Origin of the sequence: Leucobacter chromiireducens subsp. solipictus (assembly GCF_016758195.1) — a bacterium.
Taxonomy (GTDB): domain Bacteria; phylum Actinomycetota; class Actinomycetes; order Actinomycetales; family Microbacteriaceae; genus Leucobacter; species Leucobacter solipictus.
Window position 1 is genome coordinate 213,481 of sequence record NZ_QYAC01000004.1, and the last position, 56,006, is coordinate 269,486.

At 69.7% G+C, this 56,006-nt stretch carries 51 protein-coding genes, 2 tRNA genes and 1 pseudogene (2 of these 54 only partly in view); 25 read left to right on the forward strand and 29 right to left on the reverse strand.

Annotated features, from left to right (window positions below; translation table 11 throughout):
- Both D3230_RS08890 and D3230_RS08895 read right to left on the reverse strand, forming a co-directional pair.
- A protein-coding gene (locus D3230_RS08890; protein WP_202344674.1) for an ATP-binding cassette domain-containing protein crosses the window boundary here: on the reverse strand, positions 1–560 show its 5' portion. It extends 469 nt beyond the left edge of the window; 560 of the gene's 1,029 nt are visible here — the first part of the coding sequence; its start codon is at positions 558–560; its stop codon lies off the left edge, out of view.
- A 153-nt stretch (positions 561–713) separates the two neighbouring features.
- Positions 714–1,604, reverse strand: a complete 891-nt coding sequence (locus tag D3230_RS08895; RefSeq protein ID WP_202344675.1) for a MetQ/NlpA family ABC transporter substrate-binding protein — start codon at positions 1,602–1,604, stop codon at positions 714–716.
- 199 nt (positions 1,605–1,803) lie between these two features.
- On the opposite strand from D3230_RS08895, the gene D3230_RS08900 reads away from it, so the two are divergent.
- From D3230_RS08900 to D3230_RS08915, 4 genes are all read left to right on the forward strand, one after another.
- Positions 1,804–3,243, forward strand: coding sequence for a glyceraldehyde-3-phosphate dehydrogenase (locus tag D3230_RS08900; RefSeq protein WP_202344676.1), 1,440 nt, complete (start codon positions 1,804–1,806; stop codon positions 3,241–3,243).
- 45 nt (positions 3,244–3,288) lie between these two features.
- A complete protein-coding gene (locus tag D3230_RS08905) occupies positions 3,289–4,134 on the forward strand; it encodes a universal stress protein (protein ID WP_202344677.1) in 846 nt (281 codons plus the stop codon).
- Between the two features lie 102 nt (positions 4,135–4,236).
- Entirely contained in the window at positions 4,237–4,917 is a 681-nt protein-coding gene (locus tag D3230_RS08910; protein WP_202344678.1) for an MBL fold metallo-hydrolase, read from the forward strand.
- Between the two features lie 92 nt (positions 4,918–5,009).
- Entirely contained in the window at positions 5,010–6,248 is a 1,239-nt protein-coding gene (locus tag D3230_RS08915; RefSeq protein ID WP_202344679.1) for an MFS transporter, read from the forward strand.
- On the opposite strand, the gene D3230_RS08920 is transcribed toward D3230_RS08915, so the two are convergent.
- Positions 6,245–6,757, reverse strand: a complete 513-nt coding sequence (locus tag D3230_RS08920; protein WP_202344865.1) for a flavin reductase family protein — start codon at positions 6,755–6,757, stop codon at positions 6,245–6,247. The two genes, D3230_RS08915 and D3230_RS08920, sit on opposite strands and share 4 nt — an antisense overlap.
- Before the next feature lie 164 nt (positions 6,758–6,921).
- Between D3230_RS08920 and D3230_RS08925 the strand changes: the two genes are divergently transcribed.
- The 3 genes from D3230_RS08925 (at position 6,922) to D3230_RS08935 (ending at position 8,679) form a co-directional block, all read left to right on the forward strand.
- Complete coding sequence (locus tag D3230_RS08925) at positions 6,922–7,407, forward strand: glutathione peroxidase (RefSeq protein ID WP_202344680.1); 486 nt, start codon at positions 6,922–6,924, stop codon at positions 7,405–7,407.
- A 106-nt stretch (positions 7,408–7,513) separates the two neighbouring features.
- The gene (locus D3230_RS08930) at positions 7,514–8,335 is read left to right on the forward strand and encodes a mycofactocin-coupled SDR family oxidoreductase (RefSeq protein WP_202344681.1); all 822 of its coding nucleotides are present in this window, start codon (positions 7,514–7,516) and stop codon (positions 8,333–8,335) included.
- A 41-nt stretch (positions 8,336–8,376) separates the two neighbouring features.
- On the forward strand, positions 8,377–8,679 hold the full coding sequence (locus tag D3230_RS08935; protein WP_202344682.1) for a DUF4031 domain-containing protein: 303 nt from the start codon (positions 8,377–8,379) through the stop codon (positions 8,677–8,679).
- A 53-nt stretch (positions 8,680–8,732) separates the two neighbouring features.
- Here the strand turns inward: D3230_RS08935 and D3230_RS08940 are convergent, their stop codons facing one another.
- Positions 8,733–9,641 (reverse strand): saccharopine dehydrogenase family protein, encoded by a 909-nt coding sequence (locus D3230_RS08940; RefSeq protein ID WP_202344683.1) that lies wholly within the window; start codon positions 9,639–9,641, stop codon positions 8,733–8,735.
- Positions 9,642–9,833: 192 nt separating this feature from the next.
- Here D3230_RS08940 and D3230_RS08945 point away from each other — a divergent pair, with 192 nt between their 5' ends.
- Positions 9,834–10,445 carry a TetR/AcrR family transcriptional regulator gene (locus D3230_RS08945; protein ID WP_202344684.1) on the forward strand — a complete coding sequence of 204 codons (612 nt, stop codon included), beginning with the start codon at positions 9,834–9,836 and terminating at the stop codon, positions 10,443–10,445.
- 66 nt (positions 10,446–10,511) lie between these two features.
- Here the strand turns inward: D3230_RS08945 and D3230_RS08950 are convergent.
- Together D3230_RS08950 and D3230_RS08955 are read right to left on the reverse strand one after the other, a co-directional pair.
- Positions 10,512–10,587 (reverse strand) — tRNA-Val (locus tag D3230_RS08950).
- A gap of 50 nt (positions 10,588–10,637) precedes the next feature.
- A complete protein-coding gene (locus D3230_RS08955; protein ID WP_237467245.1) occupies positions 10,638–11,099 on the reverse strand; it encodes a peroxiredoxin in 462 nt (153 codons plus the stop codon).
- A gap of 274 nt (positions 11,100–11,373) precedes the next feature.
- On the opposite strand from D3230_RS08955, the gene aceE reads away from it, so the two are divergent.
- From aceE to D3230_RS08985, 6 genes are all read left to right on the forward strand, one after another.
- Positions 11,374–14,100 (forward strand): pyruvate dehydrogenase (acetyl-transferring), homodimeric type, encoded by a 2,727-nt coding sequence (gene aceE, locus D3230_RS08960; RefSeq protein ID WP_202344685.1) that lies wholly within the window; start codon positions 11,374–11,376, stop codon positions 14,098–14,100.
- A gap of 28 nt (positions 14,101–14,128) precedes the next feature.
- Positions 14,129–15,331, forward strand: coding sequence for a PucR family transcriptional regulator (locus tag D3230_RS08965; RefSeq protein WP_337249138.1), 1,203 nt, complete (start codon positions 14,129–14,131; stop codon positions 15,329–15,331).
- A gap of 112 nt (positions 15,332–15,443) precedes the next feature.
- On the forward strand, positions 15,444–16,361 hold the full coding sequence (locus D3230_RS08970; RefSeq protein WP_202344687.1) for an acyltransferase domain-containing protein: 918 nt from the start codon (positions 15,444–15,446) through the stop codon (positions 16,359–16,361).
- A gap of 17 nt (positions 16,362–16,378) precedes the next feature.
- On the forward strand, positions 16,379–17,383 hold the full coding sequence (locus D3230_RS08975) for a beta-ketoacyl-ACP synthase III (RefSeq protein WP_202344688.1): 1,005 nt from the start codon (positions 16,379–16,381) through the stop codon (positions 17,381–17,383).
- Between the two features lie 79 nt (positions 17,384–17,462).
- On the forward strand, positions 17,463–17,711 hold the full coding sequence (locus D3230_RS08980) for an acyl carrier protein (protein WP_087010735.1): 249 nt from the start codon (positions 17,463–17,465) through the stop codon (positions 17,709–17,711).
- Positions 17,712–17,818: 107 nt separating this feature from the next.
- On the forward strand, positions 17,819–19,060 hold the full coding sequence (locus D3230_RS08985; RefSeq protein WP_202344689.1) for a beta-ketoacyl-[acyl-carrier-protein] synthase family protein: 1,242 nt from the start codon (positions 17,819–17,821) through the stop codon (positions 19,058–19,060).
- Positions 19,061–19,150: 90 nt separating this feature from the next.
- On the opposite strand, the gene D3230_RS08990 is transcribed toward D3230_RS08985, so the two are convergent.
- The 3 genes from D3230_RS08990 to D3230_RS09000 all read right to left on the reverse strand — a co-directional run bounded on the left by D3230_RS08990 (position 19,151) and on the right by D3230_RS09000 (position 21,797).
- Positions 19,151–19,639 carry a Dps family protein gene (locus D3230_RS08990; RefSeq protein WP_202344690.1) on the reverse strand — a complete coding sequence of 163 codons (489 nt, stop codon included), beginning with the start codon at positions 19,637–19,639 and terminating at the stop codon, positions 19,151–19,153.
- Between the two features lie 201 nt (positions 19,640–19,840).
- Entirely contained in the window at positions 19,841–20,575 is a 735-nt protein-coding gene (gene hemQ / locus D3230_RS08995) for a hydrogen peroxide-dependent heme synthase (protein ID WP_202344691.1), read from the reverse strand.
- Between the two features lie 82 nt (positions 20,576–20,657).
- Positions 20,658–21,797 carry a ferrochelatase gene (locus D3230_RS09000; protein ID WP_202344692.1) on the reverse strand — a complete coding sequence of 380 codons (1,140 nt, stop codon included), beginning with the start codon at positions 21,795–21,797 and terminating at the stop codon, positions 20,658–20,660.
- A 126-nt stretch (positions 21,798–21,923) separates the two neighbouring features.
- On the opposite strand from D3230_RS09000, the gene D3230_RS09005 reads away from it, so the two are divergent.
- The 4 genes from D3230_RS09005 to D3230_RS09020 all read left to right on the forward strand — a co-directional run bounded on the left by D3230_RS09005 (position 21,924) and on the right by D3230_RS09020 (position 25,723).
- A complete protein-coding gene (locus D3230_RS09005; protein WP_202344693.1) occupies positions 21,924–22,931 on the forward strand; it encodes an iron chelate uptake ABC transporter family permease subunit in 1,008 nt (335 codons plus the stop codon).
- On the forward strand, positions 22,928–23,737 hold the full coding sequence (locus tag D3230_RS09010; protein WP_202344694.1) for an ABC transporter ATP-binding protein: 810 nt from the start codon (positions 22,928–22,930) through the stop codon (positions 23,735–23,737). The genes D3230_RS09005 and D3230_RS09010 overlap by 4 nt, the downstream gene beginning before the upstream one ends.
- Positions 23,738–23,787: 50 nt before the next feature.
- Positions 23,788–24,771 carry an ABC transporter substrate-binding protein gene (locus D3230_RS09015; RefSeq protein WP_202344695.1) on the forward strand — a complete coding sequence of 328 codons (984 nt, stop codon included), beginning with the start codon at positions 23,788–23,790 and terminating at the stop codon, positions 24,769–24,771.
- A 103-nt stretch (positions 24,772–24,874) separates the two neighbouring features.
- Positions 24,875–25,723: a FadR/GntR family transcriptional regulator gene (locus D3230_RS09020; protein ID WP_202344696.1), complete on the forward strand. Its 849-nt coding sequence runs from the start codon at positions 24,875–24,877 to the stop codon at positions 25,721–25,723.
- A gap of 12 nt (positions 25,724–25,735) precedes the next feature.
- Here the strand turns inward: D3230_RS09020 and D3230_RS09025 are convergent, their stop codons facing one another.
- Positions 25,736–26,530 carry a tyrosine-protein phosphatase gene (locus tag D3230_RS09025; RefSeq protein ID WP_337249139.1) on the reverse strand — a complete coding sequence of 265 codons (795 nt, stop codon included), beginning with the start codon at positions 26,528–26,530 and terminating at the stop codon, positions 25,736–25,738.
- 102 nt (positions 26,531–26,632) lie between these two features.
- Between D3230_RS09025 and D3230_RS09030 the strand changes: the two genes are divergently transcribed.
- Positions 26,633–26,706, forward strand: a tRNA-Ile gene (locus D3230_RS09030).
- A gap of 122 nt (positions 26,707–26,828) precedes the next feature.
- Here D3230_RS09030 and D3230_RS09035 read toward each other — a convergent pair.
- A complete protein-coding gene (locus D3230_RS09035; protein WP_202344698.1) occupies positions 26,829–28,313 on the reverse strand; it encodes a VaFE repeat-containing surface-anchored protein in 1,485 nt (494 codons plus the stop codon).
- Between the two features lie 267 nt (positions 28,314–28,580).
- On the reverse strand, positions 28,581–30,869 hold the full coding sequence (locus D3230_RS09040) for a sensor histidine kinase (RefSeq protein WP_202344699.1): 2,289 nt from the start codon (positions 30,867–30,869) through the stop codon (positions 28,581–28,583).
- A gap of 115 nt (positions 30,870–30,984) precedes the next feature.
- Between D3230_RS09040 and D3230_RS09045 the strand changes: the two genes are divergently transcribed.
- A complete protein-coding gene (locus D3230_RS09045) occupies positions 30,985–31,788 on the forward strand; it encodes a response regulator transcription factor (protein ID WP_202344700.1) in 804 nt (267 codons plus the stop codon).
- On the opposite strand, the gene D3230_RS09050 is transcribed toward D3230_RS09045, so the two are convergent.
- Positions 31,696–32,820: a low temperature requirement protein A gene (locus D3230_RS09050; protein WP_202344867.1), complete on the reverse strand. Its 1,125-nt coding sequence runs from the start codon at positions 32,818–32,820 to the stop codon at positions 31,696–31,698. The genes D3230_RS09045 and D3230_RS09050 overlap by 93 nt on opposite strands.
- 109 nt (positions 32,821–32,929) lie before the next feature.
- Positions 32,930–33,397 (reverse strand): DoxX family protein, encoded by a 468-nt coding sequence (locus D3230_RS09055; RefSeq protein WP_202344701.1) that lies wholly within the window; start codon positions 33,395–33,397, stop codon positions 32,930–32,932.
- Between the two features lie 161 nt (positions 33,398–33,558).
- Here D3230_RS09055 and D3230_RS09060 point away from each other — a divergent pair, with 161 nt between their 5' ends.
- Positions 33,559–34,236, forward strand: a complete 678-nt coding sequence (locus D3230_RS09060; protein WP_202344702.1) for a response regulator — start codon at positions 33,559–33,561, stop codon at positions 34,234–34,236.
- Positions 34,233–35,336 (forward strand): sensor histidine kinase, encoded by a 1,104-nt coding sequence (locus D3230_RS09065; RefSeq protein WP_202344703.1) that lies wholly within the window; start codon positions 34,233–34,235, stop codon positions 35,334–35,336. Before D3230_RS09060 ends, D3230_RS09065 begins: the two co-directional genes overlap by 4 nt.
- Before the next feature lie 36 nt (positions 35,337–35,372).
- Here the strand turns inward: D3230_RS09065 and D3230_RS09070 are convergent, their stop codons facing one another.
- On the reverse strand, positions 35,373–38,930 hold the full coding sequence (locus D3230_RS09070; RefSeq protein WP_202344704.1) for a proline dehydrogenase family protein: 3,558 nt from the start codon (positions 38,928–38,930) through the stop codon (positions 35,373–35,375).
- 156 nt (positions 38,931–39,086) lie between these two features.
- Between D3230_RS09070 and D3230_RS09075 the strand changes: the two genes are divergently transcribed.
- The gene (locus D3230_RS09075) at positions 39,087–40,004 is read left to right on the forward strand and encodes a LysR family transcriptional regulator (RefSeq protein WP_202344868.1); all 918 of its coding nucleotides are present in this window, start codon (positions 39,087–39,089) and stop codon (positions 40,002–40,004) included.
- Positions 40,005–40,104: 100 nt separating this feature from the next.
- Here the strand turns inward: D3230_RS09075 and D3230_RS09080 are convergent, their stop codons facing one another.
- Complete coding sequence (locus D3230_RS09080; RefSeq protein WP_237467248.1) at positions 40,105–40,941, reverse strand: sulfite exporter TauE/SafE family protein; 837 nt, start codon at positions 40,939–40,941, stop codon at positions 40,105–40,107.
- 83 nt (positions 40,942–41,024) lie between these two features.
- On the opposite strand from D3230_RS09080, the gene D3230_RS09085 reads away from it, so the two are divergent.
- The gene (locus D3230_RS09085; protein ID WP_202344705.1) at positions 41,025–41,825 is read left to right on the forward strand and encodes an AraC family transcriptional regulator; all 801 of its coding nucleotides are present in this window, start codon (positions 41,025–41,027) and stop codon (positions 41,823–41,825) included.
- On the opposite strand, the gene D3230_RS09090 is transcribed toward D3230_RS09085, so the two are convergent.
- The 12 genes and pseudogenes from D3230_RS09090 to efp all read right to left on the reverse strand — a co-directional run bounded on the left by D3230_RS09090 (position 41,809) and on the right by efp (position 54,415).
- Entirely contained in the window at positions 41,809–42,375 is a 567-nt protein-coding gene (locus D3230_RS09090) for an HdeD family acid-resistance protein (protein ID WP_202344706.1), read from the reverse strand. The two genes, D3230_RS09085 and D3230_RS09090, sit on opposite strands and share 17 nt — an antisense overlap.
- A 108-nt stretch (positions 42,376–42,483) precedes the next feature.
- Positions 42,484–43,434, reverse strand: a complete 951-nt coding sequence (locus D3230_RS09095) for a DMT family protein (RefSeq protein ID WP_202344707.1) — start codon at positions 43,432–43,434, stop codon at positions 42,484–42,486.
- Positions 43,431–44,375, reverse strand: a complete 945-nt coding sequence (gene gmk / locus D3230_RS09100) for a guanylate kinase (RefSeq protein ID WP_202344708.1) — start codon at positions 44,373–44,375, stop codon at positions 43,431–43,433. Before gmk ends, D3230_RS09095 begins: the two co-directional genes overlap by 4 nt.
- Positions 44,376–44,426: 51 nt before the next feature.
- A complete protein-coding gene (pyrF, locus tag D3230_RS09105; RefSeq protein WP_202344709.1) occupies positions 44,427–45,281 on the reverse strand; it encodes an orotidine-5'-phosphate decarboxylase in 855 nt (284 codons plus the stop codon).
- On the reverse strand, positions 45,281–48,586 hold the full coding sequence (gene carB, locus D3230_RS09110) for a carbamoyl-phosphate synthase large subunit (protein WP_202344710.1): 3,306 nt from the start codon (positions 48,584–48,586) through the stop codon (positions 45,281–45,283). Before carB ends, pyrF begins: the two co-directional genes overlap by 1 nt.
- Positions 48,587–48,591: 5 nt before the next feature.
- A complete protein-coding gene (gene carA, locus D3230_RS09115) occupies positions 48,592–49,800 on the reverse strand; it encodes a glutamine-hydrolyzing carbamoyl-phosphate synthase small subunit (protein WP_202344711.1) in 1,209 nt (402 codons plus the stop codon).
- Positions 49,797–50,348 carry a PH-like domain-containing protein gene (locus D3230_RS09120; RefSeq protein WP_202344712.1) on the reverse strand — a complete coding sequence of 184 codons (552 nt, stop codon included), beginning with the start codon at positions 50,346–50,348 and terminating at the stop codon, positions 49,797–49,799. Before D3230_RS09120 ends, carA begins: the two co-directional genes overlap by 4 nt.
- A complete protein-coding gene (locus D3230_RS09125) occupies positions 50,345–51,748 on the reverse strand; it encodes a dihydroorotase (protein WP_202344713.1) in 1,404 nt (467 codons plus the stop codon). The genes D3230_RS09120 and D3230_RS09125 overlap by 4 nt, the downstream gene beginning before the upstream one ends.
- On the reverse strand, positions 51,745–52,734 hold the full coding sequence (locus D3230_RS09130) for an aspartate carbamoyltransferase catalytic subunit (protein ID WP_202344714.1): 990 nt from the start codon (positions 52,732–52,734) through the stop codon (positions 51,745–51,747). Before D3230_RS09130 ends, D3230_RS09125 begins: the two co-directional genes overlap by 4 nt.
- Positions 52,731–53,303, reverse strand: a pseudogene (pyrR, locus tag D3230_RS09135) (bifunctional pyr operon transcriptional regulator/uracil phosphoribosyltransferase PyrR); the annotation flags it as partial. The pseudogene pyrR and the gene D3230_RS09130, both read right to left, overlap by 4 nt.
- 129 nt (positions 53,304–53,432) lie before the next feature.
- A complete protein-coding gene (gene nusB, locus D3230_RS09140) occupies positions 53,433–53,849 on the reverse strand; it encodes a transcription antitermination factor NusB (protein ID WP_202344716.1) in 417 nt (138 codons plus the stop codon).
- 2 nt (positions 53,850–53,851) lie between these two features.
- Positions 53,852–54,415, reverse strand: coding sequence for an elongation factor P (efp, locus tag D3230_RS09145; RefSeq protein WP_202344717.1), 564 nt, complete (start codon positions 54,413–54,415; stop codon positions 53,852–53,854).
- A gap of 279 nt (positions 54,416–54,694) precedes the next feature.
- Between efp and D3230_RS09150 the strand changes: the two genes are divergently transcribed.
- Positions 54,695–55,255 (forward strand): thioesterase family protein, encoded by a 561-nt coding sequence (locus tag D3230_RS09150; RefSeq protein WP_237467249.1) that lies wholly within the window; start codon positions 54,695–54,697, stop codon positions 55,253–55,255.
- Between the two features lie 8 nt (positions 55,256–55,263).
- Here the strand turns inward: D3230_RS09150 and D3230_RS09155 are convergent, their stop codons facing one another.
- Positions 55,264–56,006 carry the 3' portion of a hypothetical protein gene (locus D3230_RS09155; RefSeq protein WP_202344719.1) on the reverse strand. Its footprint extends 109 nt past the window's final position, so only the last 743 of its 852 coding nucleotides appear in the window; its start codon lies off the right edge, out of view; it ends in the stop codon at positions 55,264–55,266.

Sequence of the window (56,006 nt, forward strand, 5' to 3'; positions counted from 1 at the left end):
AGCGCGAGCACCTCGCGCGACGTCTCGGGATCCAGGGCGCTCGTCGCTTCATCGGCGAGCAGCACACCCGGGTTCGTGGCGAGCGCACGCGCGATACCGACGCGCTGCTTCTGCCCGCCAGAGAGCTGATCGACGTAGGCACCCGCCCGATCCTGCAGCCCCACGAAGGCCAGGAGCTCGGCCACGCGTGCGGGCCGCTCCGCCTTCGGGACGCCCGCGACCACGAGCGGGTACTCGATGTTCTTCGCGACCGTCTTGGCATGGAAGAGGTTGAACTGCTGAAAGATCATGCCGATCTGCGAGCGCACACGTCGCAGCTCGCGCTCGGGCATCTGGCTGAGTTCGTCTTCGCCCACCGTGATCGTGCCGCTCGTGGCGCGTTCCAGGCCGTTCACGAGCCGTAGCAGCGTGCTCTTCCCGGCGCCCGAGTAGCCGATGATGGCGTGAATCTCGCCGGACTCGACCGTGATCGACACGTCGTCGACGGCGACGATCTCCGGATCTTTCTTGCCGCGGCCGGGGTAGCGCTTCCCGACACCGCTGAGTTGCACGCGTGTCACCCTGGGGGTCCTTTCGGTCGGTGTGGCCGCCACCGCGGGTGGGCGCGACGTCAATCTATTGTCGGGGGTGCGGCCGGAACGAGACGAATCGGGGCGGCGCGCCACATGCGCACCGCCCCGATTCGGAAACTGTCCCGGCTGAGCCGAACCGGACTACTTCGTTGCCCGGTAGTCGTCCTCGGCCTGCTTCAGGGTCTTCGCGAGGTCTGCGGCGGGAGTGTTGAGCAGCACCGCGCCCTCACCCACGTAGTCCTGCACGGCCTGCTGCACATCGGCGTTGTTCTGGTAGATGTCGACGAGCTTCAGGTAGGTCTCGTTGTCCTTGTCCTCCGCGCGCGCTGCGAAGATGTTGGTGTAGGGCGCTGCGGCCGCGTCCTCGGCGCTGTCCGAACCGAGCGAGTCCGAGAACTTCAGGCCGGAGGGCTCGACGAAGTCGTTGTTGACGACACCGGCGTCGACGTCGGGCAGCGCACCCGGGATGCCCGCCGCGTCGAGCTCGGTGACCTTCACCTTGGACGTGTCCGTCAGGATGTCCTCGAGGGTCGAGCCGGAGTTGCCGCCGTCCTTCAACTCGATCAGGCCGAGCTTCTGCAGCACGAGCAGGGCGCGGGCGCGGTTCGATTCGTCGTTCGGGACCGCAACGGTGCCACCCTGGGGGATGTCTTCGAGCGAGTCGTACTTCGCCGAGAACAGGTTCATGGGGTAGATCACCGTCGAACCGAGCGCGACCAGGTCGTCGTCCGCGTCGACGTTGTGCGACGCGAGGAACGCGATGTGCTGGAACTGGTTCAGGTCCAGTTCGCCCTCGCTCAGCAGCGGGTTGGGCTGCGGGTACTCGGCAAAGTCGATGATCTCCACGGTGATGCCTTCGTCGGCGGCCGCGTCGATGAAGGTGTCCCAGTAGGGCTGGCCGCCGGGGACGACCCCGATCTTCACGGTGGTGTCTTCGGCGGCGGGGCTCGCGCAGCCGGCGAGCGCCGTGGTCGCGGCCAGAGCGAGCGCGGTCAGTGAAGCGGCGAGGATGCCGCGCTTCCGGATCGTCATGAGGTCCTCATTCATTCTGCTGGTGCGCGGTGCGAGTCGCCGCGCGGAACTTCTCTAGCATCGGGCATGATCCCCGCCACGCGGTAATCCGCGTGTCATACTCCGTCATCCTCGTGGGATACTGGAGTGTGACGCTACAGCGTCCCGGCGGGCAGGCCGACACAACTTTCACCACCGTTTGGAAGGACCCTCCGTTCATATGAACCAGCGTGCTGATGCTCACCTTGAAGACTGGAAGGCGAAGCAGGAACTCGCAGAGCGGATGATCCCGCTCATCGGTCAGCTCTACCGCGACCACGACGTGGTGATGTCGGTGCACGGTCGGAGCCTGGTCGGCCGCTCCCCCATCGACATCATCCGCGCGCACAGCTTCGCTCGGAAGATCGATGACGTTGAGCTGCCGCTCGCGGAGACCTCGGCCATCGTCGAGGCGCTCGCCACGATCCAGCCCGGCCCCGCATCGGTCGACCTGGCGCTGCTCGCGAACGGCTTCCGCGCTGCCGCCGGTGACGATCTCGAGGCGTACCTCCGCGAGGTGCTGGCCCCCGCGATCGGTGCCGAGCCCGGCACCGGCACCGACGTGGTGCTCTACGGCTTCGGCCGGATCGGGCGCCTGCTCGCCCGCATCATCATCGATCACTCGGGCAGCGGCAACGGCCTGAACCTGCGCGCGATCGTCGTCCGCAAGGGCTCGGAGAACGACCTGGTCAAGCGCGCCAACCTGCTGCGCCGCGACTCGGTCCACGGCCCCTTCAACGGCACCATCAAGGTGCTCGAGGACGAGAACGCGATCGTCGCGAACGGCGTCCGCATCCAGGTCATCTACTCGAACGATCCGGCGAGCGTCGATTACACGCAGTACGGCATCGAGGACGCGATCCTCGTCGACAACACGGGCAAGTGGCGCGACGCGGAGGGCCTCGGCCAGCACCTGCAGAACCAGGGCATCGCCCGCGTGCTGCTCACCGCGCCGGGCAAGGGCGACATGCTCAACATTGTGTACGGCGTGAACAACGACCAGATCACCGACGAGCAGCGCATCATCAGCGCGGCCTCCTGCACCACGAACGCGATCACCCCCGTGCTCAAGGTGCTCAACGACGAGTTCGGCGTGACCCGCGGACACGTGGAGACGGTGCACTCGTACACGAACGATCAGAACCTGATCGACAACTTCCACAAGGGCGACCGCCGCGGCCGCTCGGCGGCGCTGAACATGGTGCTGACCGAGACCGGTGCGGCGAAGGCCGTCGCCAAGGCGCTGCCGGAGTTCGAGGGCAAGCTCACGGGGAACGCAATCCGCGTTCCCACCCCCAACGTCTCGATGGCCGTGCTCAACCTGCAGCTCGAGCGCGAGACCACGAGCGAAGAGATCAACGCACTGCTCCAGCAGGTGTCGCTCACGGGCGCGCTGCGCACGCAGATCGACTACGTGGAGTCCGCGGAGATCGTCTCCAGCGACTTCGTCGGTTCGAACCGCGCCGGCATCGTCGATGGCCTCGCCACGATCGTCACCGGCGACTCGGCCGTCGTCTACGTCTGGTACGACAACGAGTACGGCTACAGCTGCCAGGTGGTCCGCGTGATCGAGCAGCTCGCGGGGAGCCACCCCGCGCACCTGCCCGCGCTGACCGCCTAATCGCGAGAACCGAACGCACCACCGCTCGAACGAAAGGAACGCAAGATGTCGGAGAAATACCTCATCGGAGTCGACGGATCTGAGCAGAGCCGTGTCGCGCTCGCCTGGGGGCTCGCCCGAGCCACCGAGCGGGGGGCGACCGTGCAACTGCTGCACGTTGCGGACGACTCGTTCCTGTCCGAAAGCGTCGCGTTCCTGTCCGAAGCGCAGAAGGCGTCCGAGCAGATGCTCGAGGCCGAGGTCGCGTACGCGCGCACCCTCGGGTTCACGGGCGAGATCTCCGGATCCGCCGTGGTCGGTCACCCGATCGCAGAGGTTGAGGAAGCCTCGAAGCAGGCCGATCTGCTGATCCTGGGTCAGCACAGCGGCACCCGCTTCGCCGGGTCGTTCTTCGGCACGCGCGCCGTGAAGGTCGCGGCGACGGCGCACTGCCCCGTCGCCGTGATCCCCAACCTCGACGCACGCCCCAACGCGGGCGTCGTCGTGGGCGTGGACGGCTCGGACGCCTCGCAGCGCGCGATCGCCTACGCCGCGGAGGAGGCCTCCTTCCGCGGCGCCCCCCTCATCGCGGTGTACGCGTGGATGCCGCCGCTGACCCCCGGACTCGAGTATCTCTGGAGCGAGGAGCTCGTGGAGTCGCAGCGCTCCGCCGCTGAGGAGGCCATCGCGATCGGTGTGGCGGGCCTCGCAGGCCGGTACCCGGATCTCGAGATCAAGCGTGAGATCGTGCAGTCTCCCCCGGTCGCCGCACTCGTGCAGGCCGCGGAGGGGGCCGAGCTCCTGGTCGTGGGCAGCCGCGGCCGTGGTGGGATCTCCCGCCTGTTGCTCGGTTCGGTCAGCCACGGGGTGCTGCAGGCGCTTCCGTGCCCGGTGATCGTCACGCGCGCCTAACGCTTCGCACCGCACACGATTCGGGGCGGGGTTTGTCGAGGCTTTCGACGAACCCCGCCCCGTCGCTGTTCCTGGTTTCTCTCCTCACGAAAGGCGGCCCCGATGTCGCAGGATCCCCAGCCCCACCCCCACCCCAGTACAGACATTCGCATCGAGCGGGTGCTGACGGCCGGCACGATCGGTGCCGGGCGGCCCGGACTTCCCCCGGAGGGGGTCTTCCTCGAGAACAACGTCTGGCTCGTCGGCGACGACGCCCGGGTGCTCGTCATCGATGCGGCCCACGACGCGGAAGCGATCGCCGCCGCGGTGGGCGAGCGTGAGGCGCTGGGCATCCTGCTCACGCACGGTCACGAGGATCACGTGAACGCCGCGCTGGATCTCGCGCAGCGGCTCGACACTCACCTGTACCTGCACCCGGCCGATCTCTTCATCTGGGCCGACACCCATGGCGATGCGCTGCCCGATTTCGAGCTCGCCGACGGCGCGGTCTTCCAGGTCGGAGACGTCGAACTCGTGACCCGGCACACTCCCGGGCACACGCCCGGATCGGTGTGCTTCGTCGCCCCGAGACTGGGGACCGTGTTCTCCGGCGACACGCTGTTCCAGGGTGGCCCCGGCGCGACCCGCTGGGAGTACTCGAGCTTCCCCGAGATCATTGCGTCGATCCAGCGCGAGCTCTTCACGCTGCCCGACGATATGAGCGTCCAGCCCGGTCACGGTGCCGGCACGACGGTGGAGCGTGAGCGCCCCGCGATCGACGCCTGGCTCGCCCGGGGGCAGTAGGCCGGCGGGGACATTCGGGTAGTCTTGCCGGGTCGCATTGCCGCGCTCGCTGCCGCGGTCCGCGGAGCGCTCGCCTCGTCCGAAAGGCTGTTATGCCCCCGCTTTCCCCGCTGCGCCGCTCGCTCGCGCTGTTCGCCCTCGCACTGGGCGGCTTCGGGATCGGGGTGACGGAGTTCGCGACGATGGGGCTGTTGCCAGATATCGCGCGGGATCTGCTCCCCGGCTTTGACGCGGCCCCCGAGGCCGGCATCGCGCAGGCGGGCTTCCTCATCACGGCCTACGCCCTGGGTGTGGTCGTCGGTGCGCCCACATTCGCGGTGTTCGCCGCACGCGCCTCGCACAGCACGCTCACGTTCTGGCTCCTGGGGCTGTTCGTGGTCGGCACCGTCGCGTCGGCGTGTATGCCGAGCTTCGGTTCGCTCGCGGTGTTCCGGTTTATCGCGGCGCTCCCGCACGGGGCCTACTTCGGCGTTGCCTCGCTCCTCGCGGCCCGGATCATGGGTCCGGGGAAGCAGGGCCAGGGCATCGCGCTCGCGCTGTCGGGCTTGACCATCGCGAACGTGATCGGGGTCCCCCTGGCCACCTGGCTCGGCCAGTTCGCCGGGTGGCGGTGGGCATACGTGCTCGTCGCGGTGATCTTCACGGCCACGCTGCTGCTCGGCCTTGCCGTGCTCCCCCGCGTCCCGGGCAACCCCGATCGCCATCCGGCCCGGGAACTCGCGGCGCTGCGCAATCCAAGGATCTGGACCATGGTCGCGGTCGGGGCGATCGGCTTCGGCGGTTTCTTCGCGGTGTACTCCTACATCGCGGAGGTGACGACCCGGGTCGCGGGCATGTCCGCCGATTCCGTGCCGTGGGTGCTTGCGACCCTGGGCGTGGGCATGACGATCGGGAATCTCCTGGGCGGCTGGGCGAGCGACCGCAACCCGCCTGCCGCGGTCATCGGCGGTTTCGTCGCACTCATCGCGACGCTCGTGGCGTACGCGCTGTTCGCCACGGGGCCCGCGGCGCTCGTGTCGCTCGCGTTCGCGATCGGGATCACCTCGTCGATCCTCGTGCCGTCCATCCAAGCCCGGCTCATCCGCATCGCGGGAGAGGCGGCGCTCCTCGGTGCCGCGCTCAATCACGCGGCGTTCAACGTGGGCAACAGCCTGGGTGCCTGGCTCGGCGGTCTCGTCATCGCCGCGGGACTCGGGCACCTGTCCCCGGGGTGGGTCGGCGCGGGCCTCGCGACCGCGGGCTTGCTCCTGGCCCTCGTGAGTTTCGGGGTGGAGCGGCGCGACAAGGCCCGCAGCCTCGATACCGCGGGCCTCGCCGTCGTCGCCCCCTAGTTCGTGACGACGTCGCCGAGGGTGCGGAACTTCCGGTCGACGTGCACCATCGGCTCCGCTTCCTCGCCGAACACCGCGCCGAGGATCTCGGCGACAACGATCACGGAGGAACCGACCTCGAGTGAGTGCAGCGTGCGGCACCGGAGCGCGACCCGGGTGTTCGGGAGGTAGGGTTCTCCGGTGACCAGCTCACGCCAGCCCTGCTCGGGCGTGAAACGCTCGGTTCCCGACACCGCGAACGTGGCCGCGATCGCCGCGTGGCGCGCATCGAGCAGGTGCACCACGTAGCTGTCCGCGTGCAGCAGCCCGCCGGCGCTGCCGGTGGCACGAGTCACGGAGAACGAGAGCGCGGGCGGATCGATGCCCACCGACGACACGCTCGACGCGGTGAGGCCCACCGGGCCGTCCGGCGTGTGCGCAGTAATCAGCGATACTCCCGCCGGGTGTTGCCGGAACGCCGCCTTCAGCGCGTCCGCGCCGGTCGTTCCTGCCGCATCATACGCGGGCATCCCCATTGCGTCAGTCTCGTTCACTCGTGCACTCCATCTCTGTTCGCGCCGCCCGCGCACGGCCGGCGAGTGATTTGCGGCCGAGGGCCACCTCAGCTGCAACGCGGGCCGTTCCGGGCGCATTCCCCGGTCGCGGTCCACCGATCCAGCGTACTCTGGACGCTATGAAGCTGACCGAAGTTCCGCTCACCACGCTCGACGGGGCCCGAACCTCGCTCGCAGCGTACGGGGACCGGGCGATTCTCGTCGTGAATGTCGCCTCGAAGTGCGGCATGACGCCTCAGTATGCCCAGCTGGAGGAGCTCCAGCAGCGCTACGCAGACCGCGGCTTCACCGTGCTCGGCGTGCCCTGCAATCAGTTCCTCGGCCAGGAGCCGGGTTCTGCGGAGGATATTCAGACGTTCTGCGCCATGAACTACGGGGTGACCTTCCCGATGCTCGAGAAGACCAAGGTCAACGGGCGGCACTCCCACCCGCTGTACCGGATCCTGCGAGACGCCCCGGACGCCGCCGGGCGAGCCGGGCGAGTGCGCTGGAACTTCGAGAAGTTCCTCGTGGCCCCGGGAGGCACGATCACGCGGTTCCGCTCCGCGGTCGAGCCGACCGACCCCGCGGTGATCGCGGCGATCGAGGCGGCGCTCCCCCGGTAGCGCTCAGCGGCTTTCGCGGCCCTTCCGTTTTGTGATGCCGGCAGCTATCGTGGCCCTGAGCCCGGGGGTCTCACGAACGATCAGCATCTGACGTGAAGGAGACACAGTGAACACGCTTGCAGGAAAAACCGCAGTGATCACCGGCGGCGGGCGCGGCCAGGGCCGGTCGCACGCGCTGAAGTTGGCCGGTGCCGGCGCGAACATCGTCGTGACGGACCTGGCCACACCGAGCATGGAGACCATCGAGTACGCGCTCTCCAGTGCGGAGGACCTCGCCGAGACCGCCCGCCAGGTCGAGGCCCTCGGCGGCCGGGTGCTCGCACTCCAGGCTGATGTCCGCAGCACGGCGGACATGGAGCGCGTCGCCGATGCCACGATGTCCGAGTTCGGCCGCATCGACATCGTCCTCGCCAATGCGGCGGTCCACGGCGTCCACGAGGCGAGCTACCTCATCGACGACGCGTCCTGGGAGACGATGATCGACGTCAACCTCACCGGGGTGTTCAAGACAGCCCGCGCCATGATCCCGCACATGATCGCCGGCGGCGCCGGCGGCTCCCTCGTGTTCACCTCCTCGGTCGACGGCCTCAGGGGCGCGCCATCGTGGGGACACTACGGTGCGGCGAAGGCGGGCCTCGTGAACCTGATGAAAACCCTCGCCATGGAGCTTTCCACGCACCGGATCCGGGTCAACACCGTACATCCCACCGGGGTGAACACGCCCATGGCGGACATGGTCGCAACCGCGGCGGTGCCGGCGCTCGAGCGCTGGGCCTCCGCAACGGATCGGGCGAATCTGTTCAGCGACGTGTACGTGGTCGAACCGAGCGACATCAGCAACGCGATCGCCTGGCTCGTGTCCGACGAGGCGCGGTATGTCACGGGCGTCGCACTGCCGGTGGATGCCGGCTACACGACCAAGCACTGAGCCGGGAGCCGGTCGGCACCCCGAGGGCGTATCATCGAGCGGTGACCATTCTGATCGATGCGCCGAGCTGGCCGGCCCACAACCGGCTGTGGGCGCACCTCGTGAGCGATGCCTCCCTTGAGGAGCTGCATCACTTCGCGGCGGCCAACGGGATCCCCGCGCGCGGCTTCGACCACGATCACTACGACGTGCCTGAGGAGCTCCACGGGGCGCTGGTCGCCGCCGGTGCCGTGCACGTCTCGGGCAACGAGCTCGTGCGTCGACTGATCGCGTCCGGGCTCCGCGTCCGGGCACGGGATCGGGTGCCCGGCACCCGACGCGATCGGGCGGCCGCGCCGCGGTAGGCGGTGCCGGTTCCTCTCCGCACCCCGCACCGCGTGTCCGGTCGCACGGGGCGTCACGCACCCAGGTTCGGAACCGCGCTCAGCGGCACCAGATCCGCCATCGTGTGAATCGTCGCGCTGGGGTGTCGCATGAGCGCGTCTGCGCCCAGCGCCGCAAGCACCCCGGTGGCGCGTGATTGCCCGCGCCCGCGCGCGCCAATCTGGGTTCCGGTGCGGCGGTTCACCCCGATGACGCTCCAGCGGTCGTCGCCCCAGTGGGGCGTTCGAGCGAGCAGCGGCGCCAGCCTGGGGACCCGCCCCACCCACGCGAGCGCGCGCGTCGTGACCCGATTTCCCACAGCCAGGTAGCTCCGGATCGCGAGGGCCCGCGCGGGGTCCACCAGCACGTGATCGGGAAAGTCTGCGCGCAGGTAGCGACGAATCCCGCGATCAGCGGGCAGGACGCGATGCTCACGGAAGTTCATGACGGGGCGGCCGTCCGGCGGCTGGAAAACCGGCCGACCCGCGAGCCCCGCGGTCCAGGTGACGGCTGCGGGCCCGTGGGGTTCTCCCGTCCCGAGGACCACGGCAAGGTCGATCGAATCCCCGGGTGCCGTGGGCAACGCGTCGATGAGCATCGTGCTCAGGCCCGGCACGAGTCCCGCGCCGAGGAGCACCCGTTGGCCCGGCACCGCCGCCGAGCGCAGCTCCGTGAGGGCGCGGCCCGTCGCGGACACGTCGAGATACGCGGCGGGCGCCGCGGCACGGACGAGGCGGACGTCTTCGACGCCCGAAGCGTTCACCACGAGGTCGTGCGCCTCCGCGAGCCGACGCAGGGCGTCGAACCCGGCGGGCCCGCTCAGATCAATCGTGGCGGCGGGGTTCCTCCGGCTCCCCTCGGTGACCACCCAGCCCCGAGATCGAAGCTCGCTGCTGACCACGCGGCCCACGGCCCCGGTGGCCCCCACTACCAGCGCCCTCATTGCGTGCGCCGCACCGCGACGACACCGCGCCGCGCAGGCCCGGCGGCCGAGCGCGGCACGTCCAGGGTGAGGCGGGAAGTGATCGGGAACTCAACGGGTCTCATGCAATCTCCAAACGTATGTTTGGAGAAAGCGTACGACAGGAGCCCTCACTTTCCAAACGCCTAGTTGGAAATGGAGTACGCTGACCCCATGGCCTGGGATACTGCGGCAACGCGACAACGACTGTTGGATGCCGGGGCGCGGCAATTCGCGGCCCACGGACTGGCGGGTGCCCGCATGGACGCCATCGGGCGCGATGCGGGCGTCAACAAAGAACGCGTGTACCAATACTTCGGCAACAAAGACGGGCTCTTCGCCGCGGTGCTTGACGACCGCCTCACACTCCTGCTCCAGGCGGCGGGGACCGTGGGCGCCGGCCCCTTCGGGGTCGGAGCGTACGCGGGGTCGCTGTGCGACCACTTCGCGTCACACCCCGACCTCGCACGACTCCTCGCGTGGGAAAGCCTCGAGGCCTCCGGGAATCGCGAGAACGAAGGCGACACCGGGGCCGAGTCCCGTGCGGCCACGTGCGCCGCGCAGTCTCACGCGATCCACTCGGCGCTTCCCGGAATATCGCGAGCGGAGGCCACCCAACTCCTGCTCAGTATCGTGGCGCTCTGCGCGAGCTGGTGGACACTGACGAAGGTCGGCGCCATGATCGCCCCGGGCCTCGGCACCGCGGCCCGCCGCGACGCGATTGTCACGCACGTCACCGCGCTTGCCAGGGACGCGCTCGCGCGCACGCCGCCCGCGCACGCCTGACGCGGCACGGCGCGAACCCCGAAAACACAGCGCAGCCCCCACCGAGCGAATCGGTGGGGGCTGCAATGGTGGGCCCGGCCGGGATCGAACCGACGACATCCACGGTGTAAACGTGGCGCTCTACCAGCTGAGCTACAGGCCCGTGCGAAGCGGACTTCCCTACTATAGGGGAATCCGCCCCACGAACAGAAATTACGCGATTGCCGCGAGCGCCTCACGGTAGGCGCCGAAGTCGCGAGCCTCACCCGGGGCAGTCTCGAACGACGCGAGCACGCGGCGATCATCGCCGATCACGAGCGTCGCGCGGGTCGCAATACCGGCCTCTTCGACAAACACGCCGTACTCCTTCGCCACGGCGCCGTGCGGCCAGAAGTCGGAAAGGATCGGGAACTCGTAGCCCTCGGCATCCGACCACGCCTTGAGCGCGTACACGGAATCCACAGACACGCCGATGAGCCGCACCTTGCTGTCCTGGAACACCGCCAGGTTGTCGCGCAGCTCGCAGAGCTCGCCGGTGCAGATTCCCGAGAACGCGAGCGGGAAGAAGACCAGGGCGACGGGGCCCTCGGCCACGAGCTCCGAGAGGGTGAGCTCCTCGCCGTTCTGATCGGACAGGGTGAAATCGGGCGCCTGCGCGCCTACCTCGAGCACCATAGTGTGCCCCTTTCTCGGTGCAGCGCACCGGATGAAGACTCGGAGCTTCCCACACTATCTTCTGGGCCTCTTCATCCGCATCTCCCTCCGTCTCACCGATAATCGCCGAACAAAATGCAGGTGCATGAGAATTTTCTCGTATCTTCCGCGGCAAAAGCGGAAAATTCGGTAGTGTGGGACTACACCCGCGAACCAGCGGGCGCCTCTCGTGCTGCGCGCAGTCGCACCAAGCCGCCTCGGCTCGCCGCACGCAACTGGTGAATGGAGCACTACTTTGGCTGTGAACACACAGGATCCGTACGCACCCGATAGCGACGACATGGATCCCCAGGAGACCGCCGAGTGGCGCGAATCTCTCGACGCGGTCGTCGAGGAACGCGGTGCGGGGCGCGGGCGCGAGATCATGACGAGCATGCTGGCACGCTCACGTCAGCTCCACCTGAACGTCCCGCAGGTCCCCACAACGGACTACGTGAACACGATCGCTTCCGAGGATGAACCGGAGTTCCCCGGGAACGAGGAGCTGGAACGGCGCTACCGTTCGTGGATCCGCTGGAACGCCGCGATGACCGTGCACCGGGCCCAGGCCCCCGGCATCGGCGTTGGCGGGCACATCTCAACCTACGCGTCCGCGGCGTCGCTGTACGAGGTCGGCTTCAACCACTTCTTCCGCGGCCAGGACCACCCGGGCGGCGGGGATCAGATCTTCGTGCAGGGCCACGCCTCCCCCGGCATGTACTCCCGCGCGTTCCTCGAGGGCCGCCTCACCGCGGACCAGCTCGACGGCTTCCGCCAGGAGAAGAGCCACGCGGGCGGCGGCCTTCCCAGCTACCCGCACCCCCGCCTCGCTCCCGATTTCTGGCAGTTCCCGACCGTGTCGATGGGCCTCGGCCCGATCAACGCGATCTACCAGGCGCAGGTGAACAAGTACCTGACGAACCGCGGCATCAAGGATGCCTCGGATCAGCACGTCTGGGCGTTCCTCGGCGACGGCGAGATGGACGAGGTCGAGAGCCGCGGTCAGCTGCAGGTCGCCGCGAACGAGGGCCTCGACAACCTGACCTTCGTGATCAACGCGAACCTGCAGCGCCTCGATGGCCCGGTGCGCGGCAACGGCAAGATCATTCAGGAGCTCGAGAGCTACTTCCGCGGCGCCGGCTGGAACGTCATCAAGGTGATCTGGGGCCGCGAGTGGGACGATCTGCTGGATCGCGACGCCGACGGCGCACTGCTCAACCTGATGAACACGACGCCCGACGGCGATTTCCAGACGTACAAGGCTGAGAACGGCGGCTTCGTCCGCGACCACTTCTTCGGTCGCGATGAGCGCGCCCTGCGCCTGGTCGAGAACTACTCCGACGAGCAGGTCTGGGGCCTGCGCCGCGGCGGCCACGACTACCGCAAGGTGTACGCCGCGTACAAGGCCGCGATGGAGCACAAGGGTCGCCCCACCGTCATCATCGCGAAGACGATCAAGGGCTACGGCCTCGGACCGCACTTCGAGGGGCGCAACGCGACGCACCAGATGAAGAAGATGACGCTGGACGATCTCAAGATGTTCCGCGACACGATGCACATTCCGATCACGGACGCGCAGCTCGAGGCCGACCCGTACCGCCCGCCGTACTACCACCCGGGTGCACAGGACGAGGCGATCGAATACATCCACGAGCGTCGCCGCTCCCTCGGCGGCTACCTGCCGGAGCGCCGCAGCACTCACGTGGACCTCGCGGTCCCCGAGGCGAAGTCGTACGCGATCGCCGCGAAGGGATCCGGCACCCAGGAAGCGGCGACCACGATGGTGTTCGTGCGGCTCCTGAAGGACCTGATGCGCGACGGCGAGTTCGGCAAGCGCATTGTGCCGATCATACCCGATGAGGCGCGGACCTTCGGCATGGACTCCTTCTTCCCCACGAAGAAGATCTACAACCCGCACGGTCAGAACTATGTGTCCGTGGACCGAGACCTGCTGCTCGCCTACAAGGAGAGCCCGGAGGGCGTCCTCATCCACGTGGGGATCAATGAGGCCGGCGCTTCGGCCGCGTTCACCGCGGTGGGGACCTCGTACTCCACGCACGGCGAACCGCTGATCCCCGTCTACATCTTCTACTCGATGTTCGGGTTCCAGCGCACGGGCGACGCGCTCTGGGCCGCCGGCGACCAGATGGCGCGCGGCTTCCTGATCGGCGCCACCGCGGGACGCACCACGCTCACGGGCGAGGGGCTTCAGCACGCGGACGGGCACTCGCTCGCGCTCGCATCCACGAACCCGGCCGTGGTGTCCTACGATCCCGCGTACGGCTACGAGATCGGGCACATCATGCGCGCCGGAATCGAGCGCATGTACGGCGGCTCGCACCCGGACCCCAACGTGATCTACTACCTCACGGTGTACAACGAGCCGATGATCCACCCCGCCGAGCCCGAGGGCACGGACGTGGACGGCATCGTGCGCGGCATCCACCGGGTCCAGGCGGCATCCGCCGGCACCCACAAGGCGCAGATCCTCGCCTCCGGCGTGGCGGTGCCGTGGGCCCGCGAGGCCGCAGAGCTGCTCGCGCAGGACTGGGATGTCGCGGCGGACGTGTGGAGCGTGACGAGCTGGAACGAGCTGCAGCGCGACGGTGCCGCGGCGGAGCGTGAAGCGATGCAGGATCTCACTGCCGCTCCGCGCACGCCGTACCTCACGGAGAAGCTGGCGCAGGCGGAAGGCCCCGTCGTTGCCGTCAGCGACTGGTCCACGCAGGTGCCCGAGCAGATCCGCCCGTACGTGCCCGGGGACTACTCCGTGCTGGGCGCCGACGGCTTCGGTTTCTCGGACACCCGCGCGGCCGCGCGCCGCTACTTCGGCATCGACCGCGAGTCGGTCGTGGTGAAGGTCCTGCAGCGGCTCGCAGCGCAGGGTAAGCTCGCTGCGGACATCCCGGCGCGTGCTGCGGAGCAGTACCGCCTCAACGATGTCAACGCTGGCACCACGGGTGGTGCTGGCGGCGACGCGTAACTCAGAGATTGGCGTGGGGGGCTATCCGGTGAACGATCGGACCAAGGAGCAGGAGCTCGCGTGGCTTCGTACGATTACGGGAGAGCTCTCCACGCTGACCCTGACCCGGCTCGACGACACGCTGCCGTGGTACGGCAGCATGCCGCCGAGCCGGCGATCGGCGGTCGGCCTGGTCGCACAGACCGGGATCGCGTCCTTCATCCAGTGGTACGAGGACCCGAGTTCGACGCCGTGGATCGCCTCCGACGTGTTCGGAGCCGCGCCGCGCGAATTGCTGCGCTCGATCAGCCTGCAGGAGACGCTGCAACTGATCCGCGTGGTCGTGACGGTCGTCGAGGAGCGGGTCGCCCCACGCAGCGAGGCGCTGCGCGAGGCGATCATGCACTACTCGCGGGACGTCGCCTTCGCCGCTGCCGACGTCTATGCCCGCGCCGCAGAGGCCCGCGGGCTCTGGGACGCGCGACTCGAAGCGCTCGTGGTGGATTCCATCCTGACCGGCGAGAGCGACGACGAGCTCCCGAGCCGGATCGCCGCCCTCGGCTGGCACGGCGATGGTGAGGCCGCGGTGCTCGTCGGATCTGCCGAACGCACCGTCGACGTCGATCAGCTCCGCCGCTCAGCCCGGCACTCCGGCGCCGACGTGCTCATCGGCTTGCAGGGCACGCGACTCGTGCTCGTGCTGGGCCGGGTCGATCCGGCGCAGCGCGATGCGAACGACGGGCACGATCACACCCCGCTGACGTTCCTCGAGATCGCGCAGCGACTCGAAGACGGCTTCTCCGACGGGCCGCTGGTGCTCGGCCCCACCGTTGAGAATCTCGTCGACGCGTCGCGCAGCGCGCGTGCCGCGCTCGCGGGCGTCGCCGTGGCCCGGTCGTGGCGGAAGGCCCCACGCCCCGTGCTCGCGGACGATCTGCTGCCGGAGCGCGCGCTGGCCGGCGACGGGCTGGCCCGGCGCACCCTCATCGAGCACATCTACGAGCCGCTCGCGGCCCACTCGGGCGAACTCCTCGAAACGCTGTGGTGCTACCTCGACAACGGACGCTCACTCGAAGCGACCGCCCGGGAACTCTTTGTGCACCCCAACACGGTGCGCTACCGCCTGAAGAAGGTGTCCGAGGTGATCGGGTGGAACGCCACGGGCGCGCGTGAGGCACTGATCCTGCAGTCTGCGCTCATTGCCGGATCCATCGCACAGAGCGGACGGAAGCCCTCGGGCGGCCAGAAGTAGGCCACGAGGCGCGCCGCTTTTCCGCAATAACCGCGGAGGTCTACAACGATCTTTCTCATTTATGGTGGGGAATATGCAGGTCGCGGCCGTCCGATCTGAGAAACTGGAACACGTGATTGTCATCGCCTGCCCTGGACAGGGCTCTCAGACCCCGGGATTCCTCGCCGATTGGCTTGAACTTCCCGGCGCATCCGAATTCTTGGCCGAGGCCTCCGAGCGCTCCGGCGTGGACCTCGTGACCCATGGCACGGTGAGCGACGCGGAGACCATCCGCGATACCGCGATCGCGCAGCCGCTCATCGTGGCCGCCAGCATCCTCGCGTGGCGGGCGCTCGCAGAGCGCACCGAGCTCAGCGGCGTCGGCGTCGCGGGCCACTCGGTCGGCGAGTTCGCCGCCGCGACGGCAGCGGGTGTCCTCTCCGCGGGCGACGCCCTCCACCTGGTGGGCGTGCGTGGCCGCGCGATGGCCGAGTCCGCCGCGCGGGTGGCGACCGGCATGGCCGCGGTCGTCGGCGGCGTGGAAGCGGACGTCCTTGACCGGATCACCGCGCACGGCCTCACGCCGGCGAACCGGAATGGTGGCGGCCAGATTGTCGCTGCCGGGGCGCGTGACGCGCTCGCCGCGCTCGCCGAGGACGCGCCACGCGGTGCCCGCGTAATCCAGCTCCAGGTCGCGGGCGCGTTCCACACGGAATACATGGCAGACGCGATTCCCGCGCTCCGCGCGGCGGCCAGCGACGTCACCGCCGCCGATCCGACGCTCCCGCTGTGGACCAACGCGAACGGCTCGCTCGTGACGGAGGGTGCGACGTTCGTCGAGCTTCTCGTCTCCCAGATCGCGCAGCCGGTCCGCTGGGACGCCTGCATGGCGAGCTTCCAGAACGCCGGGATCACCGGGCTCATCGAACTGACGCCCGCGGGTGCGCTGAGCGGGATCGCGAAGCGTGCGCTCAAGGGCGTGCCGAGCGTTGCCATCAAGTCCCCCGCCGATCTCGACGCAGCGGTCGCGCTCATCGCTGACGCCGCCTAAACGAAAGATTTCCGACTATGTCGCCTCTTGTGCAGCCCACTGGCCCCGAGCACTCCCGCATCCTTGCGATCGGCGCGGCCCGCGGCAACGTGGACGTCCCGAACGATGATCTCGTGGGCCCGATTGACTCTTCCGATGAGTGGATCCGCCAGCGGACCGGGATCATCCAGCGTCGCCGCGCGAGCGCCGATGTTGAGGCGGTCGACCTCGCGGTCGCGGCTGCCGAAGAGGCGATTGAGCGATCCGGCCTGGAACGCTCGCAGATCGACGGCGTGATCATCTCGACGATCTCGAATGTCGCGGTCACCCCGTCGATGGCGTCGCTCGCGGCGCATCGGCTCGGCCTGACGCCCGCCGCGGCCTTCGACATTTCCGCAGCGTGCGCGGGATACGTGTACGGCGTCGCGCAGGCTGACGCGCTCGTGCGTTCCGGTGTGTGCACCAACGTGCTCGTGATTGGTGCGGAGAAGCTGTCGGATCTCGTCGACCCGACGGACCGCAGCATTTCGTTCTTGCTCGCCGACGGCGCCGGTGCCGTCATTGTCGGGCCCAGCGACCACGCGGGCATCGGCCCGACAGTGTGGGGCTCCGACGGCGAGAAGTGGGATGCGATCCGCATGACTTCCACGTTCGAGGAGTACCGCAACAACCCGGGCGAGGTCGCCTGGCCCACGCTCCGCCAAGACGGTCAGACCGTGTTCCGGTGGGCCGTGTGGGAGATGGCGAAGGTCGCGCGCGAGACGCTCGAACAGTCGGGTATCGAGCCCGGCGACCTCGCCGCGTTCATTCCGCACCAGGCCAACATGCGCATCGTGGACGAGTTCGCGAAGCAGCTGAAGCTTCCGGAGCACGTCATTGTGGCGCGCGACATCGAGATGCAGGGCAACACCTCCGCGGCCTCGATCCCGCTCGCGATGCACGCACTGCGTGAGAGCCACCCGGAGCTGTCCGGTGGTCTCGCCCTCACGATCGGCTTCGGTGCCGGCCTCGTGTACGGCGCGCAGGTCGTCGAGATCCCCTAACCTGGGCCGCGCGCCCTCCGAGCGAGGCCCGCGCACCCCGATACACTTCATCAGCCAGCCCAATCTAAGGAGAAACACCATGGCATACACCAACGAAGAGGTCCTCGCAGGTCTTGCAGAGCTCATCAACGACGAGACCGGGATCGCGGCTGACGTCGTCGCAGCGGACAAGTCGTTCACCGATGACCTCGACATCGACTCCATCTCGATGATGACGATCGTCGTCAACGCAGAAGAGAAGTTCGACGTGAAGATCCCCGACGAAGAGGTCAAGAACCTCAAGACGGTGGGCGACGCGGTCGACTTCATCGTGAAGGCTCAGGCCTAAGCGTTCCGGCCGCAGGGAGGCGGGCACTCACCCGCCTCCCGCCCGGGCTTCCCGCCCACCCCATCTGCCCAGTCCTTGATTCTGAATCACCACCGGAGCACCCCACCATGACGAAGAAAATTGTCGTTACCGGCATTGGCGCCACGTCCCCGATCGGCGGCACCGCCTCGGAGAGCTGGGACGCCCTGCTCGCTGGCGTGTCCGGCACCCAGACCCTCGCACACGACTGGGTAGCGCAGTACGATCTTCCCGTGCACTTCGCCGCCGAAGCGAAGGTTCGCCCGGAGGAGGTGCTGGAGCGCCCGGTCGCGAAGCGCCTCGACCCCTCCAGCCAGTTTGCGCTGATCGCCGCGAAGGAGGCGTTCGCCGACGCGGGCAGCCCCGAGATCGATCCCGAGCGCCTGGGCGTTGACTGGGCCACCGGCATCGGCGGGCTCTGGTCGCTCCTGAACGCCTGGGACGTGCTGCGCGAGAAGGGACCGCGCCGCGTCATGCCGCTGACGGTCCCGATGCTCATGCCGAACGCTCCCGCAGCTGCGGTTTCCATGCACTTCACGGCCCGCGCGTATGCGCGCACCGTGGCCTCGGCGTGCGCGTCGAGCACCGAATCCATCGCAGCCGCGTACGAGCACCTGCAGTCGGGCTACGCCGACGTGGTGATCGCAGGCGGCTCCGAGTCCGCGATTCACCCCATCACCATCGCATCCTTCTCATCGATGCAGGCGCTCTCGAAGCGCAACGACTCCCCCGAAACCGCGTCCCGGCCGTACAGCGTTGACCGCGACGGTTTTGTCATGGGCGAGGGCGCGGCAGCGCTCGTTCTCGAGACCGAGGAGCACGCGCTCGCCCGCGGCGCCAAGATCTACGCGGAAATCGCGGGCGGCGGCGTCACCGCCGATTCGTACCACATCACGGCGAACGATCCCGAGGGCCGCGGGGCCAGCCGCGCGGTCGAGATGGCGCTGACCCAGGCCGGTGCCACGCCGGACGAGGTGACCCACATCAACGCGCACGCGACGTCCACGCCCGTGGGAGATGTCGCCGAGTACGCGGCACTCCGCAACGTGTTCGGGGACCGGATCGACTCGATTCCCGTGTCGGCCACCAAGGGCGCGACGGGTCACCTGCTCGGTGGCACCGGCGCTCTGGAAGCGATCTTCACGATCCTCGCGGTGCAGCACCGCGTCGCACCCCCGACGATCAACCTGTCCGAGCAGGATCCCGAGATTCCGCTGCAGATTGCGGGCGCAGCTCAGGATCTCGGGGCGGGCCCGCAGCTCGCCATCTCGAACTCCTTCGGCTTCGGCGGCCACAACGCGGTCGTGGCAATCCGTTCCTACGAGGCGTAACCCGAGCGGAACACCGACACACGGCGAAGGCCCCCTCCGAGGAGGGGGCCTTCGCGCTGTGCCGAGCGGCTGCTCGGAGAGCCTGTGTCGTTACTCCGCGACGTGGGACGCGAGGAACCAGCGGTCCTTGTCGAGCTGCTGTGCGAGCGCGATCACGATGTCCTGGCTCACCGGGTCGACGGAGTCGAGTCCCTCAACGGCCGCGTAGACCGTCGTGAGCGTCGCGTCGAGCTGTGCCACCATCTCACGGATCGTCACGTTCGACTGCTGGAAGCCGTCGCTGAGGACGGGCGTCGTGGTGCGGTCTGCCACGGTCGCGATGCGCGCATCAATCGGCAGGCCGAGTGCGACGATTCGCTCAGCGACCTCGTCGGAACCAGCCTGGGCGTGGGCCACGACCTCGTCCAGGAACTCGTGGACGCCAACGAAGTTGGTGCCGCGAACGTGCCAGTGCGCCTGCTTGCCGTTGACCGCGAGGGCCACGAGATCGTGCACGACGGGGGTGAGGTACTGCGCGACGCCGCTCGGCCGGGCCAGGTCGCCCTGGGCTGCGGGAATGGTGATCTGCTTGGTAGCCATATATGGTTCCCCTCTCTCGTTCATGTGAACTTGTACCCTCAACGGTACGCTCTTTTTCGTGACGCGCAAGCAAGGAAAGGCTGCGCTTACACCGATAAATACCCTGTTCGGGCGGTAAAATACTGAAAACGGTACGCGGGTACAGCGAACGCCCAGGCAGGAGCTTCGTCCTGCCTGGGCGCGCCGTACCGGATTCTGCGCCTAGCCGAGCAGTCGCGCGAGGAGCTGCTCCGGATCGACCCGCGGCCCGGTGAAAAACGGAGTTTCCTCGCGCACGTGACGGCGCGCTTCGGTGGCTCGGAGCTCGCGCATCAGATCAACAATCCGGAGGAGATCTCCCGACTCGAACGCGAGCAGCCACTCGTAGTCGCCCAGCGCGAACGACGCCACGGTGTTGGCGAGCACGTCCCCGTAGTCCTTCGCCGCCGCACCGTGCTCGCGCAGCATCTCGCGACGCTCCGCGTCCGGAAGGAGGTACCAGTCCGTGCTGCGGACAAACGGGTACACGCAGAGGAAGTCCCCGGGCGCCTCACCGGCGAGGAACGCGGGCACGTGCCCGCGATTGAACTCCGCGGCGCGGTGCACCCCGATGTTCGACCACACCGGCTCGAGCCGCGTGGCGGTCCATTCGAGCACCGTCCGGTAGGCGCGCTGCAGCGCCGCGGTGTCCGGAGCGTGCCACCACAGCATCACGTCGGCGTCGGCCCGGAAGCCCGACACGTCATACCAGCCGCGCGTGGTCAGGCCCGGGATCGCCTCGAGCTCGGCGAGGAGTCCGTGGGCGATGCTGCGCCATGCCGGCGACACCCCGACCTCGGCGGTGCGACGGGTCTCGCGAAACACCGCGAACATCGTGAAATTCGTGTCGGCGTTGATGCGCTCGGCAACCGCGCGGTGATCAACGACGGGCGCGGTCGCGCCGGAGGGGGTGGCCATAGTGTGCTCCTTGAGTGTACGATCAGTTCGGGGGGCCGGGCGGCACCGGGGTGGCACCGCGGCTGCCCAGTTGCGGTAGCGGTTAGTCGTGCGGTCCCGCGAGGACCGGGATTCCCGTGACCTCGCCGTGCCGCATGCGGCAGCTCCCTGCCGGGGCCACATCCGGAAACGCGCCGAGGTCGCCGACGGTCTGCGCCTGCGCGTCCTCACCGCGTTCGCGTGCCGCGCGTTCGAGGATCATGTCGACCAGCCCGCCGATGAACTCGGGGCGGACGCCGACCGTGCCCGCACGCGCCGCAGCGATCCCGTGCTCGCCGGCGGTCTCCATCGCCTCGACGTCGAGGTCGAAGGCGACCTCCATGTGATCGGAGATGAACCCGATGGGGGCGATCACGATCTTGGTCACGCCCGCCGCGGCGAGTTCTTCGATGTGATCATTGACATCCGGCTCCAGCCACGGCGTCGCCGGATTCCCGGAGCGCGAGCAATACGCAAGCGATGACGCGACCGGCGCGCCCAGCCGCGCGCCGAGGGCGGCATCGATGGCAGCACGCACGTCCTCGTGCTGCTCGCGATACCCCGGGCCGGTCACGGCGGATGCGTCCTGCATCGTGTCCGGAATCGAGTGCGTCACGTAGAGAATGTGCGCGCCGTCGATTCCACCCTCGAGGCTCGCACCCGCTTCCTCGATGGCGGCGAGATTCGCGGCGACGAAGCCCGGGTCGTTGAAGAACGGCCGAAGGATATCGATCTGCGGCGCGTCAGCTCCGAGCTCCGCGACCGTCGCCGCGAGATGCTCCCGATACTGGCGGCTCCCCGAGTACGAGGCGTACGCGCTCGTCACGAGGGTGAGGACGCGCCCGACCCCGAATGCGCGCGCATCGCGCAGGGTGTCCACCGTGTAGGGATGCCAGTTTCGGTTACCCCACACGACGGGCAGCGACACGCCGCGGGATGCGAGCTCCGCGCGCAGTGCCGCAACAAGCTCGAGGTTCTGCTCGTTGATCGGACTCCGGCCACCGAAATGGTGGTAATGCTCCCCCACCTCAGCGAGTCGTTCCTCAGGAATCCCCTTTCCGCGGGTGACGTTGCGCAGGAACGGAATCACATCCTCGGTCCCATTCGGCCCCCCGAAGGAGCAGACCAGCAGCGCGTCGTAGGGCAACACTGCGGGATGTTCGGAGGGAGGATTCGAGACGGCGGGCAGAGCGTTTTCGGTCATACCCTGCACCGTATCACCAGCTTTCCTGTAGATCAGATGTATAAGATCGGATGTGTCACATCTGCTTTGGCGATCCGCTGGAAATTCGGTGCGACGACGCTCTCCACCCCTCGACAAGGATTCCTGGTGCCCCGTTCTCGCTTGTGGCTCACCGCCGCAATCTCCGCGCTGCTCGCGATCGCCGCGGCCGTTGCGTCCCTCATGGTCGGCATCGTGACGCTCCCCGTCGGCGAAACGCTCACCGCCCTGTTCCAGCCGGACGCGGTGCCCCAGCGCACCTCCGCCGTGATCTGGTCGATCCGACTCCCCCGCGTCCTCGTCGCGATGCTCGTCGGCGCGGCGCTCGCCACCGTCGGTGTCGTGATGCAGGCCATCCTGCGCAACCCCCTCGCGGAACCCGGGATCACGGGCGTCTCCGCCGGAGCCGCGGTCGGGGCCGTCGCAAGCATCACCCTCGGCTTCACTGGCTCGGCGCGCTGGGGCATCCCGATCGCCGCCTTCGTCGGTGCCGCGATCGTCACCCTGATCCTCCAGCTGGTGCTCCAGACGCGCCGTGACCTCGGCTCCGCGACGGTGGTCCTCATCGGCGTCTCACTCAGCGCGCTCGCCGGTGCCCTGATCAACATCCTCATCGCCAACGCCAGCGACGACGCGCTGGTGCGCAGCGCGATGTTCTGGCTCGCCGGCGATCTCGAACTGCGCGACTGGCAGCACGTCCTGATCGCGGTGGTCCCGATCCTCGCCGGCATCGCGTGGCTCGCGTCACGGTTCCGGCAGCTCGACGCGCTCGCCCTCGGCGACCAGATTGCCGCCACCTCGGGCGTGCACGTGCACCGGGAACGATTCACCCTGTTGCTCGTCGCCTCCCTCGTCACCGGGGCCGCCGTTGCGGTCAGTGGGATCATCAGTTTTGTCGGACTTGTGGTGCCCCACGCCATGCGACTCCTCATCGGTGCCTCGCACGCCCGACTCCTCCCGCTCTCGGCGCTCGGCGGGGCGCTGTTCATGGTGGTCGCAGACACGATCGCCCGCACCGCATTCGGCCCGGTGGTCGTCCAGACGGGCGTCGTCGCCGCGTTGATCGGCGCGCCGGTGTTCCTCATCCTCCTTCTTCGAAAGCGGAGTTCCGCATGACCACCCACACCGCCGTCGCACCGCAGCAGGTGTCCTCACGCTTCGCGGGGCTCCCCCTGTCTTTCGCGGACTTCGCGGCAGTCCGATCCGGCCGCGCGCTGAGTGAGCCCCTGTCCCTCGAGATCCTGGCGGGCTCGGTCGTCGGGCTGCTCGGCCCAAACGGGGCCGGGAAGTCCTCGCTGCTGGCCGCGATCGCTCACTCCGGCGTCGCCTCGCTCGGACGCTGCGCGCACGGCAGCGTCGACCTCGGCGCGCTGCGCCCCCGGGACCGGGCACAGCGCCTGGCGCTGCTTCCCCAAGATCTGGCCGCCCCCGCCGAGTTCCTCGTCCGCGAACTTGTCGCGGTGGGTGCCCGCGCAGCGGCACACCCGGATCCCGTCGCCGCCGTCGACGTGGCGCTCGAGCGGGCCGGGATCTCAGATCTCGCGGACCGCCGATTCGGCACGCTCTCGGGCGGTCAACGGCAGCTCAGCCACCTCGCCCGCGTGCTCGCCCAGGACACGCCGATCGTGCTCCTCGACGAACCCACGTCGGCGCTCGACCTCGCACACCAGCGCGCCGTCGAGCACACCATCCGCCGGCTCGCGGCCGAGGGCCGGACCGTCGTGACCGCCCTGCACGACCTCAGCTTCGCGCTCAACGTCTGTTCACTGGTGCTGCTCCTCGACCGCCAGGGCACCGCGCTCTCCGGCCCGCCGCAGCGTGTGCTCCACCCAGACCACCTGCATCGCGTCTACGGCGTGCGCACCGAGACGCACCGAACCCCGAGCGGGCGCGCCGTGATCGTTCCCGCATCCCTCGACTAGCGCACCCCGCTCCGACCACGCGTACCACCCGCACCACCGAAAGGACCTCCGTGTCTGCACGCACGCTTTCCGCCGCACTGATTGTCGCGGCCGCCGCACTCGGGCTCACCGCCTGCGCGGGCGCCACCGCCCCGGCGCCCGCGGCCCCGACCGAGCCGAGCACCACCGCGTCCGCCGAGTTCCCCCGCACGGTCACCGTCCCGGCGGCGCGCGGCGGGGACGCGTCCGAGGTGACCCTCGACGCCGCGCCCAGCCGCATTGCCGCGCTTGACTACGAGAGCGCTGAAGTGCTCGCGGAGCTCGGACTCGCGGAGCAGCTCGTGCTCGTCCCCGAGGCGGTCACCAATCCGACACTCGGCGGCCACGTGGCGGAGATGGCCGGCGTGGCCGAAACCTTCCCCGTCGCGATGGCGCTCGAAGCGGAAACGGTGATCTCGCTCGAACCCGAGCTTGTCGTCATGAGTCCGCGGCACGGTGCCGAGGACACGATCGGGACCGTGCTCACGCAGTCCGGCATTCCGACGCTCCAGCTTCCCGACTCGTGGACCGATCTCGCGCACCTCTCCTCGAATATCGAACTCGTCGGGGAGGTCACCGCAACCGAGGACGCCGCCGCACGGCTCGTGACGGAGCTTGAGACGGGACTCACCCCGGCCGACGAGCCGAGCAACGCGCGCGTCCTGGTGCTCAGCAACCAGGCCGGACGCGCGTTTGTGACCGCCGGCAACGCGTTCCCACTGCGACTTCTAGAACTCGCCGGGGCACGGGACGTCAGCGCCGAACTCGGGATCGCGACCACCGGGCCGATCTCGGCGGAGCAGATCGTTGAGGCGAACCCTGACGCGATCCTGCTCGTCGACATGAACGGCAGTGGCGAGCGCATGTTCGCGGAGATCCTCGCAAACCCGGCCGTCGCTGCCCTCCCGGGTGCCGGGCGGACGCTCCTGCTCCCCGGAAAAGAGGTCCAGGCGCTGGGCCTGGCGAACACCATTTCCGGGCTGGAACAGATCGAAAGCTGGCTCGCAAGCAGCTGATCGGCGCACAAATATTGCGGCGAGCGGCGGGCACCCAGCGGGGGTGATCCGCCGCTCGATATAGTTGAGCCACGTATTCGGTTTCTCCTCAGGAGTGTCGTTGATGGTCACCACAACTCACGGTTCGCAGAAGGCTCGCGCCACGCTCGATTTCTTGCGGGACAAGATCTCTCGCAGCGAATGGGCCGTTGGCGACCTCATTCCCAAGGAACCCGAGCTGATGGAGCTCATCGGGGTCGGCAAATCCACGGTGCGCGAGGCGGTGCGCTCCCTCGCCGCATTCGGCATGCTCGAAACCGTTCCCGGCGTCGGCACCTTCGTGCGCGCCCGGACGCCGGTGAGCACCCTCCTGACCGAGTTTCTCGCGGACCACGACCTCGAAGAGGTACTCGTGTACCGCCGCTCGCTCGAGATCGAAGCCGCGCAGCACGCGGCGGTGCAGCGCACGCCGGAACAGCTCGAACAGCTGCGAGCCGCCGTGGAGCGCGCGAAATCTGCCACGCCCGAGCAGGTCGAATCCTGCGATCGGAGCACCACTCCCGGCTCGTTCCACCTGCTGGTCGTCGAGGCCAGCGGCAGCAAGCTTCTCCTCGACCTCTACCTCGGGGTGATGTCGGTGCTGCAGCGCGCCGCCGCGGAGGGCCGGGTCATCCTCGGCACCACCATCGACACCATGCACCTCGACCACGGCGCGATTCTCGAGGCCATCGCCGAGCGCGACGTGCGCTCGGCGGCGCACTCGATGGCGCTTCACGTCGACCGGGACCTGGGCCTCCGCACCGACATGCTCGACTTCGCCGAGCAGACCGAGCGCGCGGCGTCCCTGATCGGCGCCGGCTACGATCCGGGCGAAGCCCCCGCGGCGACGTCCGACGTCACGGTCGACGTCACGGCACCGGACGCTCAGGCGGAGGACACTCCGCTCGCGGGGTCCGCGCCCGCGGGACGCTAACGCAGCCGACCGTCAGGCGAGCATCCGGCTGCGTACCGCGTCCAGCGTCACGCCATCCAGGCCGAGGCCCGTTGTGAAGTACCCGCGCATCGAACCGAACTGCTCGGTCGCCGCGGAAAACGCAGCATCCAGATAGCGCTCATCGACCCCCATCACGGGGGTGATCAGCGCCGGATCAATCCCCGCGGCGGTGAGGCGATCCAGCATGGGGCGCAGCGCCGGCAGGAAATCGTCGTTGGTCTGCAGGTAGTCTGCGCGGATCGTGTCGTCGTCGGCGCCCAACAGGCTGAGGAGCGCCGCCGCGGCCCAGCCGGTCCGGTCCTTCCCGGCCGTGCAGTGAAAGAGCAGCGCGCCGTCCCGGCGGGGATCCGCAAGATCCCGGAAGAACCTCGCGTATGCGGCGCGCGCGGACGGCAGCCTGACAATGTCCCGGTAGCTCGCGCGCAACAGCTCGGCGCCCTGCCCGTCCCCCAGCGCTGCCGCGAGCCGCTGCGGATCCGCGAGGAGCTCCGCGATGTTCGCGGCTGCGGCGGCCGGGCTGTCAGCGAGCACGTCCAGGAGCTCGGTGCTCGCTCCGTCGGGCAGCTGATCGGGTGCCGCTGCGGCCTCGCTCGCGGTGCGGAAATCAAGGATGGTCCGGATGCCACGCGCCGCCAGGGTGGCGGCGTCCGCGGTCGAGAGTCCGGTGAGCGCGCCGGATCGGAACACACGATCGCGCGCGATCACGCCCCCGGCGACGGGGAGCCCTCCGAGATCGCGCATGTTCAGCACAGTGGTGACAGCGACGCGTCGCTCCGGCATCGGCATCGGGGCTCCTCGGGTTCGGGTGACCGCGCGGGATCGCGCCGGTTTCCTGCCCGAGACGCGCCCCGAACCGGGCACACCCCCTAGAATAGAGGGGTTGTCTGCGGGGCGGTAGCTCAGTTGGTTAGAGCACTGGACTCATAATCCATCGGTCACGGGTTCAAGTCCCGTCCGCCCTACTCGGCCAGTGCTGCGGTGCCGCTGCGGCGGGTCCGCCGCTCGGCTCCCCGGCAGCGCAGAGCCCCGGCAGCGCAGAGCCCGGAGCCCGCCGCAGGCGCGGCGGGCTCCGGGATCGCTCAGCTTAGCCCGCCAGACGAGCCCGGCGGAGCACCACCACCGCGCACGCGACCAGCGCGAGTCCCGCGAGGGTCCCCGCGATGGGCAGACCATGCCCTCCGGTTCGAGCGAGCTCAGTGGGCGCCCCCGACGCGTCGACGGTGGGCTGCGACGGTACCGCGGGTGTCTCAGTGACCACCGGCTTCTCGGGCGTCACCGGTTTCTCGGGCACCACGGGCGCGTGCGCCACCGTGATCGTCTGTGCGGCATCGGCGATATCCGTGTGCTCGGCAACGACCGCACCCGCCGCTGTCGGTCCCGCGTACAGCCATTCGAAGGCCACCAGCGATTCGCCAGCGTACCCCTCAGGCACCTCGAATGTGACGGCAACCGATCCGTGTGCCTGCTCGGGGGTGAAGGTCGTGGTTCCCGTGAGGCCGGTCGCGGATCCATCGGATTTCCGCATGAGTTCACCCGCCACGGTGTACTCCGTGCCCGGCACGAGATGCTCGTACGCGATCGTGTCGATCGCCGTGCCACCGTCCCACGGGAGGACCCGGTCGTGATCCGCGGCGTCGACGAGCGAGGTGGCCAGCTGCGGCACCTCGCTCGGCTCCGCTGCCCACTCGACGCGCGTCTCCGCTCCCGTCGTCGCCGTGCTCGGCGCCACCAGGATGATCGACTGTGCGTGGTCCTCCGGTGTGGCGACCCCGCCCACGGTATTCGGGACCGAGACGATGTGCCCCGTGGCACCCGAGCCCGCGGCGGTCACCCGCAGCGTCGCGTTGCCCCCCGCCGCAACGTGTCGAAGGTCGAGGTACAGCTCGGTTCCGTCGACCACGGATGCGAGGTCGATGGGCGTCCCCGCGGCGTCCGTCACCGCGAGCCCGGAATCGACCGACACGTTCACTGAGGCCTGATTCGTGTGCACCACGTACGGCCCCACGAGCGTTCCGATCCGCGCGGTCGTGTCCGGCGACGACACACTCGCGGTCACGACGAGATCAGCCGGCGAGACGCCCGCGCTGACGTTCGCGCCGTTCACGAGGTACCAGTACACGGCTTCGGAGTCCTCGGTCTCCCATTCCCAGGCCGCATCGAAGTCCAGGTCGGTGTACCGCCAGATTGCGTACTGCGTCGCTTCAATCGCGTCGTTGCGAGAGAGCTGCGAGACCCCCGCAGCTGCGGCGAGGCTCGCGAGGTCCACCGCCGGATAGCCGTGCGTCAGGACCCACAGGACCTTGCCCTGAATCGTCGGGTCCGTGAAGGCGTTGCTCCCCAGGTAGCTCCCGAGATCCCCCACGACTCCGGGGACACCCGTCTTCGCGGTCACCTGATTCTCCAGGCAATACGCCCACACATCCGGGTCTCCCGGGTTCGAGAGATCCTCGGGCACCGCGGACCAAATGGGGAAGATTCCGGTTCCCCCATAGCCCTGCTTGCTGCCGATATAGACGGACTCGCCAGGCACGATGGCCGCCATCGCGGCGCTCTGCCCGATCGGCAGCATCAGCGCGAGGATCGCTGCCGCTCCGGCGAGAACCCAGCGTCTCCACGCGCCGCGTGTATGTGATTCTGTTTGCCCCATTGCCCACCCTGTCGTTCGATCGTGATCGCCGAGTGACCGCCGCGCGGCGCACCCCCCGGACTGAGCCGATATGCACGCAGTCCGGTATGAACATAACCAGATTGAGGCGGCGAGGGAAGCCGTCCGGCAAAATGACCCACGCGTAGGGGTCACCGTCGATCCCCGACGCGGCAGCTCCCCGGGCTCCGTTCAGTCCGTGGGCAGCGCGGCACCGGCGAACACGAACTGGGCGGTGAACGGATTGCGCGAGGGGGCGGGCGGTCGATCCGGGTCCGGCACGCCGTCGTCCCTGCGGTCGTGAACCAGCGTCAACTGCACACCGTCACGAACGGGGAACAGCGATGCCGTGACGTGATCCGACGCGGACGCCGCATCGAGCACGCGCGTGATCTCGGTCGCGATGCGCTGCGCGGTGTCGTGATCGACGGCGTCCCGATCCCCGAGCCGGAGTGTGAGCGCGATGCCCTGGTCGTGTGCGCGCCGCAGCGCAGGAAACACGGCTGGCCCCAAGTGCACGAGCTCTGGCCCGATCTGAATCACGTGCCGCAGGTACCGCTCCTCGACGCTGCACGCGCGCCGCGTATCCGAGCTTCGCGCATCCCGGCGGCCGTCCGCGAGCTCACGCAGGAGCCGGAGCGCAGGCCCGAGTCCCACGGCGATCCAGCGCTGGTAGCTGCGCTGCGCGGCCCGCGCCGAGCGTGCCTCGACCCGCGCCCAGAACGACTTCCTCGCCGCGCTGGACCGTGCGATGCACAGCTGTTCCACCGCGGCCTGAAACCGGACCCACACGATGCCAAAGCCCAGACCCACGACACCGGCCACTCCCACGATCGCCTGGGCTTCACTGGTCTCGGGAAGCCCGCTGCACATGACCGCTCCCGCCACGGCACCCCAGACCCAGAACGCGAACCGGGTGGCTCGACGATCCTGCCAGGAGAGCACCAGCACCAGCGGCCCGGTGGGGGCGAGCGCCTGCCAATGGATCGGTTCGGTCGATCCGAAATCCGTGGTCACGGCGGCACACAAGAAGATCACGGTGGGTGCGAGGACCAGCACGAGTCGGCGGAAACCGTGTGGTCGTCGGGCGGGGTCTGCCTGCGCCAGGAACCAGGTCCCCACCATCACCCCGAGCATCACCAGCGTGGACGGCCGGTAGTTTGCATCGTTCGCGGCGCTCAGGACCACGCTCACCAGGGTGACCCCTCCCGCCCAGAGGAGTGCCGCACGGTGCACGAGTGCCCGGGTCGTCTCGTGTACTCGCTCCGCCGAATCCGGCGGTGTCTCTGGGCTCGCCGGTTCCGACCCGAGCGGCAGTTCGAGTCTGACACGCGTCCCAGCGCCTGGCGCGGCGCGATACTCGACTGAGAACCCCCACTCCGCGGCTCGTGCCTCCACCGAGTGGGCGAGTCCCCGGATCTCGACAGCCCTTGGCTCGTAGCCCACGCCATCGTCGTTCACGTCGACCACCAGGGTGCCCGGCGTGCGGAACACCCCGACCTGCGCGAGCTGGACGCCGGAGTGCTTCGCGGCGTTCGTGAGGATCTCCTGGACCGCGCCGCTGAACGCGCGGACCGCTCGAGGATCCTCGTGCTCGAGCAGGGCTTCCGCCTCGTCATCGGTGAGACCGACGCGCTGCACGGCGATGAAGGCGGAGGTCAGCGCGCGACGCAACGACAGGCCCGTCTCCTCCGTTGCAGCCCGCTTCCGTTGAAGTGCGCTCAGCACCTCGGCGTCCCGAGCGCACTGCGCACGCACCTGTGCGTCGTGGGCGACCCCCGCGCCGCCGTTCGCGATCGCCCCCAGTGTATTGATCGCGGTGTCGTGCAGCACGCGCGAGTCATCGGCGATCTGCGCCCCGGCGCGGCGCACGATCTCTGCGCGTTCCCGGGCACCCGCCGACGCGAATTCCGCCACGTCAACCTGTCGCGCGAGCCCGAACAGGGCTGGCAGGCCAGTGCGCAGGGCCAGAATAATCAGCGCCTGGGTCACGGGGACCGAAATCGGCAGATCGGGACCCCACTCCGGCAGGAAAGCGAGCACCGCACTGCTCACCGCTGCGGCCGACAGCATCACGAGCGGTATCACCAGCGGCCGAAACAGGATAAGGCCGAGTGCACAGCTCGCGAAGTTGATTTGCCAGCACGCGGCAAATACCAGCACCGAGCTGAGCTCTCCGCTCCACACGTAATCGAGCACCCCGAGTGCGGTCATGATCAGCGGGAGCGGCCACACGGGAACCCGTCGGAGGCGTCGGAGCGTGAGCGACTGCGCGGCAGCAGCACCCAGGGCGGCGTGGAGCAGCGCGAGTGGCCATGCGGCCCCGCCCAGCGAGACCACTGCTGCGCCGATCATGACGACCTGCCACGCTGCGATGAGGACAAGCGTCACGGTCCGCAGGGCGTCGGTCAGCGCCGTGCCAGCCCACCCCGGCGCGTCCGAACGGAGGTCACGGGTGAGTGCGGCCAGCAGAGCGTTCATTCGCACCCCGTGCCTCCCTCGCCGGACTCCCGATGTGTCGAAGATAGCAAGTCTGAGCTCTGACGTGCCGTACGATCCAAGGTGAGGGACACAGCGGGCTCGAAGGGTGGGACGGATGAACCGAAGGAACGCGCCCCGGTGCCGTGTGGCGATCGTCGAGGATCACCTGCTGCAACGCAAACGCACGGAAGAACTGCTCCATGCTGAGGGGTCGTTCGACGTGGTGTTCAGCGGCGAGTCTGCCCCGGCGTTCGCCGCGTGGGTGCGCGACGCGCCCACCGCCTCCCGGCCACACCTGTTGATTCTCGACCTCATGGTGGACCGCGGCCCGAGCGTCGACGTCGCGCTGGTGCAACAGTTGCTTGATGCCGGGCTCCGGATCCTCGTGTTTTCCGCACTGGCGTCTCCCCATGTGGTCCGTCAGATGGTGCGGGCGGGGGTGACTGGCGTTGTCGGGAAGCGAGACACCGAAGCCGAAATTCTGGCGGCCGTCACCGCCTGCGCTCAGGGCACCAGCTGGATGTCCCCCGAACTCGCCGCGGTGATCGCCGGGGATTCGGCACGGCCGCAGCTCAGCCCGCAGGAGGAGCGGGCGCTGGTGCTCTACGCCTCGGGTCTGACGCTCGATCAGCTCGGTGCCGAGATGACGATCAGCCCGGAAACCGCGAAGCAGTACCTGGACCGCGTGAAGAAGAAGTATTCGGCGAGCGGCGTCCCGATCCGAACCAAACTTGACTTCGGCCGGATCGCGTGGGCGGAGGGCTACGTGGATCCCTTCGCCGCGCCGCGCGCCGGGACGACGCCGCCGCCCGACCAGGCCGCCGCGTCACGCCCGCGCGCGCTGCGTCTCGACGACGATCACGGCCAGAACGACCGCGACCGCCGCGACGACCACCGTCGCGAGCGGCACGACGATTGAGAGGAGCACGGCCGCAGCCGCGCCCAGGAACACCACGTTCGCGGGTGCCGAGAGCCGCGTGCGCAGGAGCAACAACCACACCGCGCACATGAACAGGCCGACCGGCACCGCGAGCGCCGCGGAGGCCACCGGCGCGGCGAGGTCGGCGGCTTCCCCGGTCACGAGATCGAGTTCGACCTCAATGCCCGCGGAGACCGCACCCGCCGCCGCAAACAGGACGTAGTGGCCATACCCGAACCCGAATCCGGAGCGGGCCGTGGCCATCCGATCGCCCTGCTCGAAGCTGAAATACATCCACCACATTCCCGCAGCAATCAGCAGCCCCGTGACGGCGAGCAGGATCAGCCCGGAAAACGCGTTCCGTGCGGCCCCGGCGTCGATGATGGCGTTTGCTGAAGCCAGCAGGCTCTCGCCGAGCAGGATGAGCGTGAAGAGCCCGAAGCGCTCGGCCACGTGGTGCGGGTGCCACGGCGTCTGCTGCCGCCGCTCCGCCCAGACGGGGACGAGCATCTCGAGCGCGGCCGCGAGCCAGAAGGTCCACATCTGGGCCTCCGCGGGAAGCGCGAGCCGCGCGACCCAGCACAGCTGCACGACGGCGATCCCCGTGGCACAGCGCGTCGCCACGACCCGATGTGCGGGATCCGAAACCGCGAGGCGCACCCACTGGCCGATCATGGCGATCCGCATGATCACGTAGCCGAACGTCACGAGCGTCCAGGATCCCTCGGTCATCGCACCGGGGACCCCCGCGGCCAGGACCAGGACACCGCCCATTTGCAGGATCGTCATGCTCCGGTAGAGCCAGTCGTCGGTGTCGAAAGCCGAGGCGAACCAGGTGAAGTTCATCCACGCCCACCAGATCGCGAAGAAGATCATGGCGTACGCGAGCGTCGCCGTGGCCGCGTGCCCCGCAACGATGCCGTGGTGCAGGTTCTGTGAGGCCTGCGAGACGGCGACCACGAACACGAGGTCGAAGAAGAGCTCGAGCGGGCTTGCGACCCGGTGGGGCTCGTGTGGGCTCCGCCCGAGCATCCGGCTCACACCACAATTGAGTGTCGACGCTGCGCCCATCCGTGTCCCCTTTCAGGCCCCGTGCCCTGAGAGCATACTCCTGCACGGGCCGCCAGCGTCCCGATGCGGCCTAGCGCAGGAGCGGCGGGACCCGGCGAGCCACCGGCCCGAGCACGGTGAGCGATCCCCCGCCCAGCACGGCGAGTGCGAGCAGTGACAGCGCGAGCACGCCGGGAAGCTCCCAGCCCCCGGCATCTGCGAAGAACCCGACGTGGGCGGTGACCGAGGCCACCAGGAGTTCGAGCGCCGCGAAGAGCGCGATCGGGCGAACCAGGACGCCGAGCACCAGCGCGGCACCCCCGACAAGTTCGAGCGTGGACACGAGCGCCGCCGCGACCTCAGGGGCGGGCAGACCCAGCGAGGCGAAGAACTGGCCGACCTGGTCCACGCCCATCACCGTGAACTTCTGCAGGCCGTGGGCGAACAGGACGCCGCCGAGTGCGAGGCGCAAGAGCGCCCGTCCGACGTCTTCGGTGCCGAGGCGGCCGGTGCGGGCCGCCCTCAGGGTGTCACGGTGCGGGGCATGTGTCCGGTTCATGGTTCTCCTTCTGCGAGCACCTCACCGGGTGTCTCGCAGCTCCAGGCTGGCCGAGTCGGCGCGCCGCCCGACACCCGCCGACCGGCTGAACTGCCCCGCCGACCGGCTGAATTCTCTTGTTCACCCGTTCCCTCTCAGGCGGGCGCGCCTAGTCTGTCCCCATGAGCGAGCCGCACCACGCACCGATTCACGTTGTGATCATCGACGACGAGGCGCTCGTGCGGCAGGGCCTCACCCTGATCCTCGAGGCGGCAGACGACATCCGCGTCCTCGGTGTCGGAGACAGCGCGGCCGCGGCCGCGCTGGTCGCGACGCACCAGCCCGCGGTGGTCTTGCTCGACATTCGGATGCCGGAGCCGGACGGGCTGACGCTCCTGCGGCAGTTTCGGGGGCTGCCTGATCCGCCGCAGGTGATCATGCTGACGACGTTCGACATGGACGACGCCGTCCGGACGGCGCTGGAACTCGGTGCCGCCGGCTATCTCCTCAAGGACACGGATCCCGAGCACCTCCCCCAGTTCGTGCGCACCGCTGCGGCCGGCGGGGTCGTGCTCGCCGGATCCCCCGCCCAGCGCATGCGCGCGGCGGTTCGTGCCGGCGGGACGGACCACGCGGCCGCGGAGCTTGTCAGCGCGCTCACGGACCGTGAACGGTCCGTGCTGCGGCACCTGGCACAGGGCGATTCGAACGCGCAGATCGCCCGGGCGCTCCACCTCAGCCAGGGCACCGTGAAGGATCATGTCTCTGCGATCCTGGCGAAGCTCGGGGTCACGGGTCGTGTGCCTGCCGCCCTGATCGCCGCGCGCGCTGACCTCCTCGGCATGGAGCCGCCGCGATGAGCCCCTCCCCGCGCCTCTGCACGGCCCTGCTCCTCCTCGTCACCACCGCGGAGGCCGCGGTGACGCTCGTGGACTCGACCCCGCTCGCGAGCGCCCTCTCGTTCCTCGCCGCGGCGGGCGTACTCCTCCGCACCCGAGTGCCGGGGGTCGCCGTGGTGCTCACCCTCCCGGGCCTGCTCTTCGGCTGCGCAACCATCGCCGCCGTGGTCGCGGTGTACGCGCTTGCCAGCAGGCGCGGGGCATCGGCAGCGCTCGCGACGGCCGTCGCCGGGGTCTTTGCCGCCGGTCTGATCGGGCAGCTGACCGGGCCGTACCCACTCCATCCCGTCGCACTGGTCACGACGGCCGCAATGTTCGCGATCGCCCCCGCGGCGGTCGGGATTCTCGGGGCGACCCGGCGACGCCTGGTGCAGAGCCTCACGGAGCTCCGCGCGGTGCACGAGGAGCAGCGCGCCGAGGCGGCGGCGGCGGCCGTGCGCTCCGAACGCGAGGCGCTCGCCCGCGAAATGCACGACGTCGTGTCGCATCAGGTCAGCCTGATGGCGGTGCAGGCCGGCGCCCTCCAGGTCAGCGTGCCCGACCCGGCGGCCCGGGAGGGCGCGCGAACGATTCGCGAGCTCTGCGTCGCGACCCTTGAGGAGCTGCGCAGCATGCTGCTCGTGCTCCGCGTCGGGGAACGGGCACCTATCGTCCCGGCCCCACAGCCGTCGCTCGCGGATCTCCCCGCGCTCATCGCGGCGTCCGATCTCCCGGTCTCCGTCGATCTCGATCTGCCGGACACGCTCGCAATCCCCGCCCAGCGGGCGGTGTTCCGCACGGTGCAGGAGTCGCTGACCAATGCGCGCAAACACGCGCCAGGCAGTTCGATCACCGTCACGGCGCAGCACGCCGACGAGACGATGGAACTGCGCATTCGAAACACCCCGCCGCGGGCGGCGGCGCTCGCGCTTCCCGGCTCCGGACTCGGACTTCTCGGGCTGACCGAGCGGGCGCAGGTGCTGGGCGGAACCGTCGCCGCGGGGGCCACCCCCGAGGGCGGCTACGAGACCGTGCTCAGGCTCCCCCTCCACGGAGTCGCGGATGCGCGGATGCCCGCCTGACGCCGATCGCGGTCCCGGCGGGCGGGATCCGCGGGGTCAGAAGAGTCCGGGGTCGAGGGCGATCGGCGTCCCGAATCGGTGGGCGGTCATCGACACTGCCTGTTCCCGGAGAAACGGGAGCATCTCGACGCGGCCCGCGGAGACGACCGCGCCGTCGGAGACGGCGAGATCCGGCTTCCCCAGCGAGGCCCGGGTGATCGCCTCGCGTTCGGTGTCGCGGTCCTCGCCCGCGACGAGCCGGATCCGCGCGGCCGCGCCGGGCCCCTCGACCGCCGCCAGGCCCCGCACGCGCTCGGCCCAGCGGTCGCGATCCTCGATCGTCGCGGCGATGCCCGCCTCCGCACAGGCCCGGGCGAGCGCGGTGGGCAGCTCCTGCCCGCTGCTCACCGTCATGCGCGCCCCCGCGGCGAGGCCGGCCAGCAGCACCCGCACGGCGTGGTGCAGCGGCGCAGCGTCGGAGATGCGGACGGTCACCGGAACCGGGCGGTACCGGAACACGTTGCGCTCCACGCCGAGCTGCGACGCATCCCGCGCACGCCCGAACTCGGTGTCCCAGGCGCGCGCATCGGAGCTTGCCGCGTCGCGCAGCCAGCCGCAGGCGGCCTCGGAGATCCCGGCGTTGCTCGCCGCGTCCAGCAGGGGTGCGGCCGCGGCGCGCGGCGCGATCCGCGCCCACGCGCCGGGGGCGTCCTCCCAGCTGCCGAGCGCGTGCAAGTAGTTGGGGCCGCCCGCCTTCGCCCCGGGGCCGATCGCGGATTTCTTCCACCCGCCGAAGGGCTGCCGCCGCACGATCGCCCCGGTCGTGCCGCGGTTGACGTACAGGTTCCCCGCCTGGACGCGATCGAGCCATCGCCCGACCTCAGCCTGATCCAGCGAGTGCAGGCCGCTCGTGAGCCCGTAGTCGATGTCGTTCACGACGTCGATGGCCGCGTCCAGGGAGTCCGTCGTCATGATCCCGAGGATCGGGCCGAAGTACTCCGTCAGGTGAAACTCGCTCCCGCGGGCGACGCCCTCGCGGATCCCCGGGCTCCACAGGGTGGGGGCACCGCGCTCGTCTCGGGCGAGCGGGCTGTCGTGCGTCACCGGGCGCGGTTCGATGAGCCAGCGCTCCCCCGGGCCCAGCTCGGTCAGCCCGCGCAGGAGCTTCCTGCTCGGGGGCGCGATGACGGGACCCAGCTGCGTGTCCAGCTGCTCCGGTGTGCCGACCCGCAGCGACCGCGCCGCGTCGAGCAGTTGCGCGCGGAATCGCGTCGAGCGCGCAACTGACCCCACCAGGATCACGAGCGACGCCGCGGAGCATTTCTGCCCGGCATGACCAAACGCGGACTGGACCACGTCACGTGCCGCAAGGTCCAGGTCGGCGTGCGGCGTCACGATGATGGCGTTTTTCCCACTGGTCTCGGCGAGCAGCGGCAGCTCCGGACGGAGCGCGCGGAAGTGCGCCGCGGTATCGTACGCCCCCGTGAGGATCAGCCGGTCGATCCGATCGTCGGAGACCAAGCGGGAGCCCAATTCGCGGTCCGGGAACTGCACGAGCTGCAGGACCTCGCGTGGGACGCCCGCGTCCCACAGCGCCTGCACCATGACCGCGCCCGAGCGCGCGGCGCTCGTCGCGGGTTTGATCACCACCGCCGACCCGGCCGCGAGTGCGGCGAGGGTCCCGCCGGCGGGGATCGCCACCGGGAAGTTCCACGGCGGGATCACGGCGGTGAGCTGCACGGGACGATACCGGGCGCCGTCGACCCGCTCCAGCTGCTGGCCCAGCATGGCGTAGTAGTGGGCGAAGTCGATCGCCTCGGACACCTCGGGATCCCCCTGGTCGAGCGTCTTGCCGCACTCGGCCCCCATGACTTCGAGGTGCTCGGCCCGGCGGGCCTCCAGCAGCTCCCCCGCGCGGTGCAGAATCCGTGCCCGCCCGTCGGCCCCGAGCTCCTGCCACGACGCCGCGGCTGACCGCGCCCGGTCCAGAATCTCGTCGAGCGCGGCATCCGACGCGACGCGCGCCGCGGCAATCTGCTCGCGCCCGAGCGTCGAGGTCACCATCCGTCGCGCGATCCCGCGCGCCCACTCGTGGTTTCCGGGCAGATCCTGGTCGCTATCCGGGGTGTTCGCAAACGATCCGGTCCGGCCCGCGAGCACGCGGGCCTCGACGCGGGCCGCCAGCCCGTCGGTCACCGACCGCCGCCGGTCCTGCACCCGATTCGGTGGGGGAACCGCGAGGAGTGCGGGGTCTCCGTCCGCCGTGATCTGCGTCAGGGCGGCGAGGGAGGCCCGGAAGCGCGCCTCCTCACGCGCAAACAGTGACGCGTCGTCGGCAATCTCGAACACGGCCGACATGAAGTTCTCGGTGCTCGCCCCCTCCTCAAGCCGCCGGATCAGGTAGGCGATCGCGACATCGAACTCCGCGGGGTGCACCACGGGAACGTAACGCAGGATCGCGCCGACGTCGCGACGCACCGCCTCAGCCTGGCCCGTCGCCATGCCGAGCAGCATCTCGAACTCGACGCCGCGCTCGGCCCCGCGGGCCTGCGCAAGCACCCAGGCGAGGGCAATGTCGAACAGGTTGTGCCCCGCGACGCCGACACGAACGTTGCGCACCCGCTCGGGTGTGAGGGCGTAGTCGAGCACCGCCTTGTAGCTCGTGTCGGTCTCCTGTTTCGTGCCCCAGGTGGCGGCAGGCCAGCCGTGGATCGCCGCGTCGACGAGCTCCATGGGCAGGTTCGCGCCCTTCACCAGGCGCACCTTGATAGGGGCACCGCCCGCTGCCACCCGCGCCGCAGCCCAGTCCTGGAGCCGGATCATGGCCCCGAGCGCGTCGGGGAGGTACGCCTGCAGTACGATCCCGGCCTCGAGGTCGCGGAACTCGGGGCGCTCCAGGATCTCGGTGAAGACGCGCAGGGTGAGATCGAGGTCTTTGTACTCCTCCATGTCCAGGTTGATGAATTTGCGGGGCGTCGCCGCCGACGCTCGCGCGAAGAGCGGCACCAACTGGGTCACGATGTGGGCGACGGCTTCGTCGAAGCCCCAGTGGTTGTGCGGGGCGACCGTCGCGGACACCTTGATCGAGACGTAATCGATGTCGTCCCGCGCAAGCAGGGCGTGGGTGCCGGCGAGGCGGCGCTCGGCTTCGCGGTTTCCGAGGATCGCCTCGCCGAGGAGGTTGACGTTGAGGCGCACCCCGTCGCCGGTGATCTTTCTGATCGCCGGTCCGAGCTTCGCGTCGCTCGCGTCGACGATGAGGTGGCGCACCATGCGCCGCAGCACGCGGCGGGCGACGGGGACGACGAGCCAGGGGAACGGGCGCGCCAGGGCGCCGCCGACCCGGATGGCGGCGCGCATGGGCGCGGGGAGAAACGCGGGGGTCAGCGGCACCAGCGCGCGGAGTCGCGCCGCCGCAACGCGAACGTCCTCCGACCGCACCACGCCGTCGACGAAGCCCACGGTGAAGTCGAGCCCCCGCGGATCACGGAGCACCCCGGCGAGGAGCTCCGCGGAGGCATCGGCGGGGATCGTGGCCGCGGTGGCCGTCCACTTCCGCGCGAGCGCGACGGCGGCATCGGCGAGTTCCTGGGGTCGCGCAAGGGTGGGGGTCACGTCCGGCCTTTCTCGGTGCCACCGGCTTCCGCGCCGGTGGGGATACCTGCCAGTGTTCCGCGCCCGTATGATGAAGTACAGCGCGCGCTATTGACCGATACCGTTCAGATTCTCTACACGATCACCCGAGCCGCGCACCGGGAAGGAGCCCGCGCCGTGCTGGACATGAAACGCCTCAGGCTCCTCCGCGAACTCCAGGCTCGCGGCACGATCCGCGCCGTCGCCGAGGCGCTGAACTACAGCCCGTCCGCGGTCTCCCAGCAGTTGAGCCTGCTCGAGGCGGAAAGCGATACCCAACTCCTCCGCAAGGTCGGCCGCAACGTGGTCCTCACCGCCGCGGGCGACGTCCTCGCGAACGAGGCCGAAGGGCTGCTCGCCGGCCTCGAACGGGCCGAGGCCGCCCTGCACCGCGCGCGCGACGAGGTCCGGGGGACGGTGCGCATCGCGGCGTTCCAGTCGGCGTTCCTCGCCCTCATCCCCGCCGCCCTGCAGATCCTGCGCGCACGCGCGCCGAAGCTGCGCCTCGAGGTCCTTCACTGGGAGCCGGGTGAGGCGCTCCAGGAGACGGCGGCCCGCGGCTTCGACCTCGTGATCGCCGAGGAATACCCCGGCCACTCGCGCGCGTTTCTCGCGGGACTCGATCGCGTACCGCTCGTGCACGATCCGATCCTGCTCGCGCTCCCGCCGCACGGCGCGGGCGACCCGCGCTTCGACGCCACCCAGGAGCTCGGCGAGCTGGCGGGACTCCCCTGGGTGCTCGAGCCGGCCGGCACGGCGACCCGATCGTGGGCCGAGCAGCTCTGCCGCGCCGCGGGATTCGAGCCCGATGTGCGCTTCGAAACCTCCGACCTGCAGGCGCACCACCGCCTCATCGCCACGGGCAACGCCGCGGGCGTGCTCCCCGGGCTCGCCCACGTGAGCGGGGCAGTGCGCCTCGTGCCACTCCCCGGGAACCCGCGGCGCACCGTCTTCAGCGCCGCACGCGCCGCGCAGCAGGGGCACCCCGCGCTTGCGGCCGTGCGCACCGCGCTCGCCGAAGCCGCCGCCGCGCACCGCGAACCCGCAGGAGATTGACGAACCCGCAGGTGACTGACGAACCCGCAGGAGATTCACGATCGCGCAGGAGCGCCGACCCCCGATCGGGGACCTCGCGCGAGAATCTCCGTGCTGATCGTCACCCGGACGCCCCGCTGAGCATCGCCGCCGCGGCCACCACGAGGAGGCCGGGATAGGCGATCGCATGGATCCGGTCGGGAATCCGCGGCGGGTGCCGTCGCACCCAGACGATCACGGGGAGGGCACCGAGCAGGAGCGCGCCCGCGGCCGCGGGATCGACCGCGCCCCAGGTGTGCGCGGCGCTGAGCGCGGCCCCGGATCCGAGCGTGAGGAACACGAGCAAGGCCGGCGCGCTGATCACGAGGGTCAACGGGTTCGCGAGTGCCGCCGCGACCGCCATCGGCGCCCCCGCACGCCGCAGCAGCGGCACCGTCATCACGCTGCCCCCGACGCCGAGCGCCGCCGCAAGCGCGCCGATCGGGAACCCGGCCGCACCCGGAATCCCCAGGCGGCCGCGCGGCGACGACGCCGGCGCGGCGGCCGGCGCGCTGGGCCGCAGAAAACCCGGGCGCACGAGCACGTCCGCGAGGGTCAGCGCCAGGTAGGCCACGAACCCCCACCGCACGGCCTGGCCCGGCACCCACATGCCGAGCAGCGCGCCGGCCATGCCGCCCAGCGCCAAGAGCGGGAGCAACCACCCGGTGCCCCGGATCCTGCGGAGGGTGGCGCGCGGCGTGGCGGCCGTCGCGACCGCGGCGTTCGCGAGCATCACCGCGGCGGAGGTCCCGATCGCCACGGTGATCGCCGCGGGGCCGAGGCCGCGATCGACCCAGGTCATGACGGGGACCGCCACGAAGCCGCCCCCGAAACCGAACAGCACGGTCGTGAGCCCGCTCAGCGCGCCGATCAGGACGAGCATTCCACACACGGCTGGCCACCCCGAGAAATCAATCATGCACCCAGTTCAGCAGGACTCGCGGTGTCTGACATTCGATTGTTCGCAGAGTTTCTTCGAGAATTGGACACTAGCCTGGACCCATGATCGAGCCGCCCGCCTTTCGCCCGCACACGGTGCTGGCCGAGCGCGACCGCCTGCCGCGCGCCGTGCTCGCCATCGCCACGAGCTACCCACCGAGCTACACCCTGGACTGGCACGAGCACCGGCGGGCGCAACTGCTCTACGGCGCCACCGGAACGATGATCGTGGAAACCGCGGCGGGCCGCTGGACCGTCCCCTCAGAGCGCGCGGTCGTGATCCCGCCCGGCGTGTCCCACCGGGTCCAGTTCCTCGGCGTCCGGACGCACAGCCTGTATCTCGAACCCGCGGCGGTGCCCTGGTGGCCCGAGTCGTGCGCCGTCGTCGACGTGTCGCCCCTGCTCCGCGAACTGCTCGGCGCGGCCGTGCACATGGCACCGGAGTACGCGGCGGGCGGCCGGGACGCGGCCCTCGCCGCGCTGCTCCTCCACGAACTCGCGGCCCTGAGCACGCTCCCCTTTCACGTGGAGCTCCCCCGCGACCCCGCGCTTGCGGCGCTGTGTCGCGCCTACCTCGCGACCCCTGATGCGCGGGTGAGTAACGCTGACTGGGCCCGCGCCAGCGCGCGCAGCGAGCGGGCGCTGAGTCGCAGCTTCAGCGCCGACACCGGGCACAGCCCGGCGGCGTGGCGGCTGCGCGCCCGGCTGCTGTCCGCGCTTCCCCGACTGCGGGAGGCGAACGTGACGACGGTCGCGCACGAGCTCGGCTATGCCACTCCCGCCGCGTTCACGGCGGCGTTCAGCCGTGAATTCGGGAGTCCCCCGTCGGCGTATGCCGGACGGAGCCTCAGTCCTCGACGATGATCGTGGTGCGATCGATCCGCGTCTTGCGCATCCCGATCGCGCCCCAGATCAGCGAGCCTCCGAAGGCGAGCATGGCGAGGCCCGCGCAGAACGCGACGATGCCGAGCGCCGTTGCCGGCCAGATCAGCGCAAAAATGCCGCCGAGGATGGCGAGCACTCCCGGGACGAGCAGCCAGCCACTCCGCGGCCCGCCGGCGCGCGCGCCGAGCGCGATCCACACCACGCCGGTCACGAGCATGGTGGCCCCGACGACCACAACGAGCGCCTGCACGGTGAACTCCGCAAACACGATCGCGAGCAGCCCGGCGAGCAGGAAGAGCGCGCCGACCACCCGCGCGGCACCGGCAGGGCCCTGCCGCACGAGCATCGCCAGCCCGTTTGCCATGAGCGCGATCCCGAACAGCACCGCCAGGATATTGCTCGCCGTCACGAACGGCCAGACCACCAGGCCAATCCCGGCAAGCAGCACCACGATGCCCACGGCCAGCACGGCGCCCCAGGGCGCGCGGCGCGGCTCCGCGGTAATGATCCGGATCTCGGGCTCGTTCATGGCCACTCCTTCGCGTCTGCGTGACTGCCAGTATCCCACGCTCGGGGCATCCAGGGCCGCCGGATCGGGATGATCAGCGGCGCGCGGCACACCGGATCCGGCCCCCACTCACTCGGGCGGGGCGAGCGTCTCGTCAAGAGGCACCGGTGCGTCCTGCTCGGCACCGCCCGCCTGGGGGTGGAACCTGGCGAGCCCCACCACCCCGATCACCGCGATCACGCCGGACAGCACGTAGGCGACCACGGCCCACGCCGGGGCCCCTGCCGCCTCGTGCAGGACCACGATCCCGATCAGGACGGCCACGATCGGATCGATCACGGTGAGTCCTGCAACCACGAGATCCGGTGGGCCCGAGGAGTATGCGTTCTGCACAAACACCATCCCGAGGAGCGCGCCCACGAGCAGCGCCGCGACGCACGCCCACGTCAGCCACTCAAACTCGCCCTGCTGCAGGCGCCCGATCACGGCCTTCGCGAACGTCGCGACGAAGCCGTACAGCACACCTGCGCCCACGATATACATCAGCGCGTAGCCTCGATGTCGGAACGCGATAAACAGCACGAACGCCAGCACGAGCACGACCCCGTACGTCACCAGGATCGTCGTGAGTTTCGCGTCCGTCACGAGTTGATCGCGCGCCGTGAACGCCGCGATCGTCACGAACGCGACGATCCCGAGCACCGCGAGCCCGAGCGAGGCGCGCACCCGTTTCCCGAGGTGCACCCCGCTCATGCGCGAGTTCAGGATCGAGGTGATGATCAGACCCGCTACCCCGATGGGTTGCACGATGATGAGCGGCGACAACGCCAGCGAGCCGATCTGAAACAGCACCGCAAGGCCCAGGAGCACCGTGCCCACCACCCATGAGGGGCGGGTCAGGAGGCTCCGGACGTGGGCCCAGGAGAGGCCGGATCCGGCGCTCTCCCCCACGATGCGCTCCACCTTGTTCAGGCCGCGGGACTGGTACTGCGCGCCGAAGGCGAGCAGACCAGCACCGACGAGCGCGAGTGGAATACCCAGGAACTGTTTCGGATCGAGCTCGCCGACGTGTTCGATCATGCCCGCGGGGATTCCCCGGACGGCGCGGACACTCCGCCGCGCATGATCTCCACCAGCCGGGCGGCCGCGAGCGGGACCTCGTCGTTCACGATGACCTCGTCGAACTCCTCGGCGGCCGCCAGCTCCACCTTCGCGGTTTCGAGCCGTCGCGCCCGCTCCTCGGAGTCCTCCGTGCCGCGACCCACGAGCCGGTTAACGAGTTCCTCCCAGCTCGGCGGCGCGAGGAACACCAGGCACGCCTCGGGCATGCTGGCGCGCACCTGGCGTGCGCCCTGCAGATCGATCTCGAGCAACATCAGCTCGCCCGCCTCCGCCGCGGCGAGCACGGGCCCGCGCGGGGTGCCATAGCGATACTTATTGTGAACGGTCGCCCACTCGAGGAGCTCGCCAGCGGCGAGCATCCGGTCGAAACCCTCGTCGGTGACGAAGAAGTAGTGCTCGCCCTCGACCTCGCCGGGGCGCGGCGCACGCGTGGTCGCCGAGACGGACAGTCGCACCTCAGGATAGTGCTCGCGAATGTACGCCGCGACCGTGCCCTTGCCCACTGCCGTCGGGCCGGCGAGCACCGTCAGGGGCGGTCGCCCCGAACGTTCTGTCGCTCCCGTGCGTTCGCGCACAAAACGCTCGAGACGCTCGCGCTGCAGCACGCCCAAACCGCCGAGCCGCTTGCGCTCGGAAATGTCGAGCTGCTCGCGAACACGTTCCGCCTTCACCACACCAATCGCGGGGAAGGAGAGGAGGAAGTCGGTGATCCGGAGCGTTGCCGCGGGACTTCCCGCCTCATCGGCTTGCTCGAGCACGCGCAGCGGCGACACTTCACCGCTGCGCAAGCGTCGCTTCAGTTCCGCGCGCGCCTGACGCGCGGCAATCGCTGCCCGGTTCGCGGCCACACGATCGACCGTGGGCATGTCACGAGCCGCACGATTCTCTGGACTACTCATCTGGTCTCCACTCGTCAATTTTCCCACCAGTGTGCCCCTCCTCCCAGGGTGTCACACCGTGAGCGCCGTCGCCACGGCGTCGGCCCGATCGCGCACCCGCGCGGCAAGTCCCTGTGCGCCGCCACTGAGCACGCTACGGGATTCATTGGCGAGCAGTGCCCACCCGAGCCCCCCGAAGATCTCCCCCGCGTCTTCGATCCGGGCCCCCTGGGCCCCGAAGCCCGGGGCGAGCACCGGCAGCGCCGGGCGCGCGGGCGGTGCGGTGACGTCGATCCCGAAATCGGACAGCTGCAGCGTCGCGCCGAGCACCACGCCGACGGAATTCACGTGGTCGTCCTCCGGGTTCCCGGCGGAAAGCGCGTCGGCGACCATCGCTTGCGCGACCGTGCGGCCGTCCGCGCGGACGGCCTGCTGCACCTCGCGGGCCTCCGGGTTCGAGGTGGCGGCGAGGACAAACAGACCCTTGCCGTGATCCCGGACGTAGCCCGCCGCCCCATCCAGGCTCCCGAAGCCCTGGTAGGCCGTCACCGTCATGGCGTCGGCCTCCAGGGGCGAGCCGGGCCGCAGCCAGGCGTCCGCGTACGCCGCAAAGCTGGAGCCGATGTCGCCGCGCTTCACATCCGCAACGACCATCACCCCGGCCGCGCGCGCATCCGCGAAGATGCGCTCCAACGCCACGAAGCCCGCCGAGCCGAAGCGCTCGAAGAACGCGATCTGCGGCTTCACGCACGCGGCGACGCCGGCGGCGGCCGCGACAACCTCGCGGCCCATCCGCTCGGCCCCGGCCGCATCGTCGGCGAGCCCCCACTCGGCGAGCAGCGGCGCGTGGGGGTCGATGCCCACGCACAGGTGCCGCTTCGCGGCGAGCTCCGAGGCGAGCCGGGTGCCGAACGGAATCGCGCTCATCAGGCCGTCGCCTCCGCAGCCGCGGCGCGCGCAGCAACGCGGTCCGCCTCGTACTCCTGGAGCGACTTCACGTCGAACCCGAGCTTCTGCGCCGAGATCGCGCCCACGGCCGCGGAGAGCTCCGACACCGTGGTGAAGATCGGCTTATCCGCGGCAACCGCCGCGGCCCGGATCTCGTAGCCGTCGGCGCGCGCGGAGCTGCCCGAGGGGGTGTTCACGATCATGTCGATCTCACCGCGGTTGATCAGGTCGACGATCGTGTCGCCCTCGGCCTGGAGCGAGTGCTTGCGCACCACCTCGGACTCGATGCCGTTGCGTCCGAGCACCACCTGGGTGCCCTGGGTCGCCAACAGGCGGTAGCCCAGCTCCTGCAGCCGCAGCGCGGGGAGCACCACGGAGCGCTTGTCACGATCCGCCACCGACAGGAAGACCGTTCCCGCGACGGGCAGTTCGCTGCCCGCGGCGGACTGGCTCTTCGCGAACGCCGTCGGGAAATCACGGTCCATGCCCATGACCTCACCCGTGGAGCGCATCTCCGGGCCGAGCAGCGAGTCCACGACCAGCCCCTCGTGCGTGCGGAACCGCTTGAACGGCAGCACGGCTTCCTTCACCGCGATCGGCGCGTCGATCGGTGCGCGCGAGCCGTCCCGCTCGGGCAGCAGCCCGGCCGCGATCAGCTCGGCGATGCTCTCCCCCGCCATGACGCGGGACGCGGCCTTGGCGAGCGGGATACCGAGCGCCTTCGAGACGAAGGGCACGGTGCGCGACGCGCGCGGGTTCGCCTCGAGCACGTAGAGCACGCCCTGGCCGATCGCGAACTGCACGTTCAGCAGGCCACGCACGCCGAGACCCGCGGCGATGCCCAGCGTCGCCTCGCGGACGGCGCTGATCTGATCGTGCCCGAGGGTGATCGGGGGCAGCGTGCAGCTCGAATCCCCCGAGTGCACCCCGGCCTCCTCGATGTGCTCCATCACGCCGCCGACGTAGAGCTGTTCGCCGTCGTAGAGGGCGTCCACATCGATCTCGATCGCGTCATCGAGGAAGCGATCCACGAGCAGCGGGTGGCCGGGGCCGACGAGGGCGTGGCCGGCGATGCGCTCGAAGTAGCCGTGCAGCGACTCCGTGTCGTACACGATCTCCATGCCGCGTCCGCCGAGCACGAACGAGGGGCGCACGAGCACGGGGTAGCCGATCTCCTCGGCGATCCGGATCGCGCCGTCCTTGTCGATCGCGGTGCCGTTGCGCGGGGCCACGAGGCCGGCGCGCTCGAGGATCCCGGCGAACGCGCCTCGCTCCTCCGCGAGATCGATCGCCTCCGGCGTGGTGCCGAGGATCGGGATGCCCGCGTCCTTCAGCGGCTGCGCGAGGCCGAGCGCCGTCTGCCCGCCGAGCTGCACGACCACGCCGACGAGGGTGCCCGAGGCCTGCTCCGCGTGGATCACCTCGAGCACGTCCTCGAGCGTCAGCGGCTCGAAGTAGAGCCGGTCCGAGGTGTCGTAGTCCGTCGAGACGGTCTCCGGGTTGCAGTTGATCATGATCGTCTCGTAGCCGGCCTCCGAGAGGGCGAAGGAGGCGTGCACGCAGGAGTAGTCGAACTCGACGCCCTGTCCGATCCGGTTCGGGCCGGAGCCCAGGATGACGACCTTCTTGCGCTCCGACGGGGTGACCTCGGTCTCCTCGTCGTAGGAGGAGTAGTGGTACGGGGTCAGCGCGGGGAACTCGCCGGCGCAGGTGTCCACGGTCTTGAACACGGGACGGAGGCCCAGGCCGTGGCGCAGGCCGCGGATCTCCGACTCGGACAGGCCACGGATCGCGGCGATCTGCGCGTCCGAGAAGCCGTGATCCTTCGCCTCGCGCAGCACGTCGATGGTGAGCTGCGGGGCCGCAGCGACGCGCGCGGCGACCTCGTTGATGAGCACGATCTGGTCGAGGAACCAGGGGTCGATCGCGGTGGACGCGAAGACCTGCTCGATCGAGGCACCGAGGCGCAGCGCCTGCTGCACGTCGACGATGCGCCCGTCGGTCGGGCGCGTGATCGTCTCGAGGATCTCGGCGACCGAGCGGGTCTCCTCGCCCCAGTGGAACGAGGTGTCCCGCTTCTCGAGCGAACGCAGCGACTTCTGCAGTGCGGTGGTGAAGTTCCGGCCGATCGCCATCGCCTCGCCCACCGACTTCATCGTGGTCGTGAGCGTGTCATCGGCGGCCGGGAACTTCTCGAACGCGAACCGCGGGGTCTTCACCACGATGTAGTCGATCGCGGGCTCGAAGGAGGCCGGCGTCTTCATCGTGATGTCGTTCGGGATCTCATCGAGCGTGTAGCCGATCGCAAGCTTCGCCGCGATCTTCGCGATCGGGAAGCCCGTCGCCTTCGAGGCGAGCGCCGAGGAGCGGGACACGCGCGGGTTCATCTCGATCACGATGACGCGCCCGTCGACCGGGTCGATCGCGAACTGGATGTTGCAGCCACCCGTGTCCACGCCCACGCGGCGGATGATGTCGATCGAGATGTCGCGCAGGTTCTGGTACTCGCGGTCGGTGAGCGTCAGCGCCGGTGCCACGGTGATCGAATCGCCCGTGTGCACGCCCACGGCGTCGACGTTCTCGATCGAGCACACGACCACCGCGTTGTCCTTGGTGTCGCGCATGAGCTCGAGCTCGTACTCCTTCCAGCCGAGGATCGACTCCTCCAGGAGGACCTCGGTGGTGGGGCTGTAGTGCAGGCCGTCGGTGACGATCCGGACCAGCTCTTCCTCCGTGTAGGCGAAGCCGGAGCCCAGGCCGCCCATCGTGTACGAGGGGCGCACGACGAGGGGGTAGCCGAGATCCTGCGCGTACTCCTTGGCCTGCTCGACCGTGGTCGCGATGTAGGACTTCGCGACGCCCGCGCCCGCGGCGATCGCGATGTCCTTGAAGAGCTGGCGATCCTCGCCCTTCTGGATCGCGTCGACCTTCGCGCCGATGAGCTCGACGTTGTACTTCTCGAGGATCCCCTGCTCGTGGAGCGCCATCGCGGCGTTGAGCGCCGTCTGGCCGCCGAGCGTCGGCAGGATCGCGTCGGGCTGCTCCTTCGCGATGATCGTCTCGATGACCTCGGGGGTGATCGGTTCCACGTAGGTGGCGTCGGCGAAGTCCGGGTCCGTCATGATCGTGGCCGGGTTCGAGTTGATCAGGATGACGCGCACGCCCTCCTCGCGGAGCACGCGGCACGCCTGCGTTCCGGAGTAGTCGAACTCACACGCCTGACCGATGACGATCGGGCCGGAGCCGATGACGAGGACGGAATTGATGTCTGAACGCTTGGGCATACTTCTTAGGCTCCCTGAGTGGTGGTGTCGGCGGCTGCGGCGCGGTCGTGGACCAGGGCGCGGAAGCGGTCGAACAGGTAGAAGGCGTCGTGCGGGCCGGCGGCGGCCTCAGGGTGGTACTGCACCGAGAACGCGGGGATGTCGAGGCATTCGAGCCCCTCGACCACCTGATCGTTCAGGCTGACGTGGCTCACCTGCACGCGGCCGAAGCCCGCGGGTGAGTCCACCTCACCCTCGATCGGCACATCCACGGCGAAGCCGTGGTTCTGAGCGGTGATCTCCACGCGACCGGTGCGCTTGTCCATGACCGGCTGGTTGATCCCGCGGTGACCGAAGGGCAGCTTGTACGTCTCGAAGCCGAGCGCGCGGCCGAGCAGCTGGTTGCCGAAGCAGATCCCGAAGTACGGGATGCCGTCGCGCAGCAGCTCGCGCAGCAGCTCCACGTGGCCGTCGCTCGCCGCGGGGTCGCCCGGGCCGTTCGAGTAGAACAGGGCGTCCGGCGCGAGTTCGCGGATCTCCGCCAGCGTGGTGCTCGCCGGGAGCACGGTCACGTCGAAGCCGTGGTCGGCGAGGTAGCCCACCGTGGCACGCTTGATCCCGAGATCCAGCACCGCGATCGACCCGACGCGCTCAACGCCCGCGGTCACGGGAACGTCGTAGCGCTCGGGGGTCGTGACCTCTTCGGAGAGGTTCTTCCCGGCCATGCCGCCCTGCTCGCGCACGAGCGCCAGCTGCTCGTCGTCGGAGAGCGCGAAATCGGCACCCGAGAACACGCCGGCGCGCATCGCGCCCGCGGAGCGGATCTTCCGCGTCACCGCGCGCGTGTCAACGCCCGAGATGCCGACGACGCCATCGTTCACGAGGTCCTCGTCGAGCGAGCGCTCCGCGCGGAAGTTCGAGATGCGACGTGCGGGGTCGCGGACCACAAAGCCCGAGACCCAGATCTTGCGCGATTCCATGTCCGTGTCGTTGACGCCCGTGTTGCCGATGTGCGGCGCGGTCATCAGAACGATCTGGCCCGCGTAGGACGGGTCAGTCAGCGTCTCCTGATAGCCCGTCATGCCGGTCGAGAACACGACCTCGCCGAGCGTGCGGCCCGTCGCCCCGTAGGCGCGGCCCGAGTATCGCGTGCCGTCCTCAAGTACGAGCACCGCGGCGCCCTCGGCCGCCGCGGATGCGGGCGGTACCGTCACTTCGGTCGTATTCGTGGTCACGCGTCCTCCTGGGTCGTGGTCTGAGTGGGTGTGTGCGCGGCGCTCGGAGCGAGCACCGCGGAAACTGCGTCCGCGAAGCGCTGCTGCTCCGCGGGATCCGTGAATCGGAAACTGGATTCGACCGGTTGCGGGGCGCGATCGCCCGCACCGGAAAGCTGCCATTGCAGCAGCGAGAGGCCGTCACGCTCGACCGCTTTCCCGACGCGACCCGAGGCCGTCCCGGTGCCGCGCAGCTGCGCGCGCGGGATCAGCACGGCGGCTTCGCCCGTGACCGCGATCGAGACCCCGTCGCGGCGGACCGTCACCTCGGCGAACCCCTTGTAGCGCAGCCCCGGCACGGCGACCCGCTCGAGGGGTGCCCCCTCCGGGGTCGTCGAGACGTAGCTGGCGCGCGGGAAGTTCGCGAGCACCTCGCCGGAGAGCGGTGCGGTGGACGGTGCGGCGGCGCTCGCGCCCCGTCGCGTCCGCCCGCGCCACGCGATCCACATGCCGGCGAACGCCAGCACGGCGATCGCGGACATCATGATGATGAAACTGGTGCGGCTCATGCGGCGACCTCCGTGGCGGTGTCCTGCCGGGCCCCGGCAGTGAGGGCGGCGGCGGCCACCGTCGCGGTGTCAACGAGCTCCCCCGCGTCCACAGTGAGATAGCCGCGGCGCATCGTGAAGGCGATCTTGCCGGGAAGTTCCATGCCCAGATAGGGCGAGTTCACGCTCAGCCCCTGCAATCGGTCGAGATCGAAGGTGCTCGTGCCGCTCGGATCGACGAGCACGAGATCCGCGGGCTGCCCCGGCTCGAGTGCGCTCGGGTGGCCGGCCAGGCCGCCGATCTGGGCCGGGCGCTGCGAGAGCAGCGTCTCGAGCTCCGCCCAGCTGGTGTGCCCCGCGGCGACAAGGGTCGCGAGTGCGATCGGGAGGGCCGATTCGAGGCCGACCATGCCGAACGCCGCGGCGTCCCACTCGCATTCCTTGGCCTCGATCGGGTGCGGCGCGTGGTCGGTGGCGATGATGTCGATCACGCCGTCGGCGACGGCCTGGCGCAGCGCGAGCACGTCCGCCTCGCGGCGCAGCGGGGGGTTCACCTTGTAGCGCGCGTCGTAGCTCCGCACCAGTTCCTCGGTGAGGATCAGGTGGTGCGGGGTGACCTCGGCGGTGACCTGCACGCCGCGGGCCTTCGCCCACCGCACCACCTCGACGGAGCCCGCGGTCGACAGGTGGCAGATGTGCAGTCGGGCACCCGTGTGCTCGGCGAGGAGCACGTCGCGGGCGATGATCGACTCCTCGGCGACCGCGGGCCAGCCCTTCAGGCCGAGCTCGCTCGAGAGCGCGCCCTCGTTCATCTGCGCGCCCTCCGTGAGGCGCGGATCCTGCGCGTGCTGCGCGATCACGCCTCCGAAGGTGGTCACATACTCGAGCGCGCGGCGCATCAGCATCGGATCGTGCACGCACTTGCCGTCGTCCGAGAACACGCGGACCTGCGCGCGGGACTGCGCCATTGCCCCGATCTCGCTGAGCTTCTCTCCCGCGAGATCCTCGGTGACCGCGCCGATCGGGCGCACCGTGGCATAGCCCGCGGCGTCGCCGAGCGCTTGCACCTGCTCGACCACGCCCGCCGTGTCCTGCACCGGCAGCGTGTTCGCCATCGCGAACACGCTCGTGAAGCCGCCGGCCGCGGCCGCGCGAGTCCCCGTCAGGACCGTCTCGGACTGCTCGAACCCGGGCTCGCGCAGGTGCGTGTGGAGGTCGACCAGGCCGGTCAGGGCGACGAGCCCATCCGCCTCGATCACGCGCTCGCCGTCCGCCGCCGCGAGCCCGCTGCCGCGCTCCACGATCATGCCGTCGGCGATACGCAGGTCCACCGGCGCCGCGGTCGCGAGCTCGGCCCCGCGCTCGGTGAGGGAGGCGGCGAGGCGCGCCCCGCGGATCAGAAAGCCGGGCTGTGCGGTCATACGAGTTCTCCTTCACGGAATTCGGGGGAAACGGGGTCTGCGGCACGCTCACCCGAGAGCAGCAGATAGAGCGCGGCCATGCGCACGGACACGCCGTTGGTGACCTGCTCCAGCACGGTCGAGCGGAGCGAGTCCGCGGCGCGGGAGGAGATCTCCAGGCCGCGGTTCATCGGGCCGGGGTGCATCACGATCGCGCGCTCGGTGAGCCGCTCCAGGCGAGCGTCGTCGAGGCCCCAGTTGCGGGCGTACTCGCGCTCGTTCGGGAAGAAGGCCGCGTGCATGCGCTCGGTCTGGATCCGGAGCAGCATCACGACGTCGGGGCGCTCCACGCGAAGCGCCTCATCGAGGGAGTAGTGATGAGCCACGGGCCAGTCGCGGGTCCCGTAGGGCAGCAGCGTTTCGGGGGCCACGAATGCGACGTGCGCGCCGAGCGCGTTCAGTAACCACAGATTGGAGCGCGCCACGCGGGAGTGGGCGATGTCGCCCACGATCACGACGGAGATCCCGTCGAGGTCGCGGCCCCGGCTGTCCGCGCCGAACAGGCGGCGACGCATGGTGAAGGCGTCGAGCAGCGCCTGCGTCGGGTGCTCGTGGGTGCCGTCGCCCGCATTCAGCACGCCGGCGTCGATCCAGCCGCTGGACGCGAGCCGGGCCGGCGCGCCGGACGCCGGGTGCCGGATCACGACGCCGTCGGCACCGATCGCCTGGAGCGTTTGGGCGGTGTCCTTCAGCGACTCGCCCTTCGAGACCGAAGAGCCCTTCGCGGTGAAGTTGATCACGTCGGCCGAGAGCCGCTTCGCCGCGGCCTCGAAGGAGATCCGGGTGCGCGTCGAATCCTCGAAGAACAGGTTCACCACGGTCTTCCCGCGAAGCGTGGGCAGCTTCTTCACCTCGCGCTGCTGCGTCGCCGCCATGTCCTCGGCGGTGTCGAGGATCAGGATCGCGTCCTCACGGCTCAGCGTCCGAGTGTCGAGCAGGTGCCTCATGCGCGGGCCCCGTCCGCCGCGTTGTCCGCGTCGCCCGAGGAGATGGTGACCTCGTCGATGCCGTCGTGCTCGGACAGCCGCACGGAAATCCGCTCGTGCTTGGCGCTCGGCAGGTTCTTGCCGATGTAGTCGGCCCGGATCGGGAGCTCCCGGTGGCCCCGGTCGATGAGCGCGGCCAGCCGCACCGCCTTCGGGCGGCCGTGGTCGTTCAGCGCGTCGAGCGCCGCGCGCACCGTGCGCCCGGAGAACAAGACGTCGTCGACCAGCACCACGGTGCAGCCGTCGATGCCAGACACCGGCATCGAGGTCGGGTGCGGGGTGCGGGTCGGGTTCTGCGCGAGGTCGTCACGGTACATGGTGACGTCGAGGCTGGCGCTCGGAACGGCGCGGCCCTCGATGCGGGAGATGGTCTCCGCAATGCGCGCAGCGAGAAAGGTGCCGCGCGTGGGGATGCCCACCAGCACGAGACCGTCAACGCCCTTGTTCGCCTCAATAATTTCGTGCGAGATTCGAGTCAGCGCCCGCGAGATCTCAGCGCTTTCCAGCACTACACGCGTACCCATATTCGAGCCCCCCTTCTCCGCCTCACGGGACGGGAGTTAAAGAAAAGCTGTTCCTCCCCAGCATAGCGGATGCGAGACCGGCCCCGCGCACGTGTCGGAACGTGCACGGGGCCGGTCTCACACCGCGGCGCGGGATCAGTCCCGGGCGTGGTCCGCGACGCGGCCCAGCACTCCGTTGACGAAGCGACCGGAATCGTCCGTCGAGTATTCCTTCGCGAGTTCCACGGCCTCGTCGATCGCGACGGGCGTGGGCACCTCGGCATTGAACAGGATCTCCCACGAGGCCAGGCGCAGGAGCGCGCGGTCCAGGTGCGGCATCCGCTCCAGGGTCCAGCCCTGCGCGTAGCTCGTGATCAGCTCGTCGATCTCATCGCGGTGATCGCTCACGCCGTCGACGATCTCGCGGGCGTACAACCAGGAGGCGGCCCGGTCGGGCTCGCTCGCGGCGCGCTTCGACTCGGCCTTCACGATCGCCGCGATCGATTCGCCGCGGAGATCGGCCTGGTACAGCATGTCCAGGGCGCGCTTGCGCGCCTTCGTACGTGCCGACAAGGTTAGTCGTTGACCCGGCCGAGGTAGTCACCCGTGCGGGTGTCGACCTTGACCTTGGTGCCGGACTCGAGGAACAGCGGCACCTGAATCTCGGCGCCGGTCTCGAGGGTCGCCGGCTTGGTGCCGCCGGTGGAGCGGTCGCCCTGCAGGCCGGGCTCGGTGTAGGTCACTTCGAGCACCACGGAGGCGGGCATCTCGAGGTAGAGCGGCTCGCCCTCGTGCAGCCCGATCTGCACCTGCTGGCTCTCCAGCATGTAGTTGGCGGCGTCGCCGACGACCACCGAGGAGACCGTGATCTGGTCGTAGTCGCTCTGGTCCATGAACACGAAGTCCGCGCCGTCCTGGTAGAGGTACTGGAAGTCGCGACGGTCGACGTTGGCCGTCTCGATCTTTGCGCCCGCATTGTAGGTCTTGTCGATGATCTTGCCCGAAACGACGTTCTTCTGCTTGGTCCGGACGAACGCGCCACCCTTACCCGGCTTCACGTGCTGGAACTCGATCACGCTCCAGAGCTGACCAGCCTCCTTGATGACGGTGCCGTTCTTGATGTCGTTCGAGGTTGCCATGCAGGGGTTCTCCGGATTCTGTGAGGTTCGAGCGCGGAAGCGCGCCGAACCATACTACACCCGTGAAGCCCGGGGATCGCCGTGGCTCGCGCGCGGGATCCGGCGGGACGCGTGCACCCGGCGAGTCGCCGATTTCGCACCGTCCTCGGGCGCACGCGGTACCTGTTCGAGCGTTCGCGGAGGCACACAAGCTCGCGGCCCCGCAGGCGACGATCCGCGCACGGAAGCGACAACGCCCGCCCCGGCCCCGCGCCGCTCCCCTAGGCTCGCGGCATGCACATGATTTTCCGCACTCTCTGGCACCAGTGGTTCGTGGGGCGGCGCGGTCCCCGCATCGGTTTCGGCGAGATGAGCCGGTCCCGATTCCGCGTCTGGCCCACCGACCTTGACCTGTTGCGCCACATGAACAACGGCAAGTACCTCTCCGTCATGGACGTGGGCCGCTTCGACCTGATCCAGCGCAACGGTACGTGGGACGTCATGTCCCGCGAGGCCTGGTATCCCGTGGTCGTGGGGCAAACCATTTCGTACCGCAAGTCGTTGAACCCCTGGCAGCGCTTCTGGATCGAGTCGAAGATCCTCGGCTTCGACACGCAGGCCGTGTACATGGAGCAGCGTTTCGTGCGGCCGGACGCCCAGCGACGGCCCGAGATCTACGCGCGGGCCATCGTCCGCGCGCGGATCCTGCGCCGCAGCGGCGGCGTGGTGCCCGTCGCCGAGATCCTCGAAAAGACCGGTGCCCGCGCGGAAGAGTTCCACGTCCCCGAGGAGATCCTCGCCTGGGGGCAGAACACCCGCCTCCCGTCCACGCGCGACGAGGCCGTGAGCAGCTGGGACTGACCCCGGCGCTACGCGAGCGGCGGGCGGGCACCGAGGTGCGGGCCCTGATTCCCGATCTCGCGACAGGTGATCCGGATCACCTGATCCCCCGCGTCGTAGACGTGGCGCGCCGCCAGCCGGCCGCCCTCGACGGTGCCGGCGAGCCAGGTGAACGTTCCCGTGTCCACGGGCTCCTCGCCGCCCGTAATGCGCATCAGTTGCAGCATCAGCATTTCCGGGAGGGAGACGTGCGGGCCGTGCGCGAAACCGAGCCCCAAGACACTCGGGGTCGATCCGGCGGGCACGAGCCGGAGCGTCCACCGCAGGGTTCCGCCCGCCGCGTCGCGCTGCGCCACGCTCGGGAGCGCGATCGCCGACTCGGGGATCCGGTCCAGCTCGGCGAAGCCCCGCGCCGCCTCGGCCCCGAGCACCAGAGGTGTCGCGGCGGGCCCGGCGGCCAGCACCTCGGGGTGGCGCTGCGCCGCCTCGGCGAATGCGGCGTGCCACCGCGACGCTCCGAGCCCGTACGGTGCGGGCACGGGGGTGAGCTCGGGCTGGGCCCCGAGGAGGTGCCCGAGATGTAGCAGGTCGACGCCCGCCGCCGCGAAGGCCTCGGGCTCGGGAACCGCGACGCCGATCACCGCGGCGACGCGCTGCGCCGCGCGGAAGGCGTCCCCGAAACGCTCGGTCACGGCGGCGTCGCCCTGCCCGCCGAACGCCGCTCCAGCGTGGAGCGCACCCGCCTCCGTGTCGAGCCAGGCATCGAACCGGG

What these genes read in the sequence shown, in the direction of transcription:
- D3230_RS08955 (WP_237467245.1), bottom strand. Translation starts at nt 11,099, where the DNA reads ATGGTGCTCGAGGTAGGCGCGCAGGCGCCCGATTTCACCCTGTCCGAT.
- efp (WP_202344717.1), bottom strand. Translation starts at nt 54,415, where the DNA reads ATGGCAACCTCGAACGACATCAAGAACGGCACCGTCATCAAGGAGGCT.
- gmk (WP_202344708.1), bottom strand. Translation starts at nt 44,375, where the DNA reads ATGAGTAGTCCAGAGAATCGTGCGGCTCGTGACATGCCCACGGTCGAT.
- D3230_RS08900 (WP_202344676.1), top strand. Translation starts at nt 1,804, where the DNA reads ATGAACCAGCGTGCTGATGCTCACCTTGAAGACTGGAAGGCGAAGCAG.
- D3230_RS09010 (WP_202344694.1), top strand. Translation starts at nt 22,928, where the DNA reads ATGACCACCCACACCGCCGTCGCACCGCAGCAGGTGTCCTCACGCTTC.
- D3230_RS09095 (WP_202344707.1), bottom strand. Translation starts at nt 43,434, where the DNA reads ATGATCGAACACGTCGGCGAGCTCGATCCGAAACAGTTCCTGGGTATT.
- D3230_RS09040 (WP_202344699.1), bottom strand. Translation starts at nt 30,869, where the DNA reads ATGAACGCTCTGCTGGCCGCACTCACCCGTGACCTCCGTTCGGACGCG.
- pyrF (WP_202344709.1), bottom strand. Translation starts at nt 45,281, where the DNA reads ATGAGCGCGATTCCGTTCGGCACCCGGCTCGCCTCGGAGCTCGCCGCG.
- D3230_RS08915 (WP_202344679.1), top strand. Translation starts at nt 5,010, where the DNA reads ATGCCCCCGCTTTCCCCGCTGCGCCGCTCGCTCGCGCTGTTCGCCCTC.
- D3230_RS09125 (WP_202344713.1), bottom strand. Translation starts at nt 51,748, where the DNA reads ATGACCGCACAGCCCGGCTTTCTGATCCGCGGGGCGCGCCTCGCCGCC.
- D3230_RS08925 (WP_202344680.1), top strand. Translation starts at nt 6,922, where the DNA reads ATGAAGCTGACCGAAGTTCCGCTCACCACGCTCGACGGGGCCCGAACC.
- D3230_RS08895 (WP_202344675.1), bottom strand. Translation starts at nt 1,604, where the DNA reads ATGACGATCCGGAAGCGCGGCATCCTCGCCGCTTCACTGACCGCGCTC.
- D3230_RS09150 (WP_237467249.1), top strand. Translation starts at nt 54,695, where the DNA reads ATGATTTTCCGCACTCTCTGGCACCAGTGGTTCGTGGGGCGGCGCGGT.
- D3230_RS09060 (WP_202344702.1), top strand. Translation starts at nt 33,559, where the DNA reads ATGAGCGAGCCGCACCACGCACCGATTCACGTTGTGATCATCGACGAC.
- D3230_RS08905 (WP_202344677.1), top strand. Translation starts at nt 3,289, where the DNA reads ATGTCGGAGAAATACCTCATCGGAGTCGACGGATCTGAGCAGAGCCGT.
- D3230_RS09035 (WP_202344698.1), bottom strand. Translation starts at nt 28,313, where the DNA reads ATGCTGCCGATCGGGCAGAGCGCCGCGATGGCGGCCATCGTGCCTGGC.
- hemQ (WP_202344691.1), bottom strand. Translation starts at nt 20,575, where the DNA reads ATGGCCACCCCCTCCGGCGCGACCGCGCCCGTCGTTGATCACCGCGCG.
- D3230_RS09000 (WP_202344692.1), bottom strand. Translation starts at nt 21,797, where the DNA reads ATGACCGAAAACGCTCTGCCCGCCGTCTCGAATCCTCCCTCCGAACAT.
- D3230_RS09090 (WP_202344706.1), bottom strand. Translation starts at nt 42,375, where the DNA reads ATGAACGAGCCCGAGATCCGGATCATTACCGCGGAGCCGCGCCGCGCG.
- D3230_RS09085 (WP_202344705.1), top strand. Translation starts at nt 41,025, where the DNA reads ATGATCGAGCCGCCCGCCTTTCGCCCGCACACGGTGCTGGCCGAGCGC.
- D3230_RS08990 (WP_202344690.1), bottom strand. Translation starts at nt 19,639, where the DNA reads ATGGCTACCAAGCAGATCACCATTCCCGCAGCCCAGGGCGACCTGGCC.
- D3230_RS09045 (WP_202344700.1), top strand. Translation starts at nt 30,985, where the DNA reads ATGAACCGAAGGAACGCGCCCCGGTGCCGTGTGGCGATCGTCGAGGAT.
- D3230_RS08940 (WP_202344683.1), bottom strand. Translation starts at nt 9,641, where the DNA reads ATGAGGGCGCTGGTAGTGGGGGCCACCGGGGCCGTGGGCCGCGTGGTC.
- D3230_RS08975 (WP_202344688.1), top strand. Translation starts at nt 16,379, where the DNA reads ATGTCGCCTCTTGTGCAGCCCACTGGCCCCGAGCACTCCCGCATCCTT.
- D3230_RS08910 (WP_202344678.1), top strand. Translation starts at nt 4,237, where the DNA reads ATGTCGCAGGATCCCCAGCCCCACCCCCACCCCAGTACAGACATTCGC.
- D3230_RS09020 (WP_202344696.1), top strand. Translation starts at nt 24,875, where the DNA reads ATGGTCACCACAACTCACGGTTCGCAGAAGGCTCGCGCCACGCTCGAT.
- carB (WP_202344710.1), bottom strand. Translation starts at nt 48,586, where the DNA reads ATGCCCAAGCGTTCAGACATCAATTCCGTCCTCGTCATCGGCTCCGGC.
- D3230_RS08985 (WP_202344689.1), top strand. Translation starts at nt 17,819, where the DNA reads ATGACGAAGAAAATTGTCGTTACCGGCATTGGCGCCACGTCCCCGATC.
- D3230_RS09055 (WP_202344701.1), bottom strand. Translation starts at nt 33,397, where the DNA reads ATGAACCGGACACATGCCCCGCACCGTGACACCCTGAGGGCGGCCCGC.
- D3230_RS09120 (WP_202344712.1), bottom strand. Translation starts at nt 50,348, where the DNA reads ATGAGCCGCACCAGTTTCATCATCATGATGTCCGCGATCGCCGTGCTG.
- D3230_RS09050 (WP_202344867.1), bottom strand. Translation starts at nt 32,820, where the DNA reads ATGCTCGGGCGGAGCCCACACGAGCCCCACCGGGTCGCAAGCCCGCTC.
- D3230_RS09080 (WP_237467248.1), bottom strand. Translation starts at nt 40,941, where the DNA reads ATGATTGATTTCTCGGGGTGGCCAGCCGTGTGTGGAATGCTCGTCCTG.
- D3230_RS08945 (WP_202344684.1), top strand. Translation starts at nt 9,834, where the DNA reads ATGGCCTGGGATACTGCGGCAACGCGACAACGACTGTTGGATGCCGGG.
- D3230_RS08980 (WP_087010735.1), top strand. Translation starts at nt 17,463, where the DNA reads ATGGCATACACCAACGAAGAGGTCCTCGCAGGTCTTGCAGAGCTCATC.
- D3230_RS08920 (WP_202344865.1), bottom strand. Translation starts at nt 6,757, where the DNA reads ATGCCCGCGTATGATGCGGCAGGAACGACCGGCGCGGACGCGCTGAAG.
- D3230_RS09025 (WP_337249139.1), bottom strand. Translation starts at nt 26,530, where the DNA reads ATGCCGATGCCGGAGCGACGCGTCGCTGTCACCACTGTGCTGAACATG.
- D3230_RS09130 (WP_202344714.1), bottom strand. Translation starts at nt 52,734, where the DNA reads ATGAGGCACCTGCTCGACACTCGGACGCTGAGCCGTGAGGACGCGATC.
- D3230_RS09065 (WP_202344703.1), top strand. Translation starts at nt 34,233, where the DNA reads ATGAGCCCCTCCCCGCGCCTCTGCACGGCCCTGCTCCTCCTCGTCACC.